Source organism: Alkalihalobacterium sp. APHAB7 (assembly GCF_048323755.1).
GTDB lineage: Bacteria > Bacillota > Bacilli > Bacillales > Bacillaceae_F > Alkalihalobacterium.
Genome location: NZ_JBLWFS010000006.1, coordinates 115,344 through 170,960 on the forward strand (window position 1 = coordinate 115,344; position 55,617 = coordinate 170,960).

Here is a 55,617-nt window from a genome sequence, read left to right on the forward strand (position 1 = left end):
TTGTAACACTTGCAGAAGACCGTGATGCACCAGAGATTCTTTCAAAACGGGTAAAAAAAGATATCGCCCTGCCTGCCATGGCTTTAACTACAGGAGGTATAACGATATCTATCATCCTGGCTTTAATTATGCCTGGGCGAATTTATGAATATATTACTACAGCCGCTGGACTCATGCTTCTATACAATTGGTTTTTCATTCTCGGTTCATACGGCCGAATCATTAAGTTGACGTTAATGTCGAACATCAAACGGATTTTAGGGTTTACCCTTGTTTTTCTTGGCGTTTTTGGAACTGTCTTTCACCAGACGAGTCGTCCAGGTTTTTTTGTGAGCTTAGGTTTTATTTTAATTATAGGAATCGTCACTTTAATTATGAAACATTTTTGGGATAAAACAAACGGTGATGATAATGGTCCAAGTTCCTTGTTTACGAAAATAAAACAGTAGCCGCTTGTATACCGAAATAGATCCCAAAGCCAATCAATGATAAACCTGAAATAACAGAAATAACAGTCAATAATCGATTTGTTAAATATTTACGCATCGTACTTGCAAGTCCAGCCATTGTTAAATCCCAGACGGTAATTCCAATGAATATTGCGGCGCTATACAAGATGACTTTTCCTGTACCATAAGTCGTTACGGTTTTTGCTAAAATCGACCCAAAGATCCCGAGCCAAAAAAGGATGGTAAGCGGGTTAAATAATGACATAAAAAAACCGGACATGAATGATTTTAGATGTGATTCTTTTTGACTCCGCATATTGTTAACATCGATTTGACTTGCGCCCGATAAACTTTCAAACCCTGTATAAACGAGTACAAAGAAACCGAAAATCCAAAGGAATGTTTGCATAAAAGGAATCTCTAAAAAATGTACGACCCCTACAAAAACTAATAACATATAAAAAGCATCGGCGACAGTTGCACCTAAACCTACAAGCCAGGCATGAAAAAAACCGTTTTTTATGCCTCTATCAATTTGGGCCGCATTGACCGGCCCAATGGGTGCCGCTAATGACAAACCTAAAATAATATAGCTTATAAAAACACTCATCGTCTCCTCCTCCAAATCGACTTTCCTATCTAACGGACAAACTGTACGACTTGTACATTGTATTCAGCTAGATTGGAACTTACGACTGGAGGATTTATTTTTTTAATACAAATCTGACTCCAATAGAAAAGCTGCTACTTCAAAAAATAGCAGCTTTTCTGTTAATTTAATTGAATGGAAACAATATAGACGTGGTCATAGTTTGTTACCTCTTTTAACTCTTCTTCCGTTAAAGGCCCATTGATCACTGTGATTGCATCTTCATTTGTCCTAATGACAGATGCTACTGCGTATGTCTTATTTAATGTCAAAGACACTGGATCCGTTATCCCACCGTATGCACTCAGTGAATAATCTTCATTTAAGTTTAATTCTTTATCAATCGAACCATGAGTGGTTTCCGAATTGGTCATCACAGATAAAGTCCATCGTTCCTTCTTCATATTTTCAAATTGCTGATTAATAAAGACGGTTCGAATAACGTTATCGTCACTATTTTCATAAATCGATGTTGTCATCTCAACTACTTTTGAGACAAGCTCACCTTTTGTATAGTGATCGACAGTCACATAAATCTCAGATACATCAACATTATCAATGTCAATATCATAAACAAACGCACGGTCTCCAATACTTTGTAAAAGCCCTTCTTCAAATGGCGTTAATTCACCATTTTTGATCACAGCGGTTGTGACTTCCTCTTTTGATTGTTCTGTTTGATTTGTTGCATTTTCATTTGAGGGTTCTGTTGCACAAGCAGCTAAAAAAGCAATTGTACAAAGAACGAAAAGTAAAAATACGCGTTTCATTTTGCCATCTCCTCTTTCCTGTAAAAACATCCTATGATAAATTCAATACGTAAGACGTTATTAAATCCAGTAGGTTACACATAAATTAAAAAATTTTGTAAGGTGGTTTTAACCGTGAATTCAATACATACTTTAGATACTCCGGCATTATTGCTCAATTTAAATCAGCTTGAAAACAATTTAAATGAGATACGAGACATTGCTAAACAAAATGGAATTGACTGGCGTCCTCATATTAAAACACATAAAAGTGTAAACATCGCAAAAATGCAATTAGAAAAAGGTGCGTGCGGTATTACCGTTGCTAAATTAGAAGAAGCAGAAGTTATGGCCGCGGCTAATATTTCAAATATATTAATTGCCTATCCACTAGCTCAGCCAAAAAAGCTTGAGCGTTTAAAAAAGCTATCTTCCCAAACGAAAACTATACTTGCCATTGACTCATTCGAGCAAGCTAAAATAGTAAATTCAATTTTTTCGGGATGTAGTCAGCCGTTGGAAGTATGGATCAAAGTGAACTCAGGATTGAATCGTTGTGGTATTGAAATGGAGGAAATCGTTGAATTAGCGCAAAAAATAAAGACGATGAATCACCTAGCGTTAACTGGTATTTTTACACATGCAGGTCATTCCTATGCTGCGACTTCACAAGAGCAAATTGAAAAAATTGCGGAAGATGAAGCAAAGTCAGTGATTCAAAGTGCCGAACTTTGCGAGCAAGCTGGCATTCAAATTCAACACCGAAGTGTCGGCTCTACACCTACTTTTAAGTATGGAGCAAAAATGAAGGGCATTACTGAAATTCGTCCGGGTAATGCTGCGTTTTATGATATGTGCCAAGTCGGATTAGGTGTTGCCGAAACCAAACAATGTGCCTTGACCGTTCTTGCGAGTGTCGTGAGCAAAAAGAAGGACCGGATCATCTTTGATACAGGTAGTAAAGCCTTGTCATTAGATCAGGGGGCACATGGGAATAAGAGTGTTGTCGGTTACGGCAAGGTTATCAATCACCCTGAAGTTACGATCGAGCGACTTTCCGAAGAACATGGAGTCGCAACGTTTAAAGACACCCAATTAAAAATGAATGATACCGTTGAGATTATCCCAAATCATTCATGTGTCGTTGCTAACTTGTTTGAAGATTATATTGTTCATCGTGATGGAGAAGTTGTTGATCGTTGGAATGTCAATGCTCGTGGAATGATGAAATAAGTACTTTAACTATTGAAAAAATCGATAAATTTACGTGATTAAACCTAACTGATGTGTAATCATCAATGGAATTTACCACGTCTGAGTGCTTTGCTGTTCGTTTTTTTTCATTAATTATCGGAATTTTGTTTTTTATTGTCCGTTTTAAAGATTTATTGTCCGATTTCACGATTTATTAGCCAAAGTGTGAACAACAACTACAATAAGCAAAGGGCTGACCGAAGTCAGCCCTTTGAAGTAACTACCTAAATCGTACGATTACTAATTAATAGCTATCGTACAACTCGCTGTCGCTGCTATATTGTGATTGTTGGTCTTGTCCACCATACATTTGGCTTTGACCTTGGCCACTTTGCATTTGCGAACTTTGACCACCTTGTGACATTTGGCCTTGAGACTGACCACCTTGTCCCATCTGGCCTTGTGGCTGGGATTGCATTTGTTGTAACTGTTGTTGCGATTGGTTGATTTGTTGAGTCATTTGATTAAGAACATTAAATGATTGGAGGGATTGGCTAACGCTACCTAACATTTGCGTCGCTTGCTGGATTGATTGCTGCAATTGTTGGAACGTCTTTTGTTGTTGTTGTTGAGCTTGTGAACTAAATTGTTGCATTTGCTGTAATAATTGATTAGCTTGTTGCTGATCTTGACCATTCGAAGATTGTGAGCTCATGGAACTATTCTGTTGCTGGGTCGACTGCAATTGGTTTAATGTCGATTGCATTTTTTCAAGATGACCACGCAATGGAATTAACTCCTCTCCAATTTCCTCTTCGGCCTTGGCTGCTGCTACTCGTTCAACGATGTCTTGTGTCTCTTTTTCCATCCCAAACTCCTCCTTAAATTGTTCTCGAATCGGTTCTTGATCAACGTCTTGCCCTGTAGTGACTGGAACATATTCCGGCTTTACTTGTCGACGTGACCAAGCGGTAACCAAAATAACGCCAGCTAAAACTACAATTGTTAAGAGCAAAAACATCATGATATCAATGGTAATCAACCTCCGATCAACAGCACATCATCCTAGTCACTAGGACAACCATTATTATGATCAAGACCATCGCCTTCTATTTGATTAGAATGGTGTTAATTATTACCTCTTTTCTCTATAAGTAAATACAATGAAACAATAAACATGGGGGAACATTATCAATGAGGTGGTTATCATGTTTAAAAAAATAATGGCTTTTGTGTTACTCTTTATCTCTTTCACTACAGTCGTTTCAGCGGAAAACCATAAGCCAATCGAGATTTTTCATATTGAAAAAGGCGTGGTTATTCAATCCGTACCTTCAACGGACAAAATACAAACAGAAACCAAAAAGCTCATAAATGGAACAACGGGACTAAGTAAAAAGTTCAATCCCATTCCAGATCAAGGCTATATGATAAAAGTTCCATTTGAACGTGCAACTACAATAGAAAATGAGTGGTTTCATGATTTAGTGGATCAAGTCGTATTTATTTTCCCAAAAGACGACAAGCCCCATTACCTGTTATTTAATGATGAAAACACTCCTTTCTTTTTCAACTTTGATGGAAATCCCCATCACTTACTAAAAGAACTAAACTTCGATCCAGCTTCAGTAACCTAAAAAAAGACAAGCTTAACAAATTGTTGAGCTTGATACATAAGGTTCCGCGTCACGGTTTCACGGTCGTATACTCACTCTCGTACCAATAGGGATCGTACGCGCTAATTCTTCTACGTCTTGGTTAAACATTCGAATACATCCTCTAGAGACCGCTTTACCAATCGAAGAAGGATCATTTGTTCCATGAATTCCATAATGTTTTTTGGATAATGACATCCACATCGTCCCAAAAGGACCTCCAGGATTTGGTGCTTTATTAATGATGACAAATTCTCCTATTGGTGTTTGTTTTAGAATTCGTCCTACAGCAATCGGATACGTTTTTACAACGGCACCGTTTTGGAACAGTGTCAGCGTACGATTTGAAATGGATACCATAATTGAATATGGAAGTAAGTCTGGATTGGGTAATCCGGGGATTGTAATCGCTTGCCCTACGTAAATCAGGTTAGGATTAACGATCTGATTGGCTTGCAATAAGGTTGTATAAGGTATACGGTAATCTTCTGATATTTGCCACAAGGTTTCCCCTGGCCTCACAATATGTTGATACATTTTAACAACTCCCCCGAAATAAATGTTATTTTATTATATGGAAGAAAGTATCTTACGGAGCTTTACCCATAAATCATTTCATATGATTTAAGCCCATAGTAAACAAGGACAATCACCTAACCAACAATTTTGCCATAGGCTATATGAGGTTAGGAGTGAATATCATGAATTTATTATGGACAAAAGAAAATGCGCAACTTCATCTATATGGGTGGAAATTAAATGCGATAAAACAATTCGAGAAGAAAATGACGAATCGTCACCACCTCTTTCCTTGTATCCCAGCAACTCAAGCTTTTGCACTTAGTCATTTACGTTATGGTTTTTTGGGTGATCCTGATGATGACTTAACTTCATATGAACTGGCACATGTATTAAAAGAGTACTCAGAGAATTATCGGCAATTTGGTAAATATACAACACTCATCGTTTTTTTTAGAGGTTTGAATGAAGAAAATGTGACGGTTGAAGAATTTGAACAAAAGTATTGGAACCTATTAAGTGATGTGACCCAACTAGATGAAAAACCGTGGCCTGAACAGATTCCTCAAGATCCCCATGAAAATGAGTGGGAGTTTTGCTTTCATGGAGAACCTTACTTTATGTACTGTGCAACACCCTCTCATACGCAAAGAAACAGTCGATCATTTCCTTACTTTATGATGGCCATCACACCAAGATGGGTACTACAACAATTTAATGCAGCACCCGATTATGCAGAAAAAATGAAAACCCAAATTCGGAAACGTCTTGCAGCCTATGACCATATTGAAGCTCACCCAGAATTAAAGAAGTATGGTGAGGAAGATAATTATGAATGGAAACAGTATTTCCTTCATGATGACGATACCGCTCTTTCTAAATGCCCATTCCATCGGTCACAACAACTGATGAATAAGAAAAAGTAATGGAACAGGTGAAAACAGGATAGAGTGAAAGGAGAGTCTCCTTGTCCTTTCACTATCCTCTCATTTAAGAAAATTACATACCCGATGAAGATCTGATGGTAGTGTCTGTATCATTTAGTACTGCTTTCATTTGATCTAAACATACAAAATTAGATACAAATGGAGTCGCTGGCTTTTTAAAAAAATGTTCTTTTGAAGAAAACTGTTCGATTTGCCCGTTGTTCAACAGCATGACTTTATTAGAGAGGGCCATTGCTTCCATAAAGTCATGGGTGACATGAATTACCGTCACATTTTCTTCAAGGTGAATCGATCGAAAAAGATCGTAGAGCTCCAGTAGCGTTTTAGGATCAAGAGCTGAAATGGGTTCGTCTAATAATAAAAGCTTCGGCTTCATAAGGAGAGCCCTTGCTAAAGACACTCGCTGTTTTTCTCCCCCACTTAATCGCTGTATTTTACGGTCTAATAGATGGTCAATTTTCATCTTTGCTGTTAAGTCTCTCATTCGAGCAATAATATCGTTATCACGTTTCTGCTCTTGTGCCGCAAATAATATGTTTTCTCTCACTGTAAAAAAAGGATAGAGAAAACTATCTTGATACGCAAAACCAATCTTCCTTTTTTCTACTGCTGTATTCGTTATTTCTTCTCCATTTATATATATACGCCCATGATCAATTTTGGTTAGATGGCAATACTAACTGTTTCTGTCTTGAATTTTGTCATACCTGCAACCATTGATATCGCTCCAAATTCCCCCATAGCCCTCGCCCAAGCCATGATAAGCCCACTCGTAATCCCAGATCTCGCCATCGGTAAAGACGTTCGCACAAATACTTGAAATTGCAAAATGAAACTCTTTATCTTGTATCGTTGTAAAAAAAGCAAATAGATCTACATAAAAAAATAAACCAATATAGACGGAAAATAGAAATAATGCAGATAGTATATAGATAGTAATAAAGGTTTTGTTTAGTAATTGATTTGTACGCATAATTTCCTCACTTCTATCTTCGGTTTTTCGTTTAACTACTCATTATTAAAACAAAGAACGATCGACCTCAAGGATAGACCGTTCGCTTTAACCAATTAATTACTGATGAATTTCACCTTTGATGTTATATCCGTGATATTGAAATACGGTTGGTGCTTCTTTTTCTAGAAACTGAAGAAATTCAGTTGCTGCTTCTTTTTGCTCAGAATAAGAGATGACCGTCCCCATAAACGCGTGGAGGACATTTAGATCTGGATCAATCTGTGCGGCATCTAACTTTTCACGATTTTTTTGAAATGCAGCAAGTTCACTAATCGCAGCATCTACTTCTCCTGACATTATCGCCATAACGGCCTCAGAACCTGTTTGAGCAGTTATGATATCATTCGCTTCTACTTGTTCTGTAATTCCTAATTCTGCAAACATTTCATACGCTGATTGTCCAAGTGGCGTTCCTTCACGATTGGGTATAGCAATCGTTAAATTTGGCTGGGCAAGGTCTTCAATACTGTAAATTTTTTTGGGATTATCTTTTGCTACTAGAATGACTGGGGTATGAAAAGCAAACGGACCAAATACATCATCTTCAATATGGCCTGCTTCTTTCATCGAATCAATGACCCGTTGTGATCCTGGAATAAATATATCACCTTGCATGCTCATCTCAAGTTGCCCGACTAATCCCGCATTATTGTTATAATTCACTTCCACTTTTACACCCGTTTGTTCTTCATACATTTCGATCAGCTCGTCCATCGGTTGGGCAAGACCTGCCCCGATTAAGGCTTGAAGAGTAATGTCTCCATCAATTTTTTCATTTTCGTTATCAGATGTAGAGCTATCATTCGAACCACATGCAGCAACTGTCATCATTGTAAAAGCTAGTAATAACGCAAAAATAAAGCCTTTTCTCTTAATCATTTTTTATCCCTCATTTTGTTCCTACTAAGTTTTGTTGAAAGTTATAACCGAATTGTCGTTCAAAGTGGTGACCGAAAAAATCAGCAAATGTAAAAATATGACCTGCACCATTTTCTCCAATCAATCGATGGGCTTCATCTAAGTCTTTAAAGGTGTTAATACCATAGCCCATCGGTGTTTGAATGGATGCATCATAGACAAAATAAGCGTCTTCAATTTCTAACCACTCCAACGTATGATAATCACGTACATATTGAACCGCAATATCCCGGTCGTTATATTGCTTTAACCACTGATAATGACAGCCAAAATCATCAAACATAAAGTATTGGCCATTGGTCAGATGAACTTGCGTGGCATATTGGTTATCACCCATGATCATATTGCACTCATTGCATATGTCGACCTGAAATGTAAATTTTGTTCACGATTTTGTCAAAATACCCTATAATGTATATTGAATTAGAGTCTTGCATTAAAATCACAAAAAGACTAGCTTTGGTTACAAATGTAACTCGAGCTAGTCTCTGATATTTGCATATATTGCTCTTCTCTACAAAAACTCCAATAAAGAGATTAAATTACATTTTATTGGTTGTCATCCCTATCACTTTCAACGACATGTTTTAGCATCGCCATCTTGTTATCCCAAAACTGCTCGTAAAAAGATAACCATTCCTTTAACTCTAGTAATGCATCAGCATGTAATTTATAACGAGATTCTCTTCCTCTTTTTGAAACACTCACAAGATTGGCTTCCGATAGTACACGTAAATGTTTAGAAACAGCTGTCCGACTGACTGGAAAGTGTTTACTAATCATAGTAACAGGCATTTCTCCATCTGCTAGCAACCGTAGCATTTTTCGCCTGGATGGATCAGCAATCGCTTGAAACACATCATGTTTTTGTTCTAGCGCCATTACCCTTCCACTACTTTACGTAATGCTTCATGTACAATTGATTCCCAACCATTGTTCATGCGGTCGCTGATATCAGCATTCGTCTGATCTGGGCCTGGGCCAGGGACGATTTCATCTGGTCCACCCCATCCGGAATGGATTAGCGTAAATTCCGTTTGATCTCCTAAATCTTTAAGTTCAAAAGATACTTTCCACCCAAATTCACCCCATGAAAACATTAATCGGTTCGGCGGATTTAATTCTATTACTTTACAAGGCGTCGGACCAAACGGTGACTGTATCGTGAATTCATAGCCTAACTCTTGTTTAAAATCATTCGGCATAAACCATGAGTCAATGCCATCAGATGTTGCAACCGCATTCCAAACTTTTTCTATCTTTGCATTAAAAACAGCCTGTTTACGAATATCTAAAGTAGATGTCATTTTTATTCCTCCAGTATGTAAATGTGTAACCAATAGGTTTCGTTTACAGTTTACGACACCTTATGGTTTCATGTCAAATACTCGTTTGTTACTATTTTGTTTCATAGGGCTATATGTATGTAGAAATTTAATTAATTTGAAATTCGATGAAACAGTTTCTTTTGGACAAAAATCGGATAATAAAACTTTAAATTTGCCTAATAATTACTCAACGGACAAAAAAGCGTTACTCTCTCAACCGTTCCTTCATGAAAATATATCTTCATCAGCTCTATTTCCTATGTTTCTGACTAGTTTCATAGCTTAATAACGTCTAGATAAAATAACAAATGATAAAAATACAGTGACAATCGTTAACATTGCTAAAATGGAGATCGTCTGGTACCCATCAAAAGCGATTACTTCCAATTGAAAGAGCCCCATCCCAATAATCATGTATCCAAGGATAAAAAAATAGCTAAAAAACATCCCCCGTTCACGAATTCGTTTCGAACGCTCATCATTATCTTTAAATTGAGGAAATAAATAGGCAATACAAAACGACATGACACACATTGCAAAGATTAATAGTTCATGTCCAGCAGGGAACAGACCGGTATAAATTGTGGCCGATCCAAATAGAAGAGTATAAACGAAAAACATACATCCAAAGAAAAAATATAACTTTCTTGATCCTTTCGTAAAGCTTTTTGTGATCATCATTCTTTCATCCCTCCCATATCCTCTTCATCAAGTAAAAAAACGTCCTCTACAATCGTGTCAAAGCAACGAGCAATGTGTATGGCTAGAGGTAAAGACGGATTGTAACGTCCGCGCTCAATCGAAATAACCGTCTGTCTGGAAACCCCTAGCATTGTCGCCATTTTTTCTTGTGAAATTCCCTTTTCCTGCCTTAATTCCTTCATCCGATTTTTCATAGCCCACCGACCCTCTCTTTACACCACCCACTATAATGTAAAGGACACTTTACTGTCAAGGTCCCTTTACAATCCAATTCCCATTTTTCTAAAGAAACCCCTATCACACTTTTTGTAGTGTAATAGGGGTCGGCAGTCTTTTAATTATTCCTTCTACTCTCTTTTTTTCTCTACCGCATATCTCCTGCTGTGGTTGAAGCCTCCCTTAAAAGCAGCCAATTGGGCAGGATTACGACTAGAGAAAGTAAAATAATAGAAACGTAGTTTATGTCTAATCCAGCATTATAAGTTCCTACAAAAAGATCGATTAGTACACCTCGAGTAGAAGGTAATATCAACAGCAGAGCAAGGAATAACAATCCACTATATCCACCGACTAAACCGAGACGATAAAAGATCGAACTCATCATAAAGCCAAGTTGCAGTAGGAGAAAACAGAAAATGACATTAACCCAAAGCTCGTTATACCAAGTAGCCGCTATAGTTGTTCCTTCTAGCACGACAAAATAAGTAAAGTTATCTACATTTGTTAAGTTATTGGCAACCATAACGAGTTGGTTAACAAATACTGCAATCACTGACATAAACACGGCTAAGATCAAGTTAAAAATGACTGCAGACATTATATATTGATTTCTTGTTGAACCGAGCTTAATTAAAAAAGGAAACGTATCTTTCGTCATTAAAAACCCATTAATCGCACAATAGAAGTAAATAGCTAAACTCATTGAAAAAACGACAGTAGTCGCTGGATTTAATGCACTAATCGTAAAGAAAATACCCGTCGACAACAATAAAATCGCCCAAAAGATTGAAACACTATATCTGTGGTCATAAAAAAAATATAATAAATGTCCTTTCAAATCCTTAAACATGTACTTTTCCTCCTTTTTCCTCGGTTAGATATACCATTAGCTGTTGAACATTGCATCGTTCTACATTTAATCCTAGTTGTATCGCTTCTTCGTGGTTATACTTTTCACTAAATAAAAGAGCCGTTTTCATGCCGACGATCTCTGCTTCGTGAATGACATTTTTACCAGCTGTAAATCGATCTACTACTTCCTTATTCCCGCTAACCTGTAAACTCAATTCCAATAACTGATCTGTTTCTTTTTGTAATAACAGTTTTCCGTTTTGTAAAATAACGACTTCTTCAAACAAATTACTGACTTCATCTATGAGGTGAGTCGATAAAATAATTGTTCTTGGATACGCCTCATATTCCTCTAAAAGTAAGTCATAAAATCGATACCGTGCCGAAGCATCTAAACCGATGTATGGTTCATCAAAAATTGTAATTTTTGCTCGGCTGGCTAAGCCGATTGTAATTCCTACCGAAGACTCCATCCCTTTGGAAAGACCTTTTGTTTTTAAATTTGGATCTAAATCAAATTCACCTAACAAGTAATCTGCCGTTTTTTGACACCAATTAGGGTAAAAGAGTGACGCAAGCTTCAGAACATCCTTTATTCTCAGTTTCTTTTTGAAGTTTCCATTTTCATTAACTAAACAAATATGTTTTAATACTTCACGATTATTGAAAGGCTTCTCACCGTTCAATTCAATGGCGCCATCGGTCGGAAGCGTATGACCTGCAAGAATTTGCATTAACGTCGTTTTTCCAGCCCCGTTTCTACCTAACAAACCGTAAATTTTATCTTCTTCAAACGTCACCGACAATTGATCTAACGCTTTATTCGGTCCAAAGCTTTTCGTTAAACCTTTTACTTCAATGTTCATTGCGCTTCCCCTCTTTCTAATAAGTCTTTTAATTCACTTACGGTAATTCCTAATTTATCCGCTTCGTTTTTTAGTGGAACAATATAGTCTTTATAAAAATCTTGCTTTCTTTTTCCTAAAATGATCTGTCTCGCTCCTTCTGCTACGAACATTCCGATCCCTCTCTTTTTATAAACGATTTCTTGATCCACTAACTGATTAATTCCTTTTGCTGCTGTCGCCGGATTGATTTGATAAAATTTCGCAAATTCGTTTGTAGATGGAACGCGATCCCCCTCTTTAATCGTTCCGTCCAGGATGCTAGACTCAATTTTTTCCGCGATTTGTTGATATATTGGCTTATCTTCTTTTAAGTTTGACTCCATATGCCCACCCACTCACTTGGTTAGTTACTTATGTAATTAACCATATAACCAATAAGGGTCGTTGTCAATAGTTGTAAATAAACTAGGCAAAGTTTTTCTGCTTCACCCAAGCTAACCCGATTAGTTGTTTAATTGTCTGCGTATCATTAAGAAAGAGACATAAAACATCTATAAAACAAAAAAACAACAGCACAATAACTGTACTGTCGTTCATTATTATCAGCATGCAACCTCGGTTACTTAGCTTTTTTCAATATCTGTTTATTTAATTTCGCATATAGTTCATCGTCTGTATCACATGTAATGATTTTCTTTCCGTCAATCAAACTAAAAGGACAACGTTTACATGTTTTGCATTCACCAATGCAGCCTTTTCGTTTTACGGTGATGTCTGGATACTTTTCTTTTATATGTTTAAACAATTTTTTAGATACGTCATTCTCTTTACAAAAGTAGATCTTCTTCATATGTACGTCCACCTTTAGAAGTAACTAGTTGATAATTATAATCATTATCACTATCTACATCATATCAAACGTGGTTACATCCGTCAGCTTATTTTTATCAGATTTCAGGTTTTATTTTTCTACAATTCTTTTTAAATTTGTGATGGATAACCTTTCATTTACCTTTACTTCATTTAACACTTGAAATCCATTTCTTTTATAAAAATTGATTGCAGGAGTATTCCCCGTTCCAGTAGAAACGATCCACTCACGTATTGCAGACTCACACTCTTCAAGGTAGGTTAATAATACTTGTGCAATGCCTTTTTTGAAATGAAGAGGATGAACCATTAACCGATGAATATCTAGTAAATCTGCAGACGTTTTGTAAGCCATCGCCCCGACTACTTTTTCCTCTATAACATATCCTAAAAAGAGTTCTCCGCATTGTTGGAGGTCTTGAACAGATTCTTTTAAAGGCGGGAGATCCAAATAACCAATGATATTAGCTTCTACTTTATAAGCTTTTTTCTGCAAGTCGTAAATCTCAGCAGCCATACTGGGTTCTGTAATATCTAACTTTATGATCATGTACACGTTCTCACCCTGTTCAAATGAATTATTTGTAAAAAACATATTAAGAATGTAAATTTACTATGTTTTATTTGCGTAGTCTGTTGTTTCTCATTTTTTATTTTGTTATTTTTATAATATCGGTTTTCGATATTGGCAAACAATACTGAAAGGAGCTTACGATTGGAGGATAAAGTTTTACGAAAGTTATTTCTAGGGTTTATTCAGATACATATTTTACATCATGCCAAAGAGCATCCTATTTTTGGTTTGTGGATGTTAGAAGAGCTAAAAGAACACGGTTATAACATAAGTGCAGGTACATTATACCCCATCCTTCACAGCATGGAAAAGGACGGTCTCTTACACAAAGAGGATCAAAATGTTGAAGGAAAAATCCGAAAGTATTACTCAACGACTGAAAAAGGTGAAGCCTTACTCGTTGAAGCAAGAAACAAAGCCTATGAGCTTTTTAAAGAAATTAGAGATTAACTAGAGGTGAAAAAGATGTCCGATCAAAAGGAAAACAAATTTAAAACGCTGTTAGAAGTGTTACTCGTATCGACTCGACTAGGTTTCACTTCATTCGGTGGACCAATTGCTCATTTGGGCTATTTTCACGAAGAGTACGTTCGAAGAAGAAAATGGATGGACGAAAAAAGCTATGCTGACCTTGTAGCTTTATGTCAGTTTCTACCTGGTCCAGCAAGCAGCCAGGTAGGTATCGGAATCGGTGTTATGCGCGCTGGTTTGCTAGGAGGAATATTAGCTTTTCTTGGCTTTACCCTCCCTTCCGTTATCGCACTCATAGTATTTGCCGTTCTTCTCAATCAGTTAGGGTTTGCTGACTACGGATGGATTCACGGGTTAAAAATCGTTGCGGTTGTCGTAGTAGCGCATGCTATTCTTGGTATGGCAAAGAACTTAACTCCTGACCTGCAACGACGAACGATTGCCTTATTTGCAATTGTTCTCACCCTACTCTGGCAAACGGCATTTACTCAAGTTGGAATTATTATTTTAGCAGGATTTGTCGGTTATTTACTATACAAACAGCAAACCATTGATGATGCTTCATCGAGTTCAAAGTTTCCGATTTCTCGTCGCTTTGCTTACGGATGTTTAACGCTTTTATTTGGGTTACTCATACTTCTTCCAATTCTAAGAGAAGCTACTGCGATCAATTGGATTGCAATGTTTGATAGTTTTTACCGCTCTGGAGCACTTGTATTTGGTGGTGGCCATGTCGTCTTACCATTACTAGAACGTGAATTTGTACCAACAGGGTGGTTAACAGAAGAACAATTTTTAGCCGGTTATGGTGCAGCCCAAGCCGTACCAGGACCTTTATTTACATTCGCAGCTTACATCGGAGCTGTCATTAACGGGTGGCAAGGCGGATTGTTAGCAACCGTTGCCATCTTTTTACCTGCATTCCTACTGATTTTAGGAACACTGCCATTTTGGGACACATTACGTCGCAACCCTAAAATCAAAGGAGCATTAATGGGTGTTAATGCTGCAGTTGTCGGCATTTTAATCGCAGCCCTTTACCATCCGATCTGGACTAGCTCGATTTTATCTGCAGTTGATTTTGCATTTGCTGCGGTCCTATTCAGCATGTTAGTGTTCTGGAAACTGCCTCCTTGGGTCATTGTATTGACTGGAGCGTTCGGCGGGTTCCTGTTATCTTTACTATAGTACAAAAAGGAGTAAGGCTATTCGGATTAGCCTCACTCCTTTTTAAATTTATTTATTAATCTGTTGTTTCTTCAACTTTTAAGTTCAACAGTTTTGTTAATGCTGGTTTACTTTCCCTTGACGTTAGTATATAAAGAATGTCCCCTGATCTAATTTTAGTTCGTCCACGCGGGGTAATTAACTCTGCATCACGTATTACCGCATTAATTAGAACCTTCTTTGGAAACTCAATCTCCATCACTCTTTTACCGTTAATGATATGGTTTTCATTTACTTGAAATTCAATAATTTCTGCATTCGCTTTTCCAATCGAAACAAGCTCTAAAGAATGAGGAGAGCTAGCTTTTGGTGGCCCTGTTAACTTTAATTTTTCTGCCATGTAGGAAATCGAAGACCCTTGCACAAGTGCAGATGTTAATACGACTGCAAAGACAACATTGAAAAACATTTGACTGTTTTCTAATCCCGCAATCATCGGGAATGTTGCTAGAACGATTGGGACTGCTCCCCGTAAACCTGCCCACGATAAGAAGATTTTTTCTCTCCAACTATATTTCATTCCAATCGTGGAGATGAATACAGCTACTGGCCTTGCTACTACAATTAAAATAACAGATATCAACAATCCCTTTAGTAAAATGAAGTCATTAAAAAGTTGACTAGGAAAAATGAGTAAACCTAAAATAACAAACATCAAGATCTGCATCATCCATGCAAACCCTTCATTAAACCGGAAAATCGACTGTCGATACGTTATTTCTGAGTTTCCAATTACAAGGGCTGCAACATAAACAGCTAAAAGACCACTAGCGCCGATAAGTGCCGTTACACTGTAAGTCAATAAAGCAAAGGCTAAAGCAAAGACAGGATACAACCCACTTGAATCTAAGTTGATTCGATTAATTGCATAAGTGGCAAGCCGGCCAAAACCTAAACCAATGAGAAAACCTATCCCCATTTGCCATAAGAATAATCCTCCTAATAGTAAATAGTTGGGTTCGTCTGCAAGTATGAGTTGAATAAAGGAAAGGGTTAAGAATACCGCCATTGGATCATTCGTTCCAGACTCTGCTTCTAATGTTGCTCCCATTCTCGCTTTGATATTCTGACCTTTTAGAACAGCAAATACAGCTGCAGCATCAGTAGAGCCAACAATGGCGCCGAATAACAAAGCTTCTAGCCACGATACATCAAGAACGAGTTTTGCTGCACCTGCAACCACAACTGTAGTAATAATAACACCTAATGTGGCTAAAGATAACGAAGGGATTGCAACCCGTTTAACAGTTGGCCACTTTGTCTGTAACCCACCTTCAAACAAAATAATCACTAATGCTAATATACCAATCAGTTGTGCGAGCTTAGCATTATCAAAGTAAATTAATCCTAGGCCATCACTGCCTGCAATCATTCCGACTAATATGAAAAGGACAAGAGCTGGTACACCAATTCTTGTTGAAAATTTTGTCGTTAGTACCCCAATAATGAGTAAAAGGGACCCGAGCAAAATGAAGTAATCTAGATTAAAAGTACCTCCCATTACTTGATTTTTCTCCTCTCTATCTATCTACAAATTAACATCAATTTGAATTTTATTATTTACTTCGTTTTTTTCAATTCCTAAATATTTATACGTTTCTGAAGGAGTCGAATGGTTAAAATGTTTTTGTAACAATGATATAGCCACTCCTCTTTTATAGGCATGGTATCCAAATGTCTTCCTTAGTGTATGTGTACCGATTTTTTGATCTAGGCCTGCTAACCTTGCGATATGATTTATAATTCGATATGCTTGCTGCCTTGTGATCGGTTGGTCCCCTTTTTGTGATTTAAAAAGATAGTCATCCTCTCTAAGCTGAGAACTTTCAACATACTTTTCCAATGCCAATTTAACTTTGTTATTCATATAAATATATCTCTTTTTTTCGTCATTAAATTCGTAGTATTCTCTAACAACCTTTTCTTTTGTATAAACATCTTTAATTTTCAGTCTTAATAATTCAGACACCCTTAACCCTGTATTAATACCCAAGACAAAGAATAAATAGTCTCTCTTTGAATGATTAAGTAAAATTTGTTTCATTTCCTCGATCTTCGCTTTATCTTTTATCGCTTCTACGTATTCCATCGGATCCCCCAAAGAAATATGTTACATAACATTATTTTAACATACTCTTATGTAACATACATTGATATACACTCATTTTTTAACAAGCAACAGTACTTTGTTGATAATTTAAGAGTAAGCACATATACTAACAAAAAAAATAGTTGGTGTACTTATGAAAAACATACTTCTATTCCTTTTTATCTTTATATTTAGCTTTATTTTTTCCCCTTTTGAAATTGATTTACATGCAGGGACAAATGATGATCCTTTAATCGTTGTTCTACCAAATTCATCAGATTTAAATACGGGCTATTTCGGGAGTCCGCTTTCATTCAAAGGAAGCGTACCAAACTATTTGTTTACGCCAACTAATATATTGTATGTTTTACCCTGTAAATATCTATTTCAAGCCACAGTTGAAAAATTGAAAACGATAGCAAACCTACTTACAATTAAATTTCAAAGTACATTCATCCTTCAGCGTTCTTATTACTTCATAAATTAAATTCTGAAGGAGATGTCAAAATGGAATCGAATAAAAGAGCGAAATTCCCACCTGAAATTAGAGACCCAATTATGAGCATCGTTATTTCAATTATTTTAATGACGATCGTGTTTTTATTTGCGCATTTTGTATTAGGCCTGGAAGTCTTCCCTGACTAATCTATTTAAAGATGCCCCTAACACCACGTAACGATGGTCAGGGGCACTTTTCTTTTGATTACAATTTATCTCAACAACATTCATATGGTAATATGATAATACGTTACGAATAGAACAGTTGGTGCAAAACGTTTATGAATTTATTTGAAAAATTATATTCACTTGTCATTTTAATAGCTGTTGTTATTGGGTTACTATTAGGGAAGCTCGATGTTGTTAGCGGACGTACTGAGGCGTTCATTGTTCCGTTATTAGTGGCCATGCTCTATATCACTTTTTTACAACTACCTGTAGAGAATATAAGATCATCTCTTAAGAACTTAAGGTTTACCTCCCTTGCTTTGTTAATTAATTTTATTTGGGTACCGATCCTCGCTTGGCTGCTAGCCTTAGCTTTCTTATCCAACCATCCAGCTTTGTACATTGGATTTATAATGTTGATGGTCACACCATGTACGGATTGGTACTTAATCTTTACAAGCATTGCAAGAGGTAACGTTGCGCTATCGACTGCGATTTTGCCGTTAAATTTGATATTACAAATCCTATTACTCCCGGTTTTTCTCCTTCTATTTGGTGGTACGACCGGTGTTGTTGAGTGGTCTTTCTTATTAGAGAGCGTTCTACTCATTTTACTCATTCCTTTTATTGGCGCGTTATTCACAAAGGCACTGTTACGAAAAAAGCAGCACATCACAGAAAGTTTCTTTTCTTCGATTAGCTTGTTGCCGATGATTTTTCTAAGTCTTGCGATTGTTGCTATGTTCTCAGCTCACGGTCAATTGCTCTTTAACCATATCGATTTATTATGGAAAATTACAATCCCGATCTTATGCTTTTTTGTGATTAACTTTATGATTGGCCAAAAAATCGGTAAGGCCATGAACTTATGCTATGCAGATCGAGCTAGTTTAAGCCTGACAACTCTTGCCCGAAACTCTCCCATTGCGTTAGCGATAGCCATGACTGCCTTCCCAGATGAACCGTTAATTGCTCTCACTTTAGTAATTGGACCTTTGTTAGAGTTACCTATTTTAGCGCTTATTTCTCAAGTATTGTTATTACGAAAATAAACATAGAATATTTCAGAAAGTGTAAAGGCACATATCCGAAAACAAAGGCACAAAAAAACCAGTCACCACTTAGACTGGTTTTTTCTATACAATTTATTTTTACTATCTATTTAAATTTTTCATTTACCATTTCATTCAAGACATGATTAATTCCGACCGTACGTTCCACATCTAGTACAAAGGCAATACCTTTACCTGGTTCATCTAAATGCGCTTCTTTCATAATCATCGTTAATACATCATCTGTCTTTTCACGGTCAATTAATGTAAGTACGATCTCCTTTTCCGGTTCAATTAATATATTAAAAAATTTAGCCTGTTCATGGATTCCTGTGCCTCGACCAGTTAAGATCGTACCTCCTTCTGCCCCGGCTTTCTTTGAAGCTTCTACTACTTTATCGGAATCACCTTTATTAATGATAGTTACAATGAGTTCATAGTTTATCGTCTGATTTGGCATAGGTATATTCCTCTCTTCCTCCATTGCTGGATTATTTTCTATTGGTACATTTAATAAATGACAAATTCCACCGACATGCTTTAAATCAATGATCATTCCGAGACCTTTTCCAGGCTCATTTATTTTACAGTCGTTCACAATCGTTTGAACTACATTCCCCATTATATTAGTAGAAGCAAGGGTTAATATGACCTCTTTCTCCGGCTCTACCGGTATACCTAAAAACGTTTTATTCTCATGGATGCCCGTTCCTTTACCGAGTAGAATTGTGCCGCCTTCTGCCCCTGCTTTCTTAGTTGCTTTTACTATATTTTTCGCTTGTCCTTTTTTTACAACTGTAATCATTAATTTATGCTTCAGATTTAGCTTCATCCTTACCTTTACCTCCTTTGCGCTCATACAACACACCTAATATTAATACCGATAAGATCGGTGATAACGCAACGAGTGCAATCATACCAAACCCATCAATAAGCGGGTCCCTTCCTTCAATGGCAGATGCTACTCCAACAGCAATGGCTAAAATAAAAGTTACCGTCATCGGACCTGTTGCTACCCCGCCAGAGTCAAAGGCGATAGAGGTAAACGTCTTTGAAGAAAAGAACATCATTATAATAACAATTAAATAACCTGGAATAACAAAATACCATAATGGAATTCCAACTAAAATCCGTAACATTGAAACAGCAATCGAAACGGCAACTCCGATCGAAAGTGTATAGAGCATAACCTTCTGTGAAATATATCCGCCAGAAACCTTTTCAACTTCATGATTTAGTATACGTACTGCAGGTTCTGCAAATGTAGCAACAAAGCCTAATACAAAGCCTATCGGGATCAGCACCCAATTATACGATAAACTGCCTAACGTTTCGCCAATCAACTCGCCGGCTGGAAAAAAACCAACATGAACGCCTTGCAAAAAAAGGGCGAGCCCAAAAAACGAAAGAATAAAACCTTTTACGATATTTATAATCTTTTGTTTTTCTAATTTTAGAAAGAAAAATTGAAAAATAAGAAAGAAAATAATCAATGGCAGTAAGGCAAATGTTACTTCAAGTAATACATGGCCAAACCCTTCGAATACGTTAATTTTCATCCGTAAATCACTCCTAATAACAAGACAGCCAAGATCGGCCCAATCGAAGCAAGAGCTACTAAACCAAAACTGTCGCTAGAAGATGTCTTACCTCTTAATACAGAGGCTACCCCTACCCCAAGGGCTAGAATAAAGGGTACAGTCATAGGCCCCGTTGTAACCCCGCCCGCATCAAAAGATATTGGTATAAAATGAGCCGGGGTAAATGAAGCTAATAAAAACACAAGACCGTAGCCACCTACAAGCAACCACTTGATCGAAATGTTAAAAACGATTCGTAACATCGCTAATGCTACAAAAATCCCAACGCCAAGCGCGACGGAATATACTAAAATATTTCGCGATATTTCACCGTTAGATACTTGGTCAATTTGTAAGGCAAGCACGCGGACATCTGGCTCTGCAACTGTAACGACAAAACCCAGCAAAAATCCAAAGAATAAAATTAAGCCGATTTTTTTCGTTTTTGGCAGCGCCGATCCTACCATTTCACCTACCGGTAGCAATCCAATATGTACACCTAATAAAAATAACATTAACCCTAAGCTTACCATGACAACCCCTGCTAGAAATTGAAAAAACACTTCCATAGGAAGCCATATCAAAGTAAATTGTAAAATAACAATAACGAGTGTAATAGGTAAAATCGCATAAACAACTTCTTTCACGGTATCTCTTATATCCTGCATCTAGTTCTCCCCTCGTAATTTTTACGCCATTCTTTTTAGTTTATTTCTTTTTCTCTATATTAAATACCTCTTTTATTATAGTTGAAACTCTTCAACAAAAAATAAGGTTAGATCACATAATTTGACAATTCAATGAAAAGTACTAATAAATTCGTAGAAAAAAAGCTTTGTTGTTTTTAATTTCGTTTTCGGATTTTTTTAATAAAGAATTAAGGGAACATACTATCATATTGATTCCCATAATAAAACAAGTTGTCTTTCTAGAATAATCATGATATATTAATAAAGCGATGAGCTCATTGTGTAAGTCGATAAACACGCCTTTTGGTAATGCACTATGTGGAGTGCAGTTTATCGCCTCAATACGCGAAGACGACGTCCTTTGGGCGTCGTCTTCTTTTTATATGTGTTATAAAAACGTATTAATTATTCTTTTGGAATACTTGTCTACGTTCATTAAGTTTAACTTTCTAACCCCTAATACGACCGGCCCCATCAAAAACTCATTCCGAAATGGCACCTTAAAGTAACGAACTAAGAAAAGAAAAGAACAAACAGAAAGTACCCCCACTAGAATTGGGTTAATTAAAATTAAATAACTCAAACTGTACATAAGTACGTACAGCAAAGCTGACCACCCGAGGTTCCAGCTATGGAGGAAATAAATCGCATTAAACTTTTTTAAACCCAACCACTCTACCACTATTGAAGTTAGCACCCATTTTATAATGTGTAAAATTTTCTTTATTACTGAATTTGGAATATTAGATAAAAATAAAAGCGTAAGTAACGGCATGATGACAAAAAGATGTATACCCCTTACACACCTTACACTCATGTAACTGGACTTATAATCCCACAAAATAAAGTGCTTACATGTGTAATAATAAAGCAAATTAAAAAAACCAACATATAGAGCGCTAATATAATGCTTCTTTATGTTCTTCCACGTCTTTCGCTTTATATTTAACACAATTAGAAAAACAGCTAAAAATATATGCATTTTCTCCTCTACCTTTTCGAATGTAATTATTTGTAAATCACTTATAACTTCTCCTTAAAAAGCCTAAACATACCTAAAAAGTGGTGCCAGGCACCTTCAATACAGTAAAGTGTTGAAGGTGCCTGGCACCGCATAAGGATAGACAACCATTTTTCTTAGATTTATACCCGATTGATTGTATGTACATATCATAGCTATATATGATTAAGAGGTGAGTTTGTGAAATGAGGAAACCAAATTATCCCCTATGGACTGACACTCCTTATGCAGGTGAGACACATCCGCCAAACGATCCTGTTGAACGCTATGCGGGATCTTGGAAAACGCACTTTATCAAGAGATGCAAAGGTGGCGGTTTTGAAACATTAGATGGTAGAAAAATAAGATTTGCCATCAGGCATCCAAATACGATTAATTGGGACGAACAATTAAAAATCGTACAACGTGAAATGGAAAACATTTCAGATGACCGAATAGCCATCGTGAAGTATTGGGGTTCTGGTCCTCCACCGAAACAATGGTTACCCATCGCCGATCGATTAATTGATACGTATAACGTCTCAGCCCCTCGAGCTGCACGAATATTATCAACACTTTTCACTGGGCTTAATGATGCATTTATTGTGACATGGGACATGAAATATAAATTAAATGTAGCTCGTCCAAATCAACTGGATCAAAAATTAGCGACTGTTATTTGTACGCCAAAACATCCGGCCTACCCGTCAGGACACGCCACTGTTTCAGGTGCAGCTGCAGTCATTTTAAGTTACTTCTTTCCAGCCGAAAGTAGAAAAATTCATGCCTTAGCTGAAGAAGCTGCTTTATCAAGGTTATACGGTGGTATTCACTTTCCAGTCGAAAATGAACAAGGACTGCGTCTCGGAAGACAGATCGGTGAAATTATTGTTCAGCAACTAAGAAAAGATTATGACTCCAATAATCATCCGATTGATACTCCTTACCGTCAATATAAAAACGCAAAACTAATGCCTCCTCCATATGAACAAGTCATTCCTTATAACCATGATACATCTTGCAGCTCTTTAGTTATCGAAACTGAAACGGCTGTTCCAAAGAACATTACAAATACTAGTAATCTAACAAAACCAGTACTATTTATTTAGAGACAAAAAACCATCAGCGCTCATACGTTCTGATGGTTTTATCCTTTTATTATTTATAATATGAAACAACTTTATCTCTTACACCCGCTGGAATATCAAAATGCTTCGGATGTAAAAGGGCAGCAAGCAATTCGATGCCTTCCACTAACGTTGTACTCGGGCGGGTGAATAAATCTCCATCCACTATAAAAATCTGTTGATCTCGTACAGCACTTAATTCGTTCCATCCTTGTTTTTGTTCTAATCGGCTTACTTCTTGTATCGCACGCTCCGGTGTAAAACCGCATGGTGCAATGACAATCACTTCCGGGTTCGAAGCCACGACAGCTTCCCACTCGGTTGGGCTCGAATGCCCTCCCGGATTACCGAGAGGGTCATAACCTCCTGCCCTTTCAATTTGATCTGGAATCCAATGCCCACAATTAAAGACAGGCTCAATCCATTCAATCAGCATTACTTTTCTAGGAAGAAGATTATTATCTCGCAGCTTCTCCGCAATGTGCATTTCCCGCTGCTTTAACTCTTTAAGCCTGACTTGCCCTTTTGCTTCTTCATTCAGTTCACGAGCAATCAGGAGTAAATTGTCATAAATATCATCTAATCGATGCGGAACAAGAGCGATGATTTTCGGTTTTTTGGGTAACGACTTTACGACCTCTTCTACGTAACTAGTCCCAATTTGACAGACATTACAAACGTGCTGAGTAAAAATAATATCAGGTTGTATTTCTTGTAAAAGCTCCTGATCAACATAATACAGATTTTTATCTGCATCCATATATTCTTTTACTGTATCATTGATCTCGACACTTGTTAGTTTTTTTCCTTCTAAATGGGAACGAACGACCTTAGGCTTATCACTCGGGCATTCGAACGTGACACCATACAAATAGTCTTCTAGGCCCAATTCATAAATCATACTTGTTGCTGCTGGTAAAAACGAACAAACCTTCATTGAAAAGACACCACCAATTTTATAATTTATAGTTTGTCTACCTATTTCACTACAGATTGTCCTAATGTTACAATGACCACCAAGTTCATCGTAAAGGGAGAGACTGACTCATTGGAGCAGTTTTTCTCTTTTTTTGTTGATAAATTGCGGACTGAAAGGATGATCGTTATGCACGTTGGAAGCAAAGGTTGGTATGTACAAAAGTTAAAAGAACGCGGGATCCGTTCTATTGATGGACGGAAACTCGAGTTGTATAAAACTCACATACTAGCAAACTTGTATCACGATAAGACGTATTTTAAGTAGCAACCCTTTTGAGTCATGGCTTTTGTCCATGGCTCTCTATTCTTATGTTCAATAGAATAATAGCAAAGTGTATTCAGAATGTAAAAACAAAAAGAGCTCAACAGCTGAGCTCCCATCCCATTTATTCAGTTAAGGCCAATATGCTGCCGATAATCGTTTTAGATTGGATATCAATATATTTCTCCAATGTATACCTCTTTCTTAATGCCCACCCTCTAAATGCCCACATATGGCCTTGAACAATAATATTATGAGTTAATAAGTAAATATCATCTTCACAAAGTGAAATCTTTTCTTCCTTCAGCGCCTTAGAGAAAATACCCATGACATATTGAACAAAATCATTTTCTTTAGACAATACATATTCTAAATAAGGTTTCGGTAAAGATCGTGACTCACTATACATAATGCTCGTTTCATCCCATATTTCGTTAATGACGTGAAAATATTCTTTCACAAACGATCTAATCCGATCGTGACCTTTAAACTGATCACTTACTCTCCTTTTTAAAATCGTATTTAATTGGTCATAAAGGGATTCAAAGAATAAGTATAAAATGTCCTCTTTACTCTCTACATACTCATAAATGGCACCAAAACTCATTCCTGCGTTTTCAGCAATTTCCCTCGTGGTCGTTCGATGAAAACCTTTTTGTTTAAATGGTTGAATGGAAGCTGCTAAGATTTGATTTCTCCTTTTTTGGATTTTCTGATTGTTTTTTACCATCGATGGAATATGTAACTTCTTCAATCTAATTCCCCCTTTCCTTTCTTGGACATAGCCGTTTTAATTCAATTGAATTAAACCTCTTAATTTCACTTCTTGGTTTCGGTTCCTTACAATGACTTCACCTGACGTTTCGTCTTGGAGGGTGCAAGTCACTTGAACTTCCTCTCCTGGCAGTGTCATTGCTGTAAACTTCACATCAAATTGTTTCACTTTGTGGATCCCAAACCATTTGGTAAGGTGTGTACCAGTGAGCCCCATAATGTACATACCTTGAGCAATGACGTCTGGAAGACCACTGTCTTTTGCTAATATCATGTTTGTGTGAATTGGATTAAAATCACCTGAGGCTCCGGCATACCGGACAAGTTGTTCTCGAGTTACTGTAATAAAATCGCTCGTTTTGACTTGACTCATCGACCCTCACCTCTTTCAATTACTACCGATTTGCACTCTAACAATAACTCTTCTTTGTCATTAAAGAAAACGGTTTCAAATGAGTAGATTGAAAGACCCTTTCGTTGTTTCTCACCAACGAGAAAGGTTTTTCCAAATAAATGGTCTCCTGCAAATATCGGTTTATGATACGTGTATGACTGACTGCCATGTAGAACACGAGTTAACGTGAGGTTCAATTCCGCGATGATATCTTCAAAATCGAGTCCCTTCCACATCTCCGGTACGATTCCAAATGTTAATGGCACTGGTACATCTGGATATCCTGCTTTATTAGCAGCTTCCTTACTCATAAATAGATCGATATCTTGTGCGCCTGTTGCAATGGCAAATTCAGCAATTTTTCCCCGCTCCACTTCAAAGTCAAATTCTTTTAATAATCTTGGTACGTTTCGTTCACCTTTGTCCATTTTAGGCCCCCTTATTAAAGTATGTGACTTTTGCTTTTTATTACCTTTCTATCCAGTTTATTCATTTTAAAAAAAATTCAGAAATCTGATTAGAGAAAGTATGCTTTATTTATTTACGATTGGAAAGGCTAATGTGAAACACGTTCCTTCCCCGACTTTACTTTTTATTGAAATCTCACCATGCATCACCTTAATAATACTAAAAACAACCATCGTTCCTAGACCGGTCCCTTTTTCTTTCGTGGAGTAATATGGTGTTCCTAATCGACTGAGCTGCTCCTCAGTCATGCCAACACCCGAATCTTGAATTAGAATAATCGCTTTATCGTCTTCTTGTTCTACGGAAACGGTTAATTTTCCACCCTCTGGCATTGCTTCAATCGCATTCTTAGCCAAATTAATGAAGCATTGATGAAACTTTTGCTTTTCTCCAGCAATAAAAAGATTTGAAACAGATTTAAAATTGATGTGGACACTATTCATTGTCGCATAAGGAGAAACTACTTTTAATACGTATTGGAGTTCATCTTGTAGTTCTAACATTTGGACATTTTCTAACGAAGGCTTGGCAAACGTTAAATAATCCGTAATTATTTCTTCGGCCCGATCTAACTCTTCCAGTGATAATCGGACATACATTTGCTTTTTATCGTCCGGAATATTTGATTCTCTTAATAATTGAATAAACCCTCTCGTTACCGTTAATGGATTACGAACTTCATGAGAAATACTTGCAGCAATTTCGCTTACAATTTTTAATTTCTCTAGTTTTTTGAGTTCTTCTAATATCATACGTTCCGTTCGGGCACGTTCGATTAAAGTAACAAAAAAGAGAATTCCGATAAATTGCGTTCCATACAATACAACTGTAAAAACTAACTTAATTGGACTAGCATTGGGACTAATAAGAAAGATCAAAGTGAGAATTAAAACTATTCCAAAACTAGCAGCTACTGCAGCAATTTTGACCTTGTCTTTAATCTGAATCATTTTTGTAAACCGAGGAATAAGGTACCAGAGAATAATAGCTAAAATGGAATAAATGATGATTGAAGCATAATAGCCTTCATCCATTCCTATGAAGTAACGATAGCTTAACAACGTAATAACGAGAAAAATTAGAACTCTTCGACCACCATACAAAGCTCCGATAATTAAAGGTAGCTGGCGCATGTCAAAAATAAAAGAAGGCACAGGTGAAATCGTAAATGTCATACATAGAATAATAGAGATACCAGATATTACGGCTACAAAAATTTCATTCGAAATACGGTGTGAATGTCTTTCAATGAATTTATGGTATAAAAAGTACAAAAAAAAGACAAAAGATAGGTTAAGTAGAAATATTTGGATATCTTCTAGTAGTATATTCACCCTAATCCCCCATTCAAGGCAAAACTAGTACTAATTACTTCTATTTTGATCCTCTATTTTCCTTTAGCCTTTTACACATTTTAAAAGATGTCTATCGTTCCTGACCTGGCTGATCGTATATGATGTAGTTACAAAGCTACGTACCCTGCTAGGAGGATTCAATAACAATAACAAAAACAATGACAATGACATTCATCGGGCCAATGGGGCAAACTTAACTTGTGAGACATTCCAATAAAGTATTGCTCTTCACGGCACTATCTCACGAAAGCAACAATCTTGGACAACAACGCTTAATAAACTTTCCTATTTCTTTCCCGTCGACTTCTCTTTTGTTAATAAGATAAAAAAGTAAACCCCTAGTCCAATAAATACTATAATTTGGGTGACAATCAATCGCACTTCTTCAGATAGCGGAAAAAAATTAAGAACCACTTCTGGTACATACAAGAAAATTGGAACCAAAATGGGGAGCCATGTTTTACTCCATAAAGCAACTAGAATTAATGTAACAATTGCAAGACTCGCAACAACAAACGTTCCCATTGCATTGACATAAAATAACGGTGTTCCGTAGAGTCTATTTAAAAAGATGATCCCGACAAACAGGATAATAGATACCATTCCTAATGTTGTTAATATCATGTATTGCTTCATCGTCGATCGTTTTTTCTGCGCAATAAACTTATATGTAAAAAGAGTTGCGCCAAGTAACGCTAAACTAACGACAGGAAAACCAACTAATTGAATAATAGAATAGTTGAGGTCGTTTCTTACTGCATCACCTAATAGAATGAAAGCAAATACACCGACCATAAATATCGGTATGAGTTTGAACCATCCTCTATAATCGACGTTCATTTCACTAGCGATCATTTCCATATACGATTTAGGAGATTGCCCGATAATGTGCTCAATATCTTTTCCGTTTTGTTCCGCTTCTCGGAGATGATCCTCCAATTCTTCGACGACTTCATTAATTTCATCCATGTTCCTTCCCGTTGAAAACAAGTACAACCGTAAATTATCTAAAAACTGTTGACTGTTCTTTGAAAGCTCCATATTTTCACTCACCTTTGTTTTCATTGAATAGTTTCGTAACACTTGATGATAGATCGTTCCATCGTACTTTAAAATTTTCTAGCTCTTTATAACCTTCGGGTGTTAGCGTATAGTACTTCCTTTTTGGTCCCGATGGTGAAGCTTTTAAGCTCGTTGCTACAAGATTTTCTTTTTTCATGCGTAATAATAAAGGGTATATGCTTCCTTCGCTAACCATTGTAAACCCATAGGATTCAAGCTTTTCAATCATCTCATAACCATAAGTTTCTCCATTTGAAATGACTTGAAGTAAGCAGCCTTCTAAGATACCTTTCAACATCTGACTTGTCGACAAAAGTTCACCTCCAGTGCTCCAGGTACCTTGCAATGCAAGATACGAAGCATAAAAAGTCACAAAACATATCCATGTGCGAATAATATTGGTCTCTATATTGTTTTACAAGATAGTTAATAAAAATAAAATGTACCGCTTCACTATTTTGCAATACAACATAGTTAAACCTTAACAAATATGTTCATACTTTTCAAGGGTCAGTTTAAACATGGGGATGCGTGGAGATTACACCTAGTCGATAACCTACTATTTTCTAAATAATCACGATTTTTTGATAAAAATAGCTAAATACCGCTACTATTCCCTGCTATAATACAGAACAAATTTTTATAAACAGATTCTCAAGCTGATTCTTCAAATGAAAATTAGATTAATATCTAATTTCCCAATTTATTGTCGGCTTTCACTAACTTATTGTCCGGTTTTTAAATTTATTGTCCAATTTGGGATTTTATTGTCCGTTTAAAAAATATATTGTCCGATTTGCCACACTTATTTGCGAAAATGTGAACTTGTGAATTACAAGAGAAGAACTCGTTCAAGGAATAGAAATGAGTTACAGGTCCTGTGTACACTCAAAAAAACGCATGAAAGTAAATACATACTCCCATGCGTTAGGATTAAACCCCACGTTTATTTCCCCATAATAAGGTATGGAGTTGTGGTAACACCTTTACTTCGTTCAATTCTTTTGAAGCAATTACTTTTTCAATTAATTGCTCGTAGCTTCCAATTAACTTTTGCATCAATTCGGTTGGCTCGATATCGTGTAAGTCAACGTTGCCGACTTGCAAGAAGAATGGGATCTCTTTATATCGTAAATGAACATTCTTTGCATAGTTAAAATCTTCATCATTAAATACGACGACTTTTAAACTCACGTGATCTTCCAGTCTATGATTTTTCTTTAACTGATCTATGATCTCATCAAGCACTTCAAAGTTCGTTTCCATTCCTGAACTGGGTGGTTTTGGGGATATCGTTAAGTCATCAACTTTCGTAAACCAATCTTGCCATTTACTTCCTTGTGTCTCTAATCCGATTTTAATTTGCTCTCCTTGAAGAACATCAATTAGCTCATCGATAGAAGCATACAAGGCGGGATTTCCACCTGATATCGTAACATGATCAAAACGATCCTCACCGATATTTTTCAGTTCAGCGTATAATTGATCAGCGCTCATTTGTTGAATTTGGTCTTTTGCCGATCCGTCCCAAGTAAAAGCAGAATCACACCATGAACACCGATAGTCACATCCTGCCGTTCGAACAAACATCGTTTTACGGCCGATAACCATACCTTCTCCTTGAATAGTAGGACCAAAGATTTCTATTACAGGGATATTATTCGCCATCGAAGTCACCTTTTTTCGGTCGATATACAACATAGCTCGTCGGGGTTTCTCGAACAACGACTTGAATACACCTTGGTTTATTAGTTAATTGATCTAGGTAGTGTTGAATATTCTCCCAAATCGTCCGTGCTACAACTTCAGTTGTCGGGAAATGCTCCGACTGTTGATCGTTAAAGTCTTCTGTGAAGTCATTAAGAACCGTGTGGTCATAACGACCATGGACTAATTTTTTAATTATTTGAAAGTTCACGAGAAAGCCACTGTCATTTAACGTATCACCAGCTACTGTAACATTCACAAAATACGTATGGCCGTGAACATTTTTACAATGACCAGCTTCATCATGAGGAATAAAATGAGCTGCCGAGAAATTGAAATCTTTATTTAATTCATAGCGGTAATCGTGTGGGACTTGCGGATAAAACTGTTGTATCATCTAAGCTCGCTCCTCTCTCATCTGCAAAAACTCCTCATAACCTTTCAAACGTAATTCACAAGCAGGACATTCCCCGCAACCATCACCAATGATCCCGTTATAACACGTTAACGTTTTCTTTCGAACAAATTCGAGTGCACCTAAGTCATCAGCAAGCTTCCATGTTTCAGCTTTATTCAACCACATCAACGGGGTATGAATAACAAATTGTTGGTCCATAGATAAATTAAGCGAAACATTCAATGACTTAACGAATGCATCTCGACAGTCCGGATATCCACTAAAATCAGTTTCGCAAACGCCCGTTATAATATGTTTTGCGTTAACTTGACTGGCTAAAATCCCAGCAAACGATAAAAAGATTAAGTTCCTACCTGGAACAAAAGTAGATGGAAGATCACCATTTTCTCCTGCTTTTACTTCTATATCATCCCGAGTTAATGCACTCGGTGCTAATTGATTTAATAATGACATATCAAGGACATGATGTTTTACGCCTAATTCTGCTGAAATCGCCTTGGCGCATTCTATTTCATCATCATGACGCTGATTATAATCAAAAGTTACAGTTTCTACTTCTTTGAATTGTTTTAATGCCCAAAATAAACAGGTGGTACTATCTTGACCACCACTAAACACAACGATTGCTTTTTCATTTTTCATCAATGTTAAAACTCCTTTACAAACGAAAAAACAGCACCTCTAAGAAGTCCTGTTCTTCTTAGTTTTTTATAGAGGGTTGAGCTAGAACCTCTACCGACCATCCAAGACGTCCGGAATTTCTATTGAACTATTTTTATTATATTATCATAGAAATTACAACATTACTATTATACTCTTTCTTCAGCAGAATACAACCTTTTAATGAGACACTTTCCTCTGATAGAAATTCCCGACGACGAAACTGCATATGAGACCAATGATAAATGACAATACCGAACCTCCTGCCGTAAAACCAGTTGGTGTCTCCTCGTAAAAGCTGAACATCAATGATTGAATTTCAAACATATATCCTATTCCAATAAAAAAACCACTCACAAGAAAGAACGTCATGAGACCGACAAGTACTGTTTTAAACATCATTACACCACCTCGATATTACTTTGAACATACCCACATTACTTTTTGTAGATGAACTTGTTGTCTGTTTATCCAAGTTAAGTTCTCATTGTCGATTAGTTCATAAATTTTCTCCCGATTACCTCTCGATGGTTTGGCACGATCAATCCACTCATTTACATCCATAGAAGAGGTCCACGTTTTATAACAGTCTACTTCTGTAAATCCAACATTGTGAAAAAGCTCTTCCCACTTTGTTAACGAAATACATTCATGGTGAGAAGGATCCCGTAACTTTTCAATGGTATTCATTCTGTTGTCCTTTCCACTATTCTCGGGTATATAATTATCTACAATGATAAGAGACCCGTCAGTGGCTAGAACTCGGTGCATTTCTTTTATCGCTTGTTTTAGATTCGGAAAATGATGAGCAGCAATGCGACACGTAACATTATCAAACTCATCACTTTTAAATGCGAGTTTTTCAACATCACCTAATGCAAACGAAATATTATCGCTACCGCTTTTTTTGGCCTGACTTTCTGCTAACTTAAGCATATTTGGCGTCAAATCAACCGCCACAACATGCTTGACTAGTTGACTTAGTAAGAGGGCTGTATGACCTGCTCCAGTTGCAACATCTAACGCTTTTTCACGTTTACCTCTACTCACCACTTCGCCAATCCACCCTAAATCTTTTCCTTTTGCATGAACAATACTTGTTAAATATCCATCTGATGTTTCATTAAATTGACGAATGACACGGTCTTTTTCTTTCATATTTCTCCCCCTCTTTTTTTGATTGTGTTAGAGTTTATTGTTGTTAATCTGTATTTTTGAACTCAGAGTTTGAAACAGAAGTATTACAAAACATTCAATATATACCGCAAGATTAGTATAGTTCTTTAAATTTCACCATAAATACGCACCTCTATTTTTAATAGTAAGTATTTCTATCTACTTTCTAATATTTTTACAACTAAACCATTCTATTTTTAGGTATTTTGTAGTATGCTAGTATGGTATTTTTTTCTTAAGGAGGAATTTATATGGTAAAATATGAGTTATTCATGCCTGTTCACAAAGGACTAAGGTTTGCATTAGGTAATTTATTAAACCACGTTAATCAATTAAACTTTGAGAATGAAAGAAAGCTTAAGGAATTCTCAAAGGAGTTTAACACTCTTTGTGCTGTATTGCACTCACATGCTGAGCATGAAGATGAACATGTTCACCCTATCATTGAAAAGTATGCTCCAGAAGTCGCTGAAAAAATGGAAGCAGAGCACGAAGCAACAGATGTTCTATTAATCCAACTAGAACATTTAATTAATGAAATTAACAACAGCTCTATAGATTTGCGTAGAGAACTTGGTGTTAAGTTTGTCTATGGTTATAACAAATTTCTAGCAGCCTATTTAAACCATTTACAAACAGAAGAAGTTGACGTCATGAATATACTATGGGGAAAATTATCAGTAGAAGATCTTATGGAAGTTACTGTCGCAATCCGTTCTTCCATTCCGCAAGAAATATTAATGGATTATTTTAAATATATGATCCCAGGCCAAAATATTTATGAACGTGTTGAAATGTTAGGTGGAATGAAAAAATTTGCACCACCTGAAGCATATCAAGCGGCCTGTGAATTAGCCGCTTCCGTATTGTCAAATGAGGATTGGTTGGAATTAAAAAAGGAACTAGAAGCTGCATAATACCCTATTTTTTACAATTATTAGGTCATCTAACAGAAGAGGGTGATAAGGCATCCTTTTCTGTTATGTATGTTTAACATCAGTATTTATAAGCTGTCCTCGGCTACACTCATTAATTTAACAACTCTTTAGTTAGCCCCATTGTGTTCATTCCTTTTTTTACATTTCCTAACTAATAAAATCCTTTTTTAATATTAGGCTCTTTTCTAAAAGAATGTTGCTTTTAGCTATTGGACCGTAACCAAGCGAAAGCTTGGTTCTTCACGCTTTAGCGTGAATCTTTTGAATATAAATCAGCCAGGTGGATAAATGAATTTATCCATTATGGCTGATTTATATTCAAAAAACGGTCCAATAGCAACAAAGTTTACGAAAACAGACTAATATTATTATGAAAAAAACGTTCAATACTAAATTTACATAAGAGTTTTTTCACCTACAAAAGAAAGATTGTAGGAATTCGTCTAAAAAAATCAATATATTTATATCTCATTTCATTTTGAAGAGCTAACCCTCGTAAAAGATGAATAAACACAGGGAGAGCCTAGGAGAATTAAAATACAGAAAATTCTGAAATGCGATATATTGAACATAGAGAATACTAAACTATATTTCAAGGGGGATTGAAATTGAAAAAGTTCTTACTTCATTGCATTGCTGGGTTAGCGATCGTACTAGGGTTAACTGGCTTTAGTAACATAGATGCAGAACCAACCTCTTCTCCAATTAAAATTCAGGAGGATTTACCTCATCGTCATTAAAGCATCATGGATCATGGTTGACTTCGCACCACCTTAATGACTAAAAGAAACTTCAATCAAAGACTTAGTACCTAAAACTTTTAGGAGAAGTCAACCTAAACTATAAAAAGGAGTTCATAAAAAGTATGAAAGATGTCGTCTACAATCCCATGATGAACAGCCAATAATCCCCCGTAGAAAGGGGTGATAACAGTGGATGCAATGACGGTATTCTTAGCAACCGGTGTATTTTTATTAACTCTTGTAAACCTAGTCATTCTTCTAATTGAGAAAATAAAAAAATGATCGTTGTGGGGTGGTTTGCTGTTCATCCAACATTCGTATAAGTGATAATTTCATTTCTGACAATCGTTGCAAATGGTTCGTTTCCTTCTAATTCAAATATCATTTTGGCTTTCTCTAAGTACTGTATTCCTTTTTGTATATGATCTAAGCCAATCAAATTCTTTCCCTTTTGAAAGTGTAACTCACCGAATAGACACATGATTTCGTGTTCGATGCATAACTTAATTCCTCGGTTGACTTGATCTAAGGAACGTTGATAGTCACGGTAAGTTGTTAGCGTCTTCGCATAATTGTATAAAATTCTTATTTTTATACTTTTATCTTGGACAACCGGTCGCTTTTTTAGATGAAACAGTGCCATTTCATAGTGCGAGATGGAATTCTTAAAATCACTAATTTCACTGTAGATAATCGCGATACTCGTTAAGATCTCAATTTGCCTCTCCGAAAAAGTCTTAGATGTTGTATCGGTATGTTCAACAGCTCCTTTTAACATCTCAAGAGACTGAATAGCATCCCCGTGAATATAAAATAAACAAATCGCTTGATGCCATAGCATAAATTGTTGATTTACCTTCGTTTGAAATAAGGGGTTTGACATCTCACTCTCAATCATCTTTGAAACCGACCTGTAATTTCGCTTTCTTACTTCTTGGCGGATTTGGAAGAAAACTTCTTGCACATAATCTAATCGTGGACAATCCGTTATATCAAAAAAATAATTAATATCCACTCCAAATCGGTTAGCTATCTTATAAAGCACATCTGCAGATGGCGAAACATCCCCACATTCAATTTGACTGATCAGAGATTGAGTACAAATTCCTTCGGCTAATTCTTTTTGAGACAGGCGCAAATAATTCCTTAACTCTCTAATGGCCTTTCCAACTTGTATCGTTTCCATATTCACCACCAACAGCTTTATTTTCATTTTACTAACGAAACAAAGGATAAACAATCAGCCAATGGTAATTTTGTTTATATAAGTGTAAAAATGTTATCCAAACTATTAACTACCAAATGCTAAAATTTGTTTCCTTCATACGTTCGTTCACCAATTGACATGAAAAGGAGGAGTTCTATGAGTTCTGAAGTTCGTTTAATTCCATATCAAGTTGAAGAAGTTTCTGCATATGCAGAAGAAAAAGTTCCAAAGGGAGTTGTTATGGTTGAGGCCCCGCAAATATGGGACAAGGATCAAGGTGATCACATTGTTATCGCGGTATTAGATACTGGCTGTCAAATGAACCATCCTGATTTACAAGATCGAATTATTGATGGATTTAATTTCACAACCGATTTTCGGGGTGATCCAGAAAACTTTGCAGATAACAACGGACACGGCACACATGTGGCAGGAACAATAGCTGCCTCTTTAAATGACGGTGGCGTCGTAGGAGTTGCACCTAAAGCTGACCTCTTAATATTGAAAGTTCTTTCAGGTACTGGTGGTGGAAAATACGATTGGATCATTAACGCCATTCATTACGCCATTCATTGGGAGGGGAGCAACGGTGAAAAAGTCCGAGTCATTTCAATGTCACTAGGCGGACCTCACGATATTCCATTGCTCCACGAAGCGATAAAAGAAGCAGTTCGCCATGACATTATGGTTGTATGTGCTGCTGGAAATGACGGTGATGGAAAAGAAGATACACTCCAGCGAGCTTACCCAGGTTACTATCCAGAAGTTGTTCAAGTTGGTGCCGTCGATTTCAACCGTAATTTAGCTTCCTTTACGAATACAAACGATGAAATTGACTTAGTCGCACCAGGCGTAAACATCCTTTCAACATATCTTGATAGTAACTATGCTCGATTATCCGGTACTTCCATGGCTACTCCTCACGTTACAGGTGCGATCGCTCTTTTAATTAATATTTGCGAAAGAGAATTTGGGCGAAAGCTAACAGAACCAGAAATGTATGCACAATTAATTCGGCGTACGGTTCCACTAGGATTTAGTAAATATGCTGAAGGCAATGGTTTACTTTCACTGTATTCCGCCACTCAATCGTTAAATTTCTTATTCAGTTCAGATCATCAAACCGCCTAATACAAAAGACAACCACAGGAGTGGTTGTCTTTTGTATTATTATTTGTATTTTAGAATTTAAAATTACCGGTTTTGTTTTTCTTAAGTTGACCTCGCTCCACTAGCATCTCTAAAACCTTTTTGGTAACGAGTGTGTTATTACTTGTATCTTTGAGTTGCGGGTTACTCGCTTTTAACTTCTTAGCAGCTCCTTCGTAAGAAATTGCCCTTTTCGATTCCTTGACCATTTCAAGCAATTGAATAGTATAACTTTTCATTACATCACCCTTTCAAAGTAAATTTAATTGTAACACAGTTTTGGAAAAAAAGGAAATTTCGAACTTTTTCTAAAATAAATAGAGACTAATCCAAATTGGATCAGTCTCTTCATCCATTCTATTATCTTGCTTGAATAAACATTTGCACCCATGCACCGTGATAGAAACCTACCCCAATTGTGTCAAAGTTAGGGTTTAGGATATTTTGACGGTGCCCTGGTGAATTCATCCATGCATTCATCACTTCTTGTGGTGTTCTTTGACCTTTTGCGATGTTTTCTCCAGCTGAACGATAGCTGACACCAAACGTTCTTAACATATCAAAAGGTGTACCATAGTTTGGACTGTTATGTGCGAAGTAATTAGAATTAATTAAGTCTTCCGCTTTTTTATGGGCAACATGTTTTACATCGGCTCGGTGCTGAAGTGGTCTTAAGCCATTTTTTTGTCTCTCTTGATTAACAAGCGCTGCCACTTGATCTTCGAATGCACTATGATGAGCTGCATCAGGTTTTAAACGAATCACTTCACCTACGTGCATATTTCTTGGCTCTACATCTGGATTAAGTCTCATTAATTCTCGGTAGTCTAACCCATAACGTTGGGCGATAAACCAGAATGTATCACCGCGTGAGACTTTGTAGTGAGAGAATGGGGGTTCTTTAAACATTTTAATTTGTGCGTCCGCGGAAGGTTGTACAGAAAAAAGCGAAGCCATAAGTACAACTGCAACGAGAACAAACTGTAATCGTTTCATAAATAGTAGTACCTCCATGTAAGTATTTTTCAAAATTAAGTTTCTCTTTTTTGTTAGAAAGCATACACCATTTGTGACTTCTTCCTGTTTTTTTATAAGGATACTTTCTTAAACTTTGTTGCTTTTGGACCAAAATAGCCTTTTCAAAACAAATTCATTTGTCTGAACGGCTATTTTATTTTCCAAAGCTTCACGCATAGCGTGAAGAGCCAAGCATTCGCTTGGCTTACGGTCCACACGGAGCAAAAATCTTTGTAAAATGAGCCTTTTATAAAAAGGAAATGGATGGATATGCTATAATGGATAAACTACATATAAAAACTGGAGGCACTATGTTAACTTTTGAAGAAAAATTAGCTATTATTGAGTCATTTGATCAATTAAAAAGAAAAGATGTTTCGCTTGGACGAGTGAACTTTCAGTACGAGGAAAGCAAGAGCGATAAGAAAAATGTTGTCTACCATCTTCATCCTAATGGAAATGGATTTGTATATATTGGAAAAGTGAAAGGCTATTCTACCGATCAAAAAGGAATGGTCAATATTCGTGATTTCTCATCTGATCAATTGAAGGATATTATTGAGAAATCCATCACTATCCTTAATAGTGAACCAAATACGGAAGAGATAGTACCGGTTGAAGCTACCGAGGAAACATGGATTAATCGTGATAAACAAACATTGACTCTTTTGTACGAAGATGATATGTGGAATGTGTATGCCGGTTTAAACTTAGATGGTACATTTAATACCTATGGTGAGGCAACGGCGTATCTAGATGAAGAAGGGTTTAAGCAATTATAGTGTGAAAAAAGCAGCAACGTCATTGTACGTTGCTGCTTTGAATAGTGTAATTATGATTTCACTTCATATTTACTATGATTAATTACCGTTCGAGCCAAGTTTCCATTCTTTTCTTTTCTGTTTAATTCAACGGCTACAGAATTTGTATAAACAGCAATTACTTTTGCTTGCTCACCCTTTTCTGTCCCTTGATTAATTTGAATGATATCACCGATATTAACTTGCGGTTCTTGTGGTTCTTGTGGTTCTTGTTGTTCTTCTGTCATTTTAATTTCCCCCTTTTTATTAAAGTATTTCCCCTTTACTTGTAAACATTCTGCCCACACGATGAATAAAAAAGCGATAGATTAAGTAACCCACTATCACCTTTTGTTAAAATATAACATTATCCTTAAGTAACAGCTCGTTCATACTAAGGGTATTATGAGATTTAGGTCTGTTATGTATTCTTCGAACAAAGCCCTTAGATATGATATCATTAGTAAAAAAGAAAGAAAAGGTGTTTGTGTATGGAAAATCAATTAGAAATTGGCCAAATGGTCACAGGTATTTATAAAACAGGCAAATACATAGGGGAAATTACGAACATCAGACCCTCACAGTACGTTGTAAGAGTCTTAGCCGTTCTTAAACATCCTGATCAAGGTGACTTACATAACCCAAAAGAAACAGATGTTTCCTTGTTTCACGAACGCAGAGCATTAGCTCACCGAGAGCAAACAAACATTCCTGCGGTTTATGTCAAACCTTTTGAAGGGGAAGTTCCTACTTACGAGGAATCCCTTAAAGAAGCTTTAAAAAAGCAATATACAAAGCTTGAAGAAGATAATAGTGATTGGGCCAAGAAATCGATGGAAATGCTCCAGTCACTAGAAAAAGATTATTTTAAATAGATCTAAATCTACATAAAGCTAATTGGCTCAACTGGGAAACCACACTCGTTTATCCAATTAGCTTTTTTCTTTCCTCACCTGTCCAACATCAATCCACATATCACTTTGCTCCAATTCTCCTGCTAGTTGATATAGGAGTTCTTCTTTTCCTCTTGCTGCTACAAATTGAACACCACATGGTAATCCGTCCTTTGTCTTATGCAATGGCACTGTCATCGCAGGTTGTCCTGTAAGATTGGCAAGTTGAGTAAAAGGCGTCCGCATTAAGCTTTGCTCAGCAATCTGATCGACCATACCTGTCTTCTTTAGCAAGCCACCTAAGCCAATAGAACCAATCGCATTAATTAATAATTTTTCCATCGGTTTCGGCTCAAGTTCCCCAATTTTTGCGGGAGGAAATGCAGTAGTTGGAGTCACGTACAAATCATACGTTTCATGAAACGCTTCCATTGCAAATGCGGCCTTATCCCATTCTCTTAAGCTTAACACGAACTCTTCTGCAGACGTTGCTCGACCGAGTAAGCCCAATAACCAAGTCTGCGGTTCAACGTCACTACTTTTAGCTTTTCGTCCTAATACGTCTTCTAATGACGAAAGAGTTGCAGCCACTTCTCCAAAATACATCGTTAAATAACCAGTAGCAATTTTCCTACCATCTACTGGCGCCCCCTGTTCTTCAACAAAATGCCCCATCTTTTCAAGAAGTTTTACTGATTTTAAAACAGCGTCCTTACACTCTGGATGAACCTCGGTCCCTAAAGGTGACTCGGTCGTGAACGCAATTTTAAGTTTTTTATCAACCGGTTGATTGACACAATCTAGGTAGCTTCCGTCGAAAGGTAGTGCATAAAAGGCTGCTCCTTTTTCCAATCCGTGTACCTCATCTAGCATCGCAGCACTGTCACGGACTGATCTAGTTAATACATGATCTGAAGATGCACCTTGCCAGTGTCTCCCGAATATAGGCCCAGCTGGTGTACGTCCTCTCGTCGGTTTCAACCCAAAAAGACCACAATAAGCTCCCGGAATGCGAATGGATCCGCCACCATCATTAGCGCCTGCCATAGGGACCATCCCTGCTGCAACAGCTGCTGCTGAACCGCCGCTTGAGCCACCTGGGGTATAGTTTAAGTTCCATGGGTTTCTTGTTGGACCATAGTAAGTGGGTTCTGTAATCCCCATTAATGCAAATTCTGGTGTATTTGTAACACCTACAAAAACAGCGCCTGTATTTCGAACTCGTCTCACAAATTCATTATCTTTTTTCGCACGGTATGAACTGAGCGCTTTTGATCCAGAAGTAATTGGTTCACCTTCGATTTCTTGCGTTATATCCTTTAGAAGCATTGGAACTCCAGCAAATCGTCCAGTCCACTCATTACTTTCTATCGCAAACTCAGCTTGTTCATACATTTTATGGATAACTGCGTTTAATGCAGGATTTTGCTCTTCGATTACTTGTATCGCTTCTTCTAATAGCTCTTTCGGTTGAACTTGCTTGGTTTTTACAAGCTCAGCCATCCCTAGAGCATCGTAATTTTTATAGATGTCAGACATTCAATCACCCCTGTATATTTGTCATTTTCCATCAGCCTTTACTTTGCCTTGACCCTTTTTATGCAAAAAACGATCCAAAACTACAGTGTATGCGTCTGTATGACTTTTTTACCTTTTTGTTAGATAAGTGATTTCGACGTCTATATCTAAATTCCCTTTTTCATACGCCAAAACAAAAAACACAATCGCCAGACTGTGTTTTTTTGCCTCTTTGGTTATATACTTTATTTTTTATTCATCCACTGCCAGTTTCTTTAATGGTTGATCAGCCGGTCCTTCAATCACATCACCTTCAATCGAAAACCTCGAACCATGACACGGACAATCCCACGTGCGATCTCCATCATTCCATTCAACTTCACAGCCCATATGCGTACATGTTGTATCGACACAGTGGAGCTTTCCATCTTCATCACGATAAGCACCAGCTTTTTTTCCATCGACCTTTACATGCGTACCTTCTCCCTTTTTTACGTCTTCAGGAAACTTATTGATGCGTTCCAGCTTACCTTTCACTAACTCAACAGCCACATCCGTATTCTTTTTAACAAGTTCCTTAATGCTAGGGTCTGCATTGAAACGTGATGGTGTAAAGATGTCCTCGTATAGATGTCTTCCTTCTAGAATTAAATCTTTTAACATCAATGCTGCAGCTGTACTGTTCGTCATTCCCCATTTGCGATACCCTGTTGCGACGAGAATGTTTTCTTTTGTTGATGTAATAGGCCCGACATACGGAACTTTATCCAACGTGTATAAATCTTGAGCAGACCAACGATAGCGAATGTCTGCTACCCCTAGTACATCCTTTCCAAACTGTGCAAGTGCTTCATAGTGTTTGATCGTATTTACACCGTGACCTGTTTTATGCCCATCCCCACTTAAAAGGAGTAGCTCCTCATTTCCGATCGGTGTTGACCGAACCGATCGAGTCGGTGATTCAGAGGTGATGTACATTCCTCCTGGATACGGCTGTTCCGATTTTACAGCAACAATATATGATCGTTCAGGATGCATTCTTGCGAAATAAAAACCCATTCCATCATAAAAAGGGAAATGCGAGCAGGAAACAGCGTATTTACATGCGATGTACTGACCATTTCTTGTTATGATTTTGGGCTGATCTTCTTCCTCAATATTTACTGCAGTTGTATTTTCGTAAATCTGTCCCCCAGCCTTTTGAATTTCTTCAACGAGTGGCAGCAAGTATTTAACCGGGTGAAACTGAGCTTGATTTCTCATCACTAGTGCTTTTTTCATCGGAAGCTGTAGAGGCATCGAATCTAAGAGTGCACCTGGAATTCCAAGTTGTTCGTAAGCTTTCGCTTCTTTCTCCAATTTGTTTAATTCCTGCTCAGAATTTGTATAAATGTAGGCATCTTGGTCCTTAAAGTCACAATCGATATTTAGGGAGTTAACCGTATTTTTAATAAATGCAAGGGCTTGCTCATTAGCATGGTAGTATAATTTCGTTTTTTCTTCACCTAAGTGACCGATGAACTCATCATAAATGACACCATGTTGTGCGGTAACCTTCGCCGTCGTGTGTCCAGTTGTCCCATTAAGTATCACGCCAGCATCAATTAATGCCACTTTCACCCCGGCTTGACTTAATAAATAAGCTAGTGTAATTCCCGTAATTCCTGCTCCTACTATTCCTACATCGACAGATATATTTTCTTTTAAAGGTGAAAAAGACGGGAAATTGATTTCGTCACGCCAATACGGTTCTGGAAATCTCGGTAATTGGTGATTGTTATTTTCAAAATTCATTGTCATGTTCTTCCTCCACATTCTGTTTTTTCTAGTTTCCCTCGTTAAATGGAAAATATGTGAAGTTTGTCTGAAAGATTGAGTCAACTATTTTTTCTTTTCTAGCTATATTAGAGTCGGTTCTGTAATTTTCTTTCATACGTGATAAGTGCTGAAAGCAGAAATTACAATCAATTTGCTTTAAAATAAGTTGTGTTAAATGATAAGGTTGATAATAAAGGAAAGTTATCTTTTATTAGGAGGAAGAGATGAAAGAATTAATTTTTGTCTATCATGCAAAGGGTGGGTTGTGGAATGGCATACTAGATTCGATTCATAAATGGACTTCTCCTGATACTTATCCGTGCCACTTATGTACGATTACCTATGGTACGGTTAGTATGAACCACAAGTGGAAGAGGTATATTCAGTCACTCCAATTTCCTGTTGTATTTTATCATTTAGATGATTTTCCCAAAGAGTTACCAAAAGCGGAATTTCCATGTGCTTATTTACGCGTTGACAATGATATTGAACTTTTAATCCAAAAAAGAGAGTTAGAAAATTGTAAGGATGTTGAAGAGTTAATTTCACTAGTTAATAAAAAACTGAAGCATCCAATCAAGTAATGACATAAAAAAGCTGTCTTACAGCAGAAAACTAGCACCCAATGGGAATGATGACACTTAAATAAGTATGATCACATATGTAATTGGGTTCAGTTAATCACTCATAAGACAGCTTTTTATATTAATTTTGACTTTTAGTTTTCTTCCGGAGTAAACGTTCGTCTCGAAAATTCATCATCTAACATGAATAAGGCATTATTATCATTTTGAATTCGTTTCAATTTTTCAATAATGTTATCAAACATCGCTTCTTCTTCGACTTGTTCATCTAGGAAGAATTTTAAGAATTGTATCGTCGCATGTTCACGCTCATCCATTGCTATATCTGATAACTTATAAATGTTTTTTGTCACTAATTGCTCATGAGCATAACCTGCTTGATACACATCTAAAATGGTATCAAAATCATTTTTCGGTGTCTCATATCCTGTAATGATTGCGCGCTTTCCGCGGTCGTTAATGTAGTTATAAAATTTCATCGCGTGAAAACGTTCTTCTTCTGCTTGAACTAAAAAGAAATTCGCAAAGCCGTCAAGACTTTGTGCTGAACACCAAGCAGCCATTGCCATGTATGTATGTGCTGATTCAAACTCAAAATTCATTTGTTCGTTTAATGCATCTAACAGTTTTTCACTTAACATTCTATCGCCTCCTATATATGACAATGTTACATGATGTTTCCTTTGTTTACAAGAAAACTACAAGAACATAAAAATCAGATAGAGGGTTTCTCTCCATCTGATTTTTATGTTCGTTTCAGATTAGTCCTTATTTAGATTTTAGCAGCGACCTCTTGTCTTGGTGAAATCATAACTACACAAATATCGTCACTATACTCTTCTCCATCAGAAATAAATTGACGCATTAACTGTAGAAACGACTCGTTATTTTCTTTTGAGCGAGTGTAATAACTCATAATCGTGTCAATTCCTTTTTCTCCATCGACACGAAATTCGTCAGTCAAACCATCTGTGTATAATAATAAATCCCAACTTCCTCGCAGTTCAATAACCCCACAATGATTAGGAAGATCTTTAAAGATCCCAAGCGGCATCGAGCCTCTATCTAATGAATGAATTCCATGTTGATCAATTAAAAGACCTGGCGGGTGACCGGCATTCATATATTCAATTCGTTGCTTATTCGTATCAATCAATGTGTAGATACCGGTAACAAAGGTGAACAATTCCTCATCACCTTCAAATAGGTCAATTAACATTCGATTGAGTTCGCTTAGTACTTGATAGGGCTTCACCTGATCCATCATAATTTTCTTGAGTGTCGGTATAATTCCCATTCCAATTAAAGCTGAAGATACCCCGTGGCCCATCACATCCAATACAATAGATCCATATACCCCATCTTCAATCTCATACCATGCACAAAGGTCTCCTGATAGATAATGAGATGGAACATAAATGCTGTCAATTGAAAGCTTCTCATCTTCTAAGCATTTCATTAACGTAGAACTTTGGATCTTTCTTGAAAGTTGAAGTTCTCTTTTCATTTGTATTTCATACTTTTTTAATTGTTGGAAGTATTCTTCAAGTTGCAACGTACTTGCTATTAAACTAGCAAATGTCTCGAGCTTCGAAATATGGCTCTCATTTAAAATATTGGGTTCGGGGTCCATCGCGCACAATGTTCCAAACGTTTCCCCGTTCTCGAGAATGATAGGTACTCCTAAATAAGAACCAATCGTAAATAAGGATGTAACTGGCATATGTTTTACTAGTTCTGATTGAGAGCTATCCTCTATTAACAGCGGTTTATGATGAGTAACGACCATATTACAATAAGACTCATTTAAAGGTGCATTGAAGGTAGACGGTACCGTACAGCCGCCTTCTTTATTAAACACTTTTAATATAATAAACCGTTCATTTTTTGTACTGGCTATAAAAAATGTTTTTGCTGGAATAGTTTCACTCATTAGTTGAAAGACATTTTGTCCTGTTTTTTCAAAGTTTGCTAATTCCGACGCCATGAAATCCTCCAATATATTATCTTGAATTTGTATTTTAACTATAGTATAAAATGTAAGATATTTATAGGCGTATCGGAATTATTTAATGGGAAGTAACTTTATTTTTTTACTTACTAGATAAAAATTCCGTAAATTTCATTGAGAACAGTAGAGAAGCGATGACTAGAATGAATAAAATAAATAAAGATAACAGGTTGGCAAGACCATCAATTGGCGTATACGCATTCGAAATGGAACGATATAACTGAAATGAAAAAAAGCATGTCATTAAAAAAACAAAGTAAAAAATAACTGAACTCCTTCTCACATGTACACCTTCCTTTAAAAAATTATGACGATGAACAGTATTACCCCTGCAGTCAATGCAGGAAAACACCCAAATCCAGTGCAGCCAAGCGAGCCCATATTCATTGTCTTCAAATTTCTTCTTTTGTAAACGTCACATGTTCCTGTTTCTATTTTGCCATCGTAATAATTGCCTGGTTATATTTGTTTGAATATTATAAAAAATATCACTAAATTATATTCTACAAATGGAAAATTATTTGTATATTTTATTCATGTAAACATTAACTTAACGTTTAACCATACCGTCATTAATACCCTTTTCACGAAACAAATCGGCATAAAATAAAAAAGCTCAGAGAGTTTAAAATGTTCTTTACAAAGGGTACACTTTAGTTAATCCGTGCTTTTTCCTGACTTTTTATTCACCAAATTCTAAGACTACATCTAAAGCTACTTCTTCGTTTAACGCCTTGCTGTCCATTGCATTGCTATCTTCATTCACATTCATAAACTTATTAACTTGCAAACGTATTCCTTTATCTTGTCCGTTTGATAGCACCCTGAAAACTTTATTTTTTTCACCGCCGCCCATATAAAGCGGTTCGTAAGACTCTCCTTCTAAATCAAGCAGCTTTAGCTGATAGAACTCGTATTCTTTTATTGGAGAGACCCACGGATAGTCAAAAGAATAATACACTTCAATAGTAACAGGGGTTTGGATCACTTTTTCGATATAAAATTCATACTGTTCGTCAACTAGATACATTTCGTCCACACTAAACGAGCTTACTCCTTCGATCACAGGTATTTCATCAATCAAAAATTCCCATTCTCCTGCGTATTCCCCCCCTCGATAAACCGTAATATTTATATCCTCCAGCTGATTGACATCACCCACAAATGATGAGCCAAACACCCCAGCAACTTTCGTTTCGGAAAGCTGCCTCGTCGGCTTTCCTCCAAGCATATGATAATAGTCGCCACGATCACCTACAAAAAAACGCGACTCTTTTAACAGTAGGTCTTCTTCAGGAACAGCTATAAGATCAATAGGTTGTGGATGTGTTTCGATAAAGCCGAAATAAAGCCTCGTACCATCGAACATCGCTTCTGTAATTTCTAATGTGATGTCGTTACTAGTTGCTGATAAATTCATAGGGAACGTTAATCCTTCTTTACTCAGCTGCTCGAGCCCGCCCTTGCCTACTAACTGAAAAATACTTTCCTGCAGCGAATCTTCCTGAACTCCTTGGGGAACAACAGACTGGAACATCGGCATTGAAATAATCACCATTAAAAAGAAAGCAGCAGCGACACCGAACATTACCTTGTAATTCTTTGGCGCTCTTTCTTTCCTTTCTGGCAGTGAATTAAGGGTTTTATTCATACGATCAACGACTGAAGCCGGTGGCTCTTTCACGTTTTGTCGTAACCGTTCTGACAGTTGTTTGTCCAAATCATTCATTAGTCGAACACCTCTTTTCATTCGTTTCTAGTAAAGGCAGTAATTTCTTTCTTGCGCGATGCAACCTGCTTTTCACTGTTCCTTCAGCTATATTTAATACCTCACTTATCTCGTTAATCGTCCATTGTTCAATATAAAATAGAACGATGACCACTCGTAAATCTTCTGAAAGTTGTTGAATGACTTCTTCTAATTCAAAGTCAGTAGTCATCGTTTCAGTAACCGCTTCCCGGTTCCACTCCGTTAACTCGACGACACGTTTACGTTCACGAACGATAGAATAACTTTCATTCATAACAATTCTCATCAACCATGTTTTAAAATATTTCGGTTCTCTTAACGTTGTTATTTTTTCATACGCTTTCGTGGTGGCTTCTGATAGGGCGTCCTCGCAGGCCTCTTTTGAATGAACAATCGTTAGTGCCATACGATACATGCTGTTACGATGTTGTTCAATTAATTGTACGAATGCTTCTTTATCTCCGTGTTGAGCTCTTTTGACGACTTTTATCTCATTCATTGTGTCCCTCCTTTCTTTCTATACGTTAGATGAGGAACCTCGCGATCTGGTTCACAAAAAAATTTAAATAATAAAAAAAGAGCCGCCTCAATCAAAAATGCATTCTACTCATCTCAGCGGTAGCACCAATTGGTCAGGTTACCTAAGATGATAGGACACTTTTATGAGACAGCCCACAACTTTTTTTTATAAAACAGATGTACTTTATTAAGATGCTTTTTTCGGCACCAGCACTTTTTTTCCTCGCATAACAAAGCTAATAGCAAATGCCATGACAATTAAAGTAACCGTTATTAAGGTCCCGTGCATGAGCCATACCATTTGTGGCATCGTCATGTTGGAAAGGATGAATGGTGCAATAAGGAAACCACCTGCAAAACCGAGTGATTTTAACAACATTCCAACTCCAAAGATCCGCCCTCGTATATGATTTTCTGTTCGTTGCAAGATCGTTGCATGCAATGTATTAAATGAAGCATCAAAAATCCCAGTGAAAAAGGCAAAGATCATGATCACCCATAGATTTAAACCTGATAAAAAGATAATAAATCCCGTAGACATCAAAATAGCTGATATAAAGCATGTAAAATAAATTTTTTGGTCTTTGATCCACGGCAATTTAGGGAGTGTAAACGTTGCTAAAATAGAACCTAACCCCCATACCGCCCAAATCATACCGTAATAAAAGCTTTGCCTCAATGGGTCTAGTGTTTCAGCTAACAATGGAATCCCCATATTATGAGAACTCCCTGCAAATGCACTAACAAGAAACACAATATTAACAAACATTAACATCGGCGCGACTAATAAATAAGAATACACTTCTTTTAGATCAGTCCAAACCGATTTTAATTTTTCTTTAACTCCGCTGGCCACCTCTAACGTTCGAGTAGATGGAGACTCCCATTTAATTCGTAAAAGAACCAGTCCCGCAATTAAGTATAAGGTCGCATCAATAAATAACGTTAATTGATAACCAAGAAAATCTGTAATAAGTGCGGCAGCTAAGAAACCTGCGACTAGAGCAAATGACGTTAATCTTGCAACTAATGCATTGGTTGGAAGGGTGTTCTTTTCACCAAAAATTTGCGGTATCTCCGCACTAAAACTAACCATATAACTACTATTCACAAACCCTATTAAAAACGATGCAATAATGATCATAGTAGGATCAGGAAAAGGAATGAGCGCAAATATAATACCTGCTCGTAAAAAGTTACTAATGATCATAATCTTTCTACGGTTAAAACGATCCGCTAAAATACCTGAAAAAAGACTCGACAACACTCCGCCAATCGTCCGGGCGGCCATCGTTGCTGCGAGCCAAGCCGTACTTCCAGTTGCTGTATAAATAATAACGTTTAACACGATTAAATCCATAAACATACCAAAATCCGATAAAGCTTTCGTATATAAGATCATTTTTCGATTCATGTTGTTTCCTCTTATTCTTTTTTTCTTTTTTATCACATTTATTTATTTTAATCTCAAGGCTGATATTTCGCAATGCGAAATTTTTGTGTTTTTATTACTGACCTTCTATCGTTCCCTCTCTCCCTATATTTCTACCAAATCGTGGCACGAAGCAACCTGTCCTGTTTCTCATATCCCCTAGTTTCTTCTAGATTATGGCACATAGCACTCTCACCAACTCATCGAAACCTACTTTCCTCCATAAAATAATACGACTCTCCATACAAGATCATGAGACTACCTTTCTACAAATTTCTTCTTTTTATGATAAATTCCATGTTTAAAAGTCGGAAATACAAGGTACATAGTAACTAAGTCACTTATAAGGAGGAGATAATGATGAAAAAGAAAACAACAATGGTGCTAGCACCAGTTCTAGCAGTAGGTGTAGCCTTTGGAGTCAATGATCTATCACCTAAAGCGGCAACTGTAACTGAAATTGAAAGAGGCGATACGTTATGGGGTGTTTCGCAGGAATATGGGGTAACAGTGGATCATTTACTAGAAGTAAACCCGAATGTCGATCCATATGCATTACCTATTGGATCTGAAATTTACGTAGAGCGCTCTAGTGAGGACTCAAGTGAAGGAAACGGTGAAGCTACGACCTATACGATTCAACCTGATGACACTTTATGGAGTATTGCCCAACAGTATGGTGTAACTGTCGATCAAATTATTGATCTAAATGAAGGATTAAACGTTAGAAGTCTGCAAATCGGGTCAGATATTTCTTTAGCAACTGAAGACAATGAAGCCAACCATGTTTATCATACGATCCAGCCAGGAAATACGTTGAGTGAGATTGCTAGTGTTTATGACGGTGTAACTGTCCGAGACATTATTGTAGCCAACCCAGATGTCGAACCGTATGCACTACAAATAGGTTCCCAACTTCTCATACCTGTCCAGTAATCAGAAAAGCGAGGGCGTCCGGTCAGCAACGTACGTCCAGGCCTCGACCGGCAGGAGATAAAGGAAACACGGCGAACGCAAGTGAATCGATGTTGACTTATCGTACAGAGGTGAGGGTAGTCTCGATAGTTGCTGGGCGCTGGAGCTAGACAATGAAAAGCGGAAGCGCCGGTTAGCAACGTACGTCCAGGCCTCGACCGGCAGGAGATAAAAAACACGAAGGTGGCAGGGACATAATTAGCCAAAGCAAATGGAAAAAGGTTCCGAACATCAGAAATACGGTGTTCGGAACCTTTTTGTTTAATTTTTCTATTAGGCATTCTCTCTTTGATTTACTGGGTTTTGTCCCAGGCTAGACTCTTTATCATTAATCAAATCGTGAAGTCTTATAGCCGTCGATGATCCGCTCAAGTTCAATTGTAAAATTTAACTGAAGTGGACCTGGCAAGTGCTGTTCAAGTTCCATCACTTCTGGCAGTGCTTCCGCTTCTTCTAATTCTGTTGGTTCAGGATCTAATGTCCGGAACCATGTTTCAAATTCATCGATAAAATCGTAAAAGTGACGTTCAAAGCGCTCAGCGTGCTCAGCACCTTCATCCCCAGATGTTTTTTGCATCAAACTCCAGTCATAGAGAGCCGTATCTAAAGCTTCTTTTACCGTTTGGAACTTCATAAAGACGACCACCCTTTAGCTAAAAAATTGCTCTTTATACCAAGCACTCGCAGCATCAACCTCTGCTCTTGAAAGCTCATGACCACCTTCAGTCCAATACTCCTCGACAGTAGCATTCACCTTCTTTAATTCCACAATCAGTTCCTTCGTCTCATCGGCTGGGATTAATGGATCCCGTTTACCTGCTCCAATAAATACCTTGGTCTCACTTAAATTAGGTAGCTCAATTCCTCTTAGCGGAACCATCGCATGAAATAAAATTGCCCCTTCAAATGCATCAGCATAATGATACATTAAGCTTGCCGCAATATTGGCCCCATTTGAGTAACCAATCGCAATTACTCGCTTGCGATCCAACTTGTATTGAGCAGCCATGTCATCGATAAACTGATAAAGCTCTTTTGTACGAAAAATCAAATCTTCTTCATCGAAAACACCTTCTCTTAAACGTCTAAAAAAGCGCGGCATTCCGTTTTCTAACACGTTCCCCCGCACGCCTAGCACCGAACACTGTGGCGCAATCATTTGTGCTAGGGGTAATAAATCACGTTCATTTCCTCCAGTTCCATGAAGAAGCAATAATGTCGGAGCTTGTTTGTCTGTTCCTTCTATAAAAATATGTTCCATATAAAACCCTCCTCTTATTCTTTCGTATCTAAAGGCTTTAATTTAGCCTCAATCTCTTCACGTTTCTCTTCAAAATAAGGTGGTAAAGCTAGTCTTTCACCTAACGTTTCAAACGGTTCATCTTCTTCGAAACCAGGACCATCTGTAGCTAGTTCATATAAAATCCCATTCGCCTCGCGGAAATAAAGCGACTTAAAATAATATCTTTCTACGAAGCCAGAACTAGGAATTCGCAATTGTTTTAAGTGACTAACCCAACCTCTTAATTCCTCTTCATTTTCAACACGAAAAGCGACATGATGAACACTACCTCTTCCTGGTCTTTCCACAGGTAAGTCGGACCGCTCTTCTAGGTGAACCTCTGCCCCCGTTCCACCTTCTCCTGTTTCAAATACTCTTACATCTGGTTGTCCTTCTACAAGCGAACGATAAGATCTTACTTCTCGATATCCTAATAACTGTGTTAATACTTGTGCTGATGTCTCGGCCTTTGCGACGGTTAACATGACTGGTCCTAATCCGTAAACCGCATGCTCAGTTGGAACTGTACTTTTTTCCCACGGTACACCTCCAGACACACCATCATTATTCTCATCAGATACAAGCATCAGCCTTTGTCCCTCAAAATCTCGGAAAGCTAATGTTTTTCTTCCTGTATGTTCTGAGATTGCATCATGATCGACTTGATATTCCTCAAAACGCTTCGTCCAATACTCTAAGGAATCATCTGTTGGCACCCGGAGTGACGTTGTACTAATACTATTCGTTCCTGGATAAGTGTTGCCTGCATAGGGTAGTTCAAAAAAAGTAAGGTCGGTTCCTGGGTTCCCTCTTTCATCTGCATAAAACAAATGATAAACCGATGTATCATCTTGGTTAATCGATTTTTTAACGAGGCGCATTCCTAATGTTTTCGTATAAAAATTATAGTTTCTTTTTGCATCGGCTGTAATGGCTGAAACGTGATGTTGCCCTTTTAACGGTTTTAATTGCATTGTATGTCACGCCTTTCCTTCATTTACCTTACATTCAGTTTAGTACTTCACATTTTTACTGTAAAGCATACTGCTTGAGACCTTTGTTACTCGACTTTTGCTCCGTAAGATCGTAAAAAGGACACCGCTTGACTCATATCCATTCGTGCTCCTTTCACAACCATGGATTTAAAATCAACTCCCTCTAAATTGGCACCTCGCAAATCAGCTCCATTTAACTTAGCTTTACTCAGTCTGCATCTCGTTAAATCAGCATCTCTTAAATCTGTCTTTTCTAAATTCGCTTCTGTCAGGTCAGCTTCAGCTAGCTTCATTCCTCGTAACTTCTGCTTCGCTAAATTGGCATAGCGTAAATTAGTATACGACCAATCCCCGCCATCGATCGTCACACCGTCTAAGTTCGCTTCTGCAAAATCAGTTCCTGTCATTTTACATTCCCTAAAAACAGCTACAAATAAATTCGCGGAACTAAATAAACAATTCGTAAAAGACGAACCTTTATGAGAAGATGCATTTAAGTGTGCCCCTGTAAAATCACAGTCTATAAATTGGCAGCGAACGGTAGTGATTTCTTCTAAGTGACAGCCTCGAAATCGACACCTAATAAAAACACAATTTGCAAATTCAGCTTCACGAAGTTCTACCGTTGTGAAATCCTTCTCAACAAATTCTTCCTCGTTAAATGTATCCATGATTTAAAGGGCTCCTATCTCAACCTTACTGTTCCTTTTATTGTACAAACCGCACTTCCACCTACCTGAATAACTGGCCCGTGTTCATTCGATGATGTTTTTATATGTAGTTGACCAGGACGACCACAAGCTTCCCCTTGTCCAATCAAAAAGTCATGTTCAGTATGTTTGTCTAGTATGTTTTCTAACAGCAGGTAACCTGCTAATGCACCGTTGGCCGACCCTGTTACAGGATCTTCCGCGATTCCAACAGCAGGCGCAAAATCACGCGTATATAACTTCCAATCTGCTTCCTCGCTGTCGAATGTAAATAGATGTGTCGTACAGATTCCTCGAGTCATATTATGGTCTTTTAAAAGGTCTATGTTAGGTATGGCTTCATCAATGGCCTTTCGAGTTTTGACAGGAATAAGTAAATGCCAAATTCCGGTAGATCCAAGTTTGATGGGGTAGCTTGGATCAAGCTCACTTGCTGATATCCCCACCAGTTTAGAAATGGTCTCGATGTCCGCTTCAATATCCTTGATTTGCGGTGTGGCCTGCGTCATGATAACGGATTGGAGTTCCTCACCTCTTTTACTAAAATCAATGGGTACAATCCCAATATTTGTTTTAAAATGAATAGAAGTAGCCCGGTCTAACCAACCATGCTCTGTTGCCATCGTCCAAGCCGCGGCAAGTGTCGCATGTCCGCAAAAATCAATTTCTTGAGTCGGCGTAAAAAAGCGCACGCGAAAGTCCACATCTTTATCTTCTATCGTCATTAAAAATGCAGTTTCTGATAAATTAAGCTCACGAGCGATTTTCTGCATTTCATCTTCTGTTAATTGAGTTGCATCAGGGACAACACCGGCTGGGTTTCCTCCAAAGGGCTCGTTCGTAAATGCATCGACATGGTAAACTTGAATTTCTTTCATAGTCAGCACCTCTTTTTCAAATAAAAAGCAGCTCCAGTAACTCCAACTAGAACTGCATCCTATCTTAAGTTAACGTTATATTATTTTTCAGATGTTACTTTAATAAATTCTCGCATGTAATCTGGTAAATCCGGTGGACGGCGGCTTGAAACGAGGTTCCCATCAACCACGACTGGCTCATTTACCCATGTAGCCCCTGCATTTTCCATATCATCTTTTATTCCAGGTGTACTCGTAACCGTCTTCCCATCTAAAATTTTTGCTGATATTAATACCCAGCCCGCATGACAAATTTGTCCGATGGGTTTGTTTTGCTCATGTAGAATCTGAACCATTTGTAAAACATCTTCATAACGTCTTAATTTATCAGGAGACCAGCCCCCTGGTACGAGGATTGCATCATATTTCTCAGCATCTACTTCATCAAAAGCCATATCACTTATGATCGGTACACCATACTTCCCGATGTACTCTTCATTCGCTTTTTCGCCGACAATATGTACCGTTGCCCCTTCTTCGCGGCAGCGTAAAACCGGATACCATAACTCTAAATCTTCAAAGTCATCGCTAACGAGTTGAATAATCTTTTTTCCTTCTAGTTTCAAATCATTTCCTCCTTTGACAAGTAGTAGACTGGTTTTATTTTCTACTATTGCGATAGAGATTGCAAATGAGACGCTCTAGGCATTTCAGTTTTTAAATGGAAAAATGAATACGAAAAAAGCAATCCAACAACATATAATCCAAGTGCAAAATAAGCTGGGACGAGATGAATAAAATCGGTATATCCGATCGCAAAGTGAACGCCAATTCCTGCTGCAAAAGCTGGAATTCCCCCAATCAATAACATCCACCAAACCCATTTGTTTCCTTGGTGAAATCCCCATAAAGCAATCATTAAAATTAGTAATCCAACACTAAGCAATGCGCCACCGAATCCTGCTCGGTCATGAGCAATAACAGGGATAAGCCTCTCATTGAATTCGTTAAGCATTTCTGGCGGCATGCAAATGTAAGTTAGATCAGTTGCCACAAATACGTTTGTTATTCCAATATAAGCAATAATGAAACCACCTAATACAAATGAGGAGCCGAGGATAACCAAGGCAAGCTGAGCAAATAAACTTTGCTTCCAAATTCTATGATTTGTTCGATTTGTCGATTTTGCTGTACCGTTCATTCGTTTTGTCTTCACAAAGCCCGCTACATAAAACGGCAATAAAACGAGCCAAAACACTAAATGAAGCCAATCAAAATAGCCATACCCGATAAAAAGAAAGATACCTAGGAAACCAATGATTGCCGCTGCATCCGATGCTTGCTTTGCCCACTTCAATCCCAAACGTATACCGTACCTTGCTAGCCCCATATAAACGATCCCACCTGAGATCATCGTTCCGGCGAGTGTCATTCGATCATGTGCCATAAAATAAAGGATACGCTCATTAAACCCATAGATCGTTTCCCGATTCATTTGTAAAAAATATTCATCATACGGGAGAATGATTGCAGACATGCTAATGAATAGTGTCATAAGTCCACCTATCATAATCAATAATCCGAATAAAAAATACCACAGCCACCCTTGGTGCGAAGTTTCAATGTTTTCCATTTCTGAAAGTTGCGCTTCTTTAATGCGTTTCGTCAGACCCGGTCCGGATAAAACATACCCGCCAGAAAGCATGATTAAATCTACATTTGCATGAAATAGAGTTAATGCATCATCAGGCTCAGTCACCCCGCCAACTGTAATGA

70 protein-coding genes and 1 riboswitch (2 of these 71 running past the window's edge) are annotated in these 55,617 nt (G+C 37.3%); of the genes, 17 read left to right on the top strand and 53 right to left on the bottom strand.

Features of this window, described 5'->3' with window-relative positions:
• A protein-coding gene (locus ACNSTQ_RS08415; protein WP_418199413.1) for an amino acid permease crosses the window boundary here: on the top strand, positions 1-449 show its 3' portion. Its footprint begins 925 nt before the window's first position; only the last 449 of its 1,374 coding nucleotides appear in the window; its start codon lies off the left edge, out of view; it ends in the stop codon at positions 447-449.
• Here ACNSTQ_RS08415 and ACNSTQ_RS08420 read toward each other — a convergent pair.
• Both ACNSTQ_RS08420 and ACNSTQ_RS08425 read right to left on the bottom strand, forming a co-directional pair.
• Positions 430-1,059 carry a LysE family transporter gene (locus ACNSTQ_RS08420; protein WP_418199414.1) on the bottom strand — a complete coding sequence of 210 codons (630 nt, stop codon included), beginning with the start codon at positions 1,057-1,059 and terminating at the stop codon, positions 430-432. The two genes, ACNSTQ_RS08415 and ACNSTQ_RS08420, sit on opposite strands and share 20 nt — an antisense overlap.
• A gap of 161 nt (positions 1,060-1,220) precedes the next feature.
• The gene (locus tag ACNSTQ_RS08425; RefSeq protein ID WP_418199415.1) at positions 1,221-1,868 is read right to left on the bottom strand and encodes a hypothetical protein; all 648 of its coding nucleotides are present in this window, start codon (positions 1,866-1,868) and stop codon (positions 1,221-1,223) included.
• Between the two features lie 114 nt (positions 1,869-1,982).
• Between ACNSTQ_RS08425 and ACNSTQ_RS08430 the strand changes: the two genes are divergently transcribed.
• Positions 1,983-3,080 (top strand): alanine racemase, encoded by a 1,098-nt coding sequence (locus ACNSTQ_RS08430; protein WP_418199416.1) that lies wholly within the window; start codon positions 1,983-1,985, stop codon positions 3,078-3,080.
• A gap of 265 nt (positions 3,081-3,345) precedes the next feature.
• Here the strand turns inward: ACNSTQ_RS08430 and ACNSTQ_RS08435 are convergent, their stop codons facing one another.
• Complete coding sequence (locus ACNSTQ_RS08435; protein WP_418199417.1) at positions 3,346-4,083, bottom strand: hypothetical protein; 738 nt, start codon at positions 4,081-4,083, stop codon at positions 3,346-3,348.
• Between the two features lie 166 nt (positions 4,084-4,249).
• Here ACNSTQ_RS08435 and ACNSTQ_RS08440 point away from each other — a divergent pair, with 166 nt between their 5' ends.
• Entirely contained in the window at positions 4,250-4,678 is a 429-nt protein-coding gene (locus ACNSTQ_RS08440; protein ID WP_418199418.1) for a hypothetical protein, read from the top strand.
• A gap of 57 nt (positions 4,679-4,735) precedes the next feature.
• Here ACNSTQ_RS08440 and ACNSTQ_RS08445 read toward each other — a convergent pair whose 3' ends face one another.
• On the bottom strand, positions 4,736-5,233 hold the full coding sequence (locus tag ACNSTQ_RS08445; RefSeq protein WP_418199419.1) for a L,D-transpeptidase family protein: 498 nt from the start codon (positions 5,231-5,233) through the stop codon (positions 4,736-4,738).
• Positions 5,234-5,397: 164 nt separating this feature from the next.
• On the opposite strand from ACNSTQ_RS08445, the gene ACNSTQ_RS08450 reads away from it, so the two are divergent.
• On the top strand, positions 5,398-6,141 hold the full coding sequence (locus ACNSTQ_RS08450) for a YqcI/YcgG family protein (protein ID WP_418199420.1): 744 nt from the start codon (positions 5,398-5,400) through the stop codon (positions 6,139-6,141).
• A 73-nt stretch (positions 6,142-6,214) separates the two neighbouring features.
• On the opposite strand, the gene ACNSTQ_RS08455 is transcribed toward ACNSTQ_RS08450, so the two are convergent.
• The 13 genes from ACNSTQ_RS08455 to ACNSTQ_RS08515 all read right to left on the bottom strand — a co-directional run bounded on the left by ACNSTQ_RS08455 (position 6,215) and on the right by ACNSTQ_RS08515 (position 13,464).
• Entirely contained in the window at positions 6,215-6,820 is a 606-nt protein-coding gene (locus tag ACNSTQ_RS08455; protein ID WP_418199499.1) for an ATP-binding cassette domain-containing protein, read from the bottom strand.
• Between the two features lie 18 nt (positions 6,821-6,838).
• The gene (locus ACNSTQ_RS08460) at positions 6,839-7,135 is read right to left on the bottom strand and encodes a hypothetical protein (protein WP_418199421.1); all 297 of its coding nucleotides are present in this window, start codon (positions 7,133-7,135) and stop codon (positions 6,839-6,841) included.
• A 99-nt stretch (positions 7,136-7,234) separates the two neighbouring features.
• Positions 7,235-8,056, bottom strand: coding sequence for a molybdate ABC transporter substrate-binding protein (gene modA / locus ACNSTQ_RS08465; protein WP_418199422.1), 822 nt, complete (start codon positions 8,054-8,056; stop codon positions 7,235-7,237).
• Positions 8,057-8,066: 10 nt separating this feature from the next.
• Positions 8,067-8,456, bottom strand: a complete 390-nt coding sequence (locus ACNSTQ_RS08470) for a nitrous oxide reductase accessory protein NosL (protein WP_418199500.1) — start codon at positions 8,454-8,456, stop codon at positions 8,067-8,069.
• 188 nt (positions 8,457-8,644) lie between these two features.
• Positions 8,645-8,977, bottom strand: coding sequence for an ArsR/SmtB family transcription factor (locus tag ACNSTQ_RS08475; protein WP_418199423.1), 333 nt, complete (start codon positions 8,975-8,977; stop codon positions 8,645-8,647).
• Positions 8,977-9,408, bottom strand: coding sequence for an SRPBCC family protein (locus ACNSTQ_RS08480; protein WP_418199501.1), 432 nt, complete (start codon positions 9,406-9,408; stop codon positions 8,977-8,979). The genes ACNSTQ_RS08475 and ACNSTQ_RS08480 overlap by 1 nt, the downstream gene beginning before the upstream one ends.
• A 297-nt stretch (positions 9,409-9,705) precedes the next feature.
• Positions 9,706-10,104: a hypothetical protein gene (locus ACNSTQ_RS08485; RefSeq protein ID WP_418199424.1), complete on the bottom strand. Its 399-nt coding sequence runs from the start codon at positions 10,102-10,104 to the stop codon at positions 9,706-9,708.
• A complete protein-coding gene (locus tag ACNSTQ_RS08490) occupies positions 10,101-10,319 on the bottom strand; it encodes a helix-turn-helix transcriptional regulator (RefSeq protein WP_418199425.1) in 219 nt (72 codons plus the stop codon). Before ACNSTQ_RS08490 ends, ACNSTQ_RS08485 begins: the two co-directional genes overlap by 4 nt.
• A 170-nt stretch (positions 10,320-10,489) precedes the next feature.
• Positions 10,490-11,194, bottom strand: coding sequence for a hypothetical protein (locus ACNSTQ_RS08495; RefSeq protein ID WP_418199426.1), 705 nt, complete (start codon positions 11,192-11,194; stop codon positions 10,490-10,492).
• The gene (locus tag ACNSTQ_RS08500; protein WP_418199427.1) at positions 11,187-12,062 is read right to left on the bottom strand and encodes an ABC transporter ATP-binding protein; all 876 of its coding nucleotides are present in this window, start codon (positions 12,060-12,062) and stop codon (positions 11,187-11,189) included. The genes ACNSTQ_RS08495 and ACNSTQ_RS08500 overlap by 8 nt, the downstream gene beginning before the upstream one ends.
• A complete protein-coding gene (locus ACNSTQ_RS08505) occupies positions 12,059-12,427 on the bottom strand; it encodes a GntR family transcriptional regulator (RefSeq protein ID WP_418199428.1) in 369 nt (122 codons plus the stop codon). Before ACNSTQ_RS08505 ends, ACNSTQ_RS08500 begins: the two co-directional genes overlap by 4 nt.
• A 236-nt stretch (positions 12,428-12,663) precedes the next feature.
• Positions 12,664-12,894: a DUF1450 domain-containing protein gene (locus tag ACNSTQ_RS08510; protein WP_418199429.1), complete on the bottom strand. Its 231-nt coding sequence runs from the start codon at positions 12,892-12,894 to the stop codon at positions 12,664-12,666.
• Between the two features lie 111 nt (positions 12,895-13,005).
• A complete protein-coding gene (locus ACNSTQ_RS08515; RefSeq protein ID WP_418199430.1) occupies positions 13,006-13,464 on the bottom strand; it encodes a GNAT family N-acetyltransferase in 459 nt (152 codons plus the stop codon).
• A 165-nt stretch (positions 13,465-13,629) separates the two neighbouring features.
• Here ACNSTQ_RS08515 and ACNSTQ_RS08520 point away from each other — a divergent pair, with 165 nt between their 5' ends.
• Positions 13,630-13,938, top strand: a complete 309-nt coding sequence (locus tag ACNSTQ_RS08520; protein WP_418199431.1) for a PadR family transcriptional regulator — start codon at positions 13,630-13,632, stop codon at positions 13,936-13,938.
• Positions 13,939-13,953: 15 nt separating this feature from the next.
• Positions 13,954-15,147 carry a chromate transporter gene (locus ACNSTQ_RS08525; RefSeq protein WP_418199432.1) on the top strand — a complete coding sequence of 398 codons (1,194 nt, stop codon included), beginning with the start codon at positions 13,954-13,956 and terminating at the stop codon, positions 15,145-15,147.
• A 55-nt stretch (positions 15,148-15,202) separates the two neighbouring features.
• Here ACNSTQ_RS08525 and ACNSTQ_RS08530 read toward each other — a convergent pair whose 3' ends face one another.
• Both ACNSTQ_RS08530 and ACNSTQ_RS08535 read right to left on the bottom strand, forming a co-directional pair.
• Entirely contained in the window at positions 15,203-16,687 is a 1,485-nt protein-coding gene (locus tag ACNSTQ_RS08530; protein ID WP_418199433.1) for a potassium/proton antiporter, read from the bottom strand.
• A 27-nt stretch (positions 16,688-16,714) separates the two neighbouring features.
• Entirely contained in the window at positions 16,715-17,275 is a 561-nt protein-coding gene (locus ACNSTQ_RS08535; RefSeq protein ID WP_418199434.1) for a tyrosine-type recombinase/integrase, read from the bottom strand.
• A 507-nt stretch (positions 17,276-17,782) separates the two neighbouring features.
• On the opposite strand from ACNSTQ_RS08535, the gene ACNSTQ_RS08540 reads away from it, so the two are divergent.
• On the top strand, positions 17,783-17,920 hold the full coding sequence (locus tag ACNSTQ_RS08540) for a hypothetical protein (RefSeq protein ID WP_418199435.1): 138 nt from the start codon (positions 17,783-17,785) through the stop codon (positions 17,918-17,920).
• Positions 17,921-18,054: 134 nt separating this feature from the next.
• A complete protein-coding gene (locus tag ACNSTQ_RS08545) occupies positions 18,055-18,993 on the top strand; it encodes an arsenic resistance protein (protein ID WP_418199436.1) in 939 nt (312 codons plus the stop codon).
• Positions 18,994-19,099: 106 nt separating this feature from the next.
• On the opposite strand, the gene ACNSTQ_RS08550 is transcribed toward ACNSTQ_RS08545, so the two are convergent.
• The 3 genes from ACNSTQ_RS08550 to ACNSTQ_RS08560 are packed head-to-tail and all read right to left on the bottom strand — an operon-like array spanning position 19,100 to position 21,241.
• Entirely contained in the window at positions 19,100-19,825 is a 726-nt protein-coding gene (locus tag ACNSTQ_RS08550; RefSeq protein ID WP_418199437.1) for a P-II family nitrogen regulator, read from the bottom strand.
• Positions 19,803-20,552 (bottom strand): DUF1538 domain-containing protein, encoded by a 750-nt coding sequence (locus ACNSTQ_RS08555; protein ID WP_418199438.1) that lies wholly within the window; start codon positions 20,550-20,552, stop codon positions 19,803-19,805. Before ACNSTQ_RS08555 ends, ACNSTQ_RS08550 begins: the two co-directional genes overlap by 23 nt.
• Complete coding sequence (locus tag ACNSTQ_RS08560) at positions 20,549-21,241, bottom strand: DUF1538 domain-containing protein (protein WP_418199439.1); 693 nt, start codon at positions 21,239-21,241, stop codon at positions 20,549-20,551. The genes ACNSTQ_RS08555 and ACNSTQ_RS08560 overlap by 4 nt, the downstream gene beginning before the upstream one ends.
• Before the next feature lie 1,227 nt (positions 21,242-22,468).
• On the opposite strand from ACNSTQ_RS08560, the gene ACNSTQ_RS08565 reads away from it, so the two are divergent.
• On the top strand, positions 22,469-23,371 hold the full coding sequence (locus tag ACNSTQ_RS08565) for a vanadium-dependent haloperoxidase (RefSeq protein WP_418199440.1): 903 nt from the start codon (positions 22,469-22,471) through the stop codon (positions 23,369-23,371).
• Positions 23,372-23,420: 49 nt separating this feature from the next.
• Here ACNSTQ_RS08565 and ACNSTQ_RS08570 read toward each other — a convergent pair whose 3' ends face one another.
• Complete coding sequence (locus ACNSTQ_RS08570; protein WP_418199441.1) at positions 23,421-24,326, bottom strand: ABC transporter substrate-binding protein; 906 nt, start codon at positions 24,324-24,326, stop codon at positions 23,421-23,423.
• A gap of 168 nt (positions 24,327-24,494) precedes the next feature.
• Between ACNSTQ_RS08570 and ACNSTQ_RS08575 the strand changes: the two genes are divergently transcribed.
• The gene (locus tag ACNSTQ_RS08575; protein WP_418199502.1) at positions 24,495-24,632 is read left to right on the top strand and encodes a YflJ family protein; all 138 of its coding nucleotides are present in this window, start codon (positions 24,495-24,497) and stop codon (positions 24,630-24,632) included.
• A gap of 121 nt (positions 24,633-24,753) precedes the next feature.
• Here ACNSTQ_RS08575 and ACNSTQ_RS08580 read toward each other — a convergent pair whose 3' ends face one another.
• The 11 genes from ACNSTQ_RS08580 to ACNSTQ_RS08630 all read right to left on the bottom strand — a co-directional run bounded on the left by ACNSTQ_RS08580 (position 24,754) and on the right by ACNSTQ_RS08630 (position 32,625).
• A complete protein-coding gene (locus ACNSTQ_RS08580; RefSeq protein ID WP_418199442.1) occupies positions 24,754-25,383 on the bottom strand; it encodes a TetR/AcrR family transcriptional regulator in 630 nt (209 codons plus the stop codon).
• Positions 25,384-25,419: 36 nt separating this feature from the next.
• Positions 25,420-25,776 (bottom strand): MaoC/PaaZ C-terminal domain-containing protein, encoded by a 357-nt coding sequence (locus ACNSTQ_RS08585; protein ID WP_418199443.1) that lies wholly within the window; start codon positions 25,774-25,776, stop codon positions 25,420-25,422.
• A complete protein-coding gene (locus ACNSTQ_RS08590) occupies positions 25,773-26,225 on the bottom strand; it encodes an FAS1-like dehydratase domain-containing protein (RefSeq protein WP_418199444.1) in 453 nt (150 codons plus the stop codon). Before ACNSTQ_RS08590 ends, ACNSTQ_RS08585 begins: the two co-directional genes overlap by 4 nt.
• A gap of 105 nt (positions 26,226-26,330) precedes the next feature.
• Entirely contained in the window at positions 26,331-27,599 is a 1,269-nt protein-coding gene (locus ACNSTQ_RS08595) for an ATP-binding protein (RefSeq protein ID WP_418199445.1), read from the bottom strand.
• A gap of 306 nt (positions 27,600-27,905) precedes the next feature.
• Positions 27,906-28,661: an HAAS domain-containing protein gene (locus ACNSTQ_RS08600; protein WP_418199446.1), complete on the bottom strand. Its 756-nt coding sequence runs from the start codon at positions 28,659-28,661 to the stop codon at positions 27,906-27,908.
• 4 nt (positions 28,662-28,665) lie between these two features.
• Positions 28,666-28,995, bottom strand: coding sequence for a PadR family transcriptional regulator (locus ACNSTQ_RS08605; protein ID WP_418199447.1), 330 nt, complete (start codon positions 28,993-28,995; stop codon positions 28,666-28,668).
• Between the two features lie 620 nt (positions 28,996-29,615).
• On the bottom strand, positions 29,616-30,350 hold the full coding sequence (queE, locus tag ACNSTQ_RS08610) for a 7-carboxy-7-deazaguanine synthase QueE (RefSeq protein WP_418199448.1): 735 nt from the start codon (positions 30,348-30,350) through the stop codon (positions 29,616-29,618).
• Positions 30,340-30,786 carry a 6-carboxytetrahydropterin synthase QueD gene (gene queD / locus ACNSTQ_RS08615; protein ID WP_418199449.1) on the bottom strand — a complete coding sequence of 149 codons (447 nt, stop codon included), beginning with the start codon at positions 30,784-30,786 and terminating at the stop codon, positions 30,340-30,342. The genes queE and queD overlap by 11 nt, the downstream gene beginning before the upstream one ends.
• The gene (queC, locus tag ACNSTQ_RS08620; RefSeq protein WP_418199450.1) at positions 30,787-31,449 is read right to left on the bottom strand and encodes a 7-cyano-7-deazaguanine synthase QueC; all 663 of its coding nucleotides are present in this window, start codon (positions 31,447-31,449) and stop codon (positions 30,787-30,789) included.
• A gap of 52 nt (positions 31,450-31,501) precedes the next feature.
• Positions 31,502-31,546, bottom strand: a riboswitch (PreQ1 riboswitch).
• Between the two features lie 101 nt (positions 31,547-31,647).
• Positions 31,648-31,866, bottom strand: coding sequence for a hypothetical protein (locus tag ACNSTQ_RS08625; RefSeq protein WP_418199451.1), 219 nt, complete (start codon positions 31,864-31,866; stop codon positions 31,648-31,650).
• Between the two features lie 18 nt (positions 31,867-31,884).
• Positions 31,885-32,625 (bottom strand): class I SAM-dependent methyltransferase, encoded by a 741-nt coding sequence (locus ACNSTQ_RS08630; RefSeq protein WP_418199452.1) that lies wholly within the window; start codon positions 32,623-32,625, stop codon positions 31,885-31,887.
• A 269-nt stretch (positions 32,626-32,894) separates the two neighbouring features.
• Here ACNSTQ_RS08630 and ACNSTQ_RS08635 point away from each other — a divergent pair, with 269 nt between their 5' ends.
• Positions 32,895-33,560, top strand: coding sequence for a hemerythrin domain-containing protein (locus tag ACNSTQ_RS08635; protein ID WP_418199453.1), 666 nt, complete (start codon positions 32,895-32,897; stop codon positions 33,558-33,560).
• Positions 33,561-34,189: 629 nt separating this feature from the next.
• Positions 34,190-34,321, top strand: coding sequence for a hypothetical protein (locus ACNSTQ_RS08640; protein ID WP_418199454.1), 132 nt, complete (start codon positions 34,190-34,192; stop codon positions 34,319-34,321).
• 307 nt (positions 34,322-34,628) lie between these two features.
• On the opposite strand, the gene ACNSTQ_RS08645 is transcribed toward ACNSTQ_RS08640, so the two are convergent.
• Positions 34,629-35,510 (bottom strand): helix-turn-helix domain-containing protein, encoded by an 882-nt coding sequence (locus ACNSTQ_RS08645; RefSeq protein WP_418199455.1) that lies wholly within the window; start codon positions 35,508-35,510, stop codon positions 34,629-34,631.
• 177 nt (positions 35,511-35,687) lie between these two features.
• On the opposite strand from ACNSTQ_RS08645, the gene ACNSTQ_RS08650 reads away from it, so the two are divergent.
• On the top strand, positions 35,688-36,662 hold the full coding sequence (locus tag ACNSTQ_RS08650; RefSeq protein WP_418199456.1) for a S8 family peptidase: 975 nt from the start codon (positions 35,688-35,690) through the stop codon (positions 36,660-36,662).
• A 50-nt stretch (positions 36,663-36,712) separates the two neighbouring features.
• On the opposite strand, the gene ACNSTQ_RS08655 is transcribed toward ACNSTQ_RS08650, so the two are convergent.
• Positions 36,713-36,919, bottom strand: coding sequence for a hypothetical protein (locus ACNSTQ_RS08655; RefSeq protein WP_418199457.1), 207 nt, complete (start codon positions 36,917-36,919; stop codon positions 36,713-36,715).
• A 121-nt stretch (positions 36,920-37,040) separates the two neighbouring features.
• Positions 37,041-37,676, bottom strand: a complete 636-nt coding sequence (locus tag ACNSTQ_RS08660) for a CAP domain-containing protein (protein WP_418199458.1) — start codon at positions 37,674-37,676, stop codon at positions 37,041-37,043.
• 332 nt (positions 37,677-38,008) lie between these two features.
• Here ACNSTQ_RS08660 and ACNSTQ_RS08665 point away from each other — a divergent pair, with 332 nt between their 5' ends.
• Positions 38,009-38,479 (top strand): hypothetical protein, encoded by a 471-nt coding sequence (locus tag ACNSTQ_RS08665; RefSeq protein WP_418199459.1) that lies wholly within the window; start codon positions 38,009-38,011, stop codon positions 38,477-38,479.
• 50 nt (positions 38,480-38,529) lie between these two features.
• Here the strand turns inward: ACNSTQ_RS08665 and ACNSTQ_RS08670 are convergent, their stop codons facing one another.
• Positions 38,530-38,745 carry a DUF2187 family protein gene (locus ACNSTQ_RS08670; RefSeq protein WP_418199460.1) on the bottom strand — a complete coding sequence of 72 codons (216 nt, stop codon included), beginning with the start codon at positions 38,743-38,745 and terminating at the stop codon, positions 38,530-38,532.
• A gap of 243 nt (positions 38,746-38,988) precedes the next feature.
• Between ACNSTQ_RS08670 and ACNSTQ_RS08675 the strand changes: the two genes are divergently transcribed.
• Complete coding sequence (locus ACNSTQ_RS08675) at positions 38,989-39,372, top strand: kinase-associated lipoprotein B (protein ID WP_418199461.1); 384 nt, start codon at positions 38,989-38,991, stop codon at positions 39,370-39,372.
• Between the two features lie 57 nt (positions 39,373-39,429).
• On the opposite strand, the gene ACNSTQ_RS08680 is transcribed toward ACNSTQ_RS08675, so the two are convergent.
• Both ACNSTQ_RS08680 and ACNSTQ_RS08685 read right to left on the bottom strand, forming a co-directional pair.
• Positions 39,430-40,929 (bottom strand): amidase, encoded by a 1,500-nt coding sequence (locus ACNSTQ_RS08680; protein WP_418199462.1) that lies wholly within the window; start codon positions 40,927-40,929, stop codon positions 39,430-39,432.
• Positions 40,930-41,160: 231 nt separating this feature from the next.
• Positions 41,161-42,708, bottom strand: coding sequence for an FAD-dependent oxidoreductase (locus tag ACNSTQ_RS08685; RefSeq protein WP_418199463.1), 1,548 nt, complete (start codon positions 42,706-42,708; stop codon positions 41,161-41,163).
• A gap of 242 nt (positions 42,709-42,950) precedes the next feature.
• Here ACNSTQ_RS08685 and ACNSTQ_RS08690 point away from each other — a divergent pair, with 242 nt between their 5' ends.
• Complete coding sequence (locus ACNSTQ_RS08690) at positions 42,951-43,310, top strand: hypothetical protein (RefSeq protein ID WP_418199464.1); 360 nt, start codon at positions 42,951-42,953, stop codon at positions 43,308-43,310.
• Positions 43,311-43,444: 134 nt separating this feature from the next.
• On the opposite strand, the gene ACNSTQ_RS08695 is transcribed toward ACNSTQ_RS08690, so the two are convergent.
• The 6 genes from ACNSTQ_RS08695 to ACNSTQ_RS08720 all read right to left on the bottom strand — a co-directional run bounded on the left by ACNSTQ_RS08695 (position 43,445) and on the right by ACNSTQ_RS08720 (position 49,004).
• Positions 43,445-43,951, bottom strand: coding sequence for a ferritin (locus ACNSTQ_RS08695; RefSeq protein WP_418199465.1), 507 nt, complete (start codon positions 43,949-43,951; stop codon positions 43,445-43,447).
• Positions 43,952-44,082: 131 nt separating this feature from the next.
• Positions 44,083-45,297, bottom strand: a complete 1,215-nt coding sequence (locus ACNSTQ_RS08700; RefSeq protein ID WP_418199466.1) for a GAF domain-containing SpoIIE family protein phosphatase — start codon at positions 45,295-45,297, stop codon at positions 44,083-44,085.
• Between the two features lie 106 nt (positions 45,298-45,403).
• Complete coding sequence (locus ACNSTQ_RS08705) at positions 45,404-45,604, bottom strand: hypothetical protein (protein ID WP_418199467.1); 201 nt, start codon at positions 45,602-45,604, stop codon at positions 45,404-45,406.
• Between the two features lie 399 nt (positions 45,605-46,003).
• The gene (locus ACNSTQ_RS08710; protein WP_418199468.1) at positions 46,004-47,050 is read right to left on the bottom strand and encodes a DUF4179 domain-containing protein; all 1,047 of its coding nucleotides are present in this window, start codon (positions 47,048-47,050) and stop codon (positions 46,004-46,006) included.
• The gene (locus ACNSTQ_RS08715) at positions 47,043-47,570 is read right to left on the bottom strand and encodes an RNA polymerase sigma factor (RefSeq protein WP_418199469.1); all 528 of its coding nucleotides are present in this window, start codon (positions 47,568-47,570) and stop codon (positions 47,043-47,045) included. The genes ACNSTQ_RS08710 and ACNSTQ_RS08715 overlap by 8 nt, the downstream gene beginning before the upstream one ends.
• Positions 47,571-47,777: 207 nt before the next feature.
• Positions 47,778-49,004: an MFS transporter gene (locus tag ACNSTQ_RS08720; RefSeq protein WP_418199470.1), complete on the bottom strand. Its 1,227-nt coding sequence runs from the start codon at positions 49,002-49,004 to the stop codon at positions 47,778-47,780.
• Positions 49,005-49,382: 378 nt separating this feature from the next.
• Here ACNSTQ_RS08720 and ACNSTQ_RS08725 point away from each other — a divergent pair, with 378 nt between their 5' ends.
• Positions 49,383-49,958: a LysM peptidoglycan-binding domain-containing protein gene (locus ACNSTQ_RS08725; protein ID WP_418199471.1), complete on the top strand. Its 576-nt coding sequence runs from the start codon at positions 49,383-49,385 to the stop codon at positions 49,956-49,958.
• 367 nt (positions 49,959-50,325) lie between these two features.
• Here ACNSTQ_RS08725 and ACNSTQ_RS08730 read toward each other — a convergent pair whose 3' ends face one another.
• From ACNSTQ_RS08730 to ACNSTQ_RS08760, 7 genes are all read right to left on the bottom strand, one after another.
• Positions 50,326-50,631: a hypothetical protein gene (locus tag ACNSTQ_RS08730; protein ID WP_418199472.1), complete on the bottom strand. Its 306-nt coding sequence runs from the start codon at positions 50,629-50,631 to the stop codon at positions 50,326-50,328.
• 15 nt (positions 50,632-50,646) lie between these two features.
• Positions 50,647-51,258, bottom strand: a complete 612-nt coding sequence (locus tag ACNSTQ_RS08735) for an alpha/beta hydrolase (RefSeq protein ID WP_418199473.1) — start codon at positions 51,256-51,258, stop codon at positions 50,647-50,649.
• 14 nt (positions 51,259-51,272) lie between these two features.
• A complete protein-coding gene (locus ACNSTQ_RS08740; RefSeq protein WP_418199474.1) occupies positions 51,273-52,253 on the bottom strand; it encodes a ring-cleaving dioxygenase in 981 nt (326 codons plus the stop codon).
• Between the two features lie 86 nt (positions 52,254-52,339).
• Positions 52,340-52,945 carry a pentapeptide repeat-containing protein gene (locus ACNSTQ_RS08745; protein WP_418199475.1) on the bottom strand — a complete coding sequence of 202 codons (606 nt, stop codon included), beginning with the start codon at positions 52,943-52,945 and terminating at the stop codon, positions 52,340-52,342.
• 14 nt (positions 52,946-52,959) lie between these two features.
• Positions 52,960-53,862: a PhzF family phenazine biosynthesis protein gene (locus ACNSTQ_RS08750; protein ID WP_418199476.1), complete on the bottom strand. Its 903-nt coding sequence runs from the start codon at positions 53,860-53,862 to the stop codon at positions 52,960-52,962.
• Between the two features lie 80 nt (positions 53,863-53,942).
• Positions 53,943-54,467, bottom strand: coding sequence for a type 1 glutamine amidotransferase domain-containing protein (locus ACNSTQ_RS08755; protein ID WP_418199477.1), 525 nt, complete (start codon positions 54,465-54,467; stop codon positions 53,943-53,945).
• Positions 54,468-54,511: 44 nt separating this feature from the next.
• Positions 54,512-55,617: the 3' portion of a dihydroorotate dehydrogenase gene (locus ACNSTQ_RS08760; protein ID WP_418199478.1), read on the bottom strand. 733 nt of this gene lie beyond the right edge of the window; only the last 1,106 of its 1,839 coding nucleotides appear in the window; the start codon falls outside the window, past its right edge; its stop codon occupies positions 54,512-54,514.

Coding starts and splice junctions, on each gene's coding strand:
- ACNSTQ_RS08735 (WP_418199473.1), bottom strand. CDS start 51,258: ATGGAACATATTTTTATAGAAGGAACAGACAAACAAGCTCCGACATTA.
- ACNSTQ_RS08740 (WP_418199474.1), bottom strand. CDS start 52,253: ATGCAATTAAAACCGTTAAAAGGGCAACATCACGTTTCAGCCATTACA.
- ACNSTQ_RS08485 (WP_418199424.1), bottom strand. CDS start 10,104: ATGATGATCACAAAAAGCTTTACGAAAGGATCAAGAAAGTTATATTTT.
- ACNSTQ_RS08530 (WP_418199433.1), bottom strand. CDS start 16,687: ATGGGAGGTACTTTTAATCTAGATTACTTCATTTTGCTCGGGTCCCTT.
- ACNSTQ_RS08445 (WP_418199419.1), bottom strand. CDS start 5,233: ATGTATCAACATATTGTGAGGCCAGGGGAAACCTTGTGGCAAATATCA.
- ACNSTQ_RS08475 (WP_418199423.1), bottom strand. CDS start 8,977: ATGGCGCTAGAACAAAAACATGATGTGTTTCAAGCGATTGCTGATCCA.
- ACNSTQ_RS08535 (WP_418199434.1), bottom strand. CDS start 17,275: ATGGAATACGTAGAAGCGATAAAAGATAAAGCGAAGATCGAGGAAATG.
- ACNSTQ_RS08510 (WP_418199429.1), bottom strand. CDS start 12,894: ATGAAGAAGATCTACTTTTGTAAAGAGAATGACGTATCTAAAAAATTG.
- ACNSTQ_RS08590 (WP_418199444.1), bottom strand. CDS start 26,225: ATGGACAAAGGTGAACGAAACGTACCAAGATTATTAAAAGAATTTGAC.
- ACNSTQ_RS08685 (WP_418199463.1), bottom strand. CDS start 42,708: ATGACAATGAATTTTGAAAATAACAATCACCAATTACCGAGATTTCCA.
- ACNSTQ_RS08490 (WP_418199425.1), bottom strand. CDS start 10,319: ATGAAAAATCGGATGAAGGAATTAAGGCAGGAAAAGGGAATTTCACAA.
- ACNSTQ_RS08670 (WP_418199460.1), bottom strand. CDS start 38,745: ATGACAGAAGAACAACAAGAACCACAAGAACCACAAGAACCGCAAGTT.
- ACNSTQ_RS08675 (WP_418199461.1), top strand. CDS start 38,989: ATGGAAAATCAATTAGAAATTGGCCAAATGGTCACAGGTATTTATAAA.
- ACNSTQ_RS08625 (WP_418199451.1), bottom strand. CDS start 31,866: ATGTTTAAAACAGTACTTGTCGGTCTCATGACGTTCTTTCTTGTGAGT.
- ACNSTQ_RS08710 (WP_418199468.1), bottom strand. CDS start 47,050: ATGAATGATTTGGACAAACAACTGTCAGAACGGTTACGACAAAACGTG.
- ACNSTQ_RS08700 (WP_418199466.1), bottom strand. CDS start 45,297: ATGGCGTCGGAATTAGCAAACTTTGAAAAAACAGGACAAAATGTCTTT.
- ACNSTQ_RS08560 (WP_418199439.1), bottom strand. CDS start 21,241: ATGCAGGATATAAGAGATACCGTGAAAGAAGTTGTTTATGCGATTTTA.
- ACNSTQ_RS08425 (WP_418199415.1), bottom strand. CDS start 1,868: ATGAAACGCGTATTTTTACTTTTCGTTCTTTGTACAATTGCTTTTTTA.
- ACNSTQ_RS08450 (WP_418199420.1), top strand. CDS start 5,398: ATGAATTTATTATGGACAAAAGAAAATGCGCAACTTCATCTATATGGG.
- ACNSTQ_RS08660 (WP_418199458.1), bottom strand. CDS start 37,676: ATGAAACGATTACAGTTTGTTCTCGTTGCAGTTGTACTTATGGCTTCG.
- ACNSTQ_RS08440 (WP_418199418.1), top strand. CDS start 4,250: ATGTTTAAAAAAATAATGGCTTTTGTGTTACTCTTTATCTCTTTCACT.
- ACNSTQ_RS08745 (WP_418199475.1), bottom strand. CDS start 52,945: ATGGATACATTTAACGAGGAAGAATTTGTTGAGAAGGATTTCACAACG.
- ACNSTQ_RS08645 (WP_418199455.1), bottom strand. CDS start 35,510: ATGGAAACGATACAAGTTGGAAAGGCCATTAGAGAGTTAAGGAATTAT.
- ACNSTQ_RS08715 (WP_418199469.1), bottom strand. CDS start 47,570: ATGAATGAGATAAAAGTCGTCAAAAGAGCTCAACACGGAGATAAAGAA.
- ACNSTQ_RS08730 (WP_418199472.1), bottom strand. CDS start 50,631: ATGAAGTTCCAAACGGTAAAAGAAGCTTTAGATACGGCTCTCTATGAC.
- ACNSTQ_RS08750 (WP_418199476.1), bottom strand. CDS start 53,862: ATGAAAGAAATTCAAGTTTACCATGTCGATGCATTTACGAACGAGCCC.
- queC (WP_418199450.1), bottom strand. CDS start 31,449: ATGAAAAATGAAAAAGCAATCGTTGTGTTTAGTGGTGGTCAAGATAGT.
- ACNSTQ_RS08545 (WP_418199436.1), top strand. CDS start 18,055: ATGAATTTATTTGAAAAATTATATTCACTTGTCATTTTAATAGCTGTT.
- ACNSTQ_RS08690 (WP_418199464.1), top strand. CDS start 42,951: ATGAAAGAATTAATTTTTGTCTATCATGCAAAGGGTGGGTTGTGGAAT.
- ACNSTQ_RS08570 (WP_418199441.1), bottom strand. CDS start 24,326: ATGAAGGTTTGTTCGTTTTTACCAGCAGCAACAAGTATGATTTATGAA.
- ACNSTQ_RS08500 (WP_418199427.1), bottom strand. CDS start 12,062: ATGAACATTGAAGTAAAAGGTTTAACGAAAAGCTTTGGACCGAATAAA.
- ACNSTQ_RS08655 (WP_418199457.1), bottom strand. CDS start 36,919: ATGAAAAGTTATACTATTCAATTGCTTGAAATGGTCAAGGAATCGAAA.
- modA (WP_418199422.1), bottom strand. CDS start 8,056: ATGATTAAGAGAAAAGGCTTTATTTTTGCGTTATTACTAGCTTTTACA.
- queE (WP_418199448.1), bottom strand. CDS start 30,350: ATGGCGAATAATATCCCTGTAATAGAAATCTTTGGTCCTACTATTCAA.
- ACNSTQ_RS08630 (WP_418199452.1), bottom strand. CDS start 32,625: ATGAAAGAAAAAGACCGTGTCATTCGTCAATTTAATGAAACATCAGAT.
- ACNSTQ_RS08650 (WP_418199456.1), top strand. CDS start 35,688: ATGAGTTCTGAAGTTCGTTTAATTCCATATCAAGTTGAAGAAGTTTCT.
- queD (WP_418199449.1), bottom strand. CDS start 30,786: ATGATACAACAGTTTTATCCGCAAGTCCCACACGATTACCGCTATGAA.
- ACNSTQ_RS08695 (WP_418199465.1), bottom strand. CDS start 43,951: ATGTTAAGTGAAAAACTGTTAGATGCATTAAACGAACAAATGAATTTT.
- ACNSTQ_RS08495 (WP_418199426.1), bottom strand. CDS start 11,194: ATGTTTAAGGATTTGAAAGGACATTTATTATATTTTTTTTATGACCAC.
- ACNSTQ_RS08550 (WP_418199437.1), bottom strand. CDS start 19,825: ATGAAGCTAAATCTGAAGCATAAATTAATGATTACAGTTGTAAAAAAA.
- ACNSTQ_RS08420 (WP_418199414.1), bottom strand. CDS start 1,059: ATGAGTGTTTTTATAAGCTATATTATTTTAGGTTTGTCATTAGCGGCA.
- ACNSTQ_RS08600 (WP_418199446.1), bottom strand. CDS start 28,661: ATGGAGCTTTCAAAGAACAGTCAACAGTTTTTAGATAATTTACGGTTG.
- ACNSTQ_RS08680 (WP_418199462.1), bottom strand. CDS start 40,929: ATGTCTGACATCTATAAAAATTACGATGCTCTAGGGATGGCTGAGCTT.
- ACNSTQ_RS08525 (WP_418199432.1), top strand. CDS start 13,954: ATGTCCGATCAAAAGGAAAACAAATTTAAAACGCTGTTAGAAGTGTTA.
- ACNSTQ_RS08665 (WP_418199459.1), top strand. CDS start 38,009: ATGTTAACTTTTGAAGAAAAATTAGCTATTATTGAGTCATTTGATCAA.
- ACNSTQ_RS08635 (WP_418199453.1), top strand. CDS start 32,895: ATGGTAAAATATGAGTTATTCATGCCTGTTCACAAAGGACTAAGGTTT.
- ACNSTQ_RS08515 (WP_418199430.1), bottom strand. CDS start 13,464: ATGATCATAAAGTTAGATATTACAGAACCCAGTATGGCTGCTGAGATT.
- ACNSTQ_RS08725 (WP_418199471.1), top strand. CDS start 49,383: ATGAAAAAGAAAACAACAATGGTGCTAGCACCAGTTCTAGCAGTAGGT.
- ACNSTQ_RS08565 (WP_418199440.1), top strand. CDS start 22,469: ATGAGGAAACCAAATTATCCCCTATGGACTGACACTCCTTATGCAGGT.
- ACNSTQ_RS08460 (WP_418199421.1), bottom strand. CDS start 7,135: ATGCGTACAAATCAATTACTAAACAAAACCTTTATTACTATCTATATA.
- ACNSTQ_RS08585 (WP_418199443.1), bottom strand. CDS start 25,776: ATGAGTCAAGTCAAAACGAGCGATTTTATTACAGTAACTCGAGAACAA.
- ACNSTQ_RS08555 (WP_418199438.1), bottom strand. CDS start 20,552: ATGAAAATTAACGTATTCGAAGGGTTTGGCCATGTATTACTTGAAGTA.
- ACNSTQ_RS08505 (WP_418199428.1), bottom strand. CDS start 12,427: ATGGAGTCAAACTTAAAAGAAGATAAGCCAATATATCAACAAATCGCG.
- ACNSTQ_RS08720 (WP_418199470.1), bottom strand. CDS start 49,004: ATGAATCGAAAAATGATCTTATATACGAAAGCTTTATCGGATTTTGGT.
- ACNSTQ_RS08540 (WP_418199435.1), top strand. CDS start 17,783: ATGGAATCGAATAAAAGAGCGAAATTCCCACCTGAAATTAGAGACCCA.
- ACNSTQ_RS08575 (WP_418199502.1), top strand. CDS start 24,495: ATGCACGTTGGAAGCAAAGGTTGGTATGTACAAAAGTTAAAAGAACGC.